The organism is Pseudoalteromonas sp. PAST1, assembly GCF_021532515.1.
Taxonomy (GTDB): domain Bacteria; phylum Pseudomonadota; class Gammaproteobacteria; order Enterobacterales; family Alteromonadaceae; genus Pseudoalteromonas; species Pseudoalteromonas simplex.
In genome coordinates this window covers 1-57,671 of record NZ_JAKGBH010000016.1, presented here as the reverse complement: position 1 = coordinate 57,671, position 57,671 = coordinate 1, and the positions used below count along the sequence as shown (strand labels likewise).

General features: G+C 41.9%; 50 protein-coding genes (1 of these 50 running past the window's edge). 19 read left to right on the top strand and 31 right to left on the bottom strand.

The annotated features are described in order from the left end of the window. Nucleotides 1-950 carry the beginning of a penicillin acylase family protein gene (locus tag L1272_RS09895; RefSeq protein ID WP_138616382.1) on the bottom strand. The gene continues 1,594 nt to the left of window position 1, outside the view, so 950 of the gene's 2,544 nt are visible here — the first part of the coding sequence; the start codon lies at nt 948-950; its stop codon lies beyond the left edge, outside the window. A 147-nt stretch (nt 951-1,097) separates the two neighbouring features. Here L1272_RS09895 and L1272_RS09890 point away from each other — a divergent pair, with 147 nt between their 5' ends. The 10 genes from L1272_RS09890 (at nt 1,098) to mdoH (ending at nt 11,773) form a co-directional block, all read left to right on the top strand. Further along, complete coding sequence (locus L1272_RS09890) at nt 1,098-2,087, top strand: AraC family transcriptional regulator (protein WP_235373282.1); 990 nt, start codon at nt 1,098-1,100, stop codon at nt 2,085-2,087. A 212-nt stretch (nt 2,088-2,299) separates the two neighbouring features. Then, complete coding sequence (gene dksA / locus L1272_RS09885; RefSeq protein WP_054551179.1) at nt 2,300-2,743, top strand: RNA polymerase-binding protein DksA; 444 nt, start codon at nt 2,300-2,302, stop codon at nt 2,741-2,743. 17 nt (nt 2,744-2,760) lie between these two features. Next, complete coding sequence (gene gluQRS / locus L1272_RS09880; RefSeq protein ID WP_235373281.1) at nt 2,761-3,705, top strand: tRNA glutamyl-Q(34) synthetase GluQRS; 945 nt, start codon at nt 2,761-2,763, stop codon at nt 3,703-3,705. Between the two features lie 292 nt (nt 3,706-3,997). Continuing rightward, complete coding sequence (gene pcnB, locus L1272_RS09875; protein WP_235373295.1) at nt 3,998-5,284, top strand: polynucleotide adenylyltransferase PcnB; 1,287 nt, start codon at nt 3,998-4,000, stop codon at nt 5,282-5,284. A 2-nt stretch (nt 5,285-5,286) separates the two neighbouring features. Further along, nucleotides 5,287-5,775 (top strand): 2-amino-4-hydroxy-6-hydroxymethyldihydropteridine diphosphokinase, encoded by a 489-nt coding sequence (gene folK, locus L1272_RS09870; protein ID WP_054551177.1) that lies wholly within the window; start codon nt 5,287-5,289, stop codon nt 5,773-5,775. Nucleotides 5,776-5,804: 29 nt separating this feature from the next. Continuing rightward, nucleotides 5,805-6,599 (top strand): 3-methyl-2-oxobutanoate hydroxymethyltransferase, encoded by a 795-nt coding sequence (gene panB, locus L1272_RS09865; protein WP_054551176.1) that lies wholly within the window; start codon nt 5,805-5,807, stop codon nt 6,597-6,599. Continuing rightward, complete coding sequence (gene panC, locus L1272_RS09860; protein WP_054551175.1) at nt 6,600-7,451, top strand: pantoate--beta-alanine ligase; 852 nt, start codon at nt 6,600-6,602, stop codon at nt 7,449-7,451. Between the two features lie 96 nt (nt 7,452-7,547). Further along, complete coding sequence (locus L1272_RS09855) at nt 7,548-7,748, top strand: hypothetical protein (protein ID WP_370625252.1); 201 nt, start codon at nt 7,548-7,550, stop codon at nt 7,746-7,748. Between the two features lie 352 nt (nt 7,749-8,100). Next, entirely contained in the window at nt 8,101-9,819 is a 1,719-nt protein-coding gene (locus L1272_RS09850; RefSeq protein ID WP_235373280.1) for a glucan biosynthesis protein, read from the top strand. After that, entirely contained in the window at nt 9,791-11,773 is a 1,983-nt protein-coding gene (gene mdoH / locus L1272_RS09845) for a glucans biosynthesis glucosyltransferase MdoH (RefSeq protein WP_138599593.1), read from the top strand. Before L1272_RS09850 ends, mdoH begins: the two co-directional genes overlap by 29 nt. A gap of 52 nt (nt 11,774-11,825) precedes the next feature. Here the strand turns inward: mdoH and L1272_RS09840 are convergent, their stop codons facing one another. The 12 genes from L1272_RS09840 to L1272_RS09785 form a co-directional block, all read right to left on the bottom strand. After that, nucleotides 11,826-12,794, bottom strand: coding sequence for a PstS family phosphate ABC transporter substrate-binding protein (locus tag L1272_RS09840; RefSeq protein WP_054551171.1), 969 nt, complete (start codon nt 12,792-12,794; stop codon nt 11,826-11,828). 91 nt (nt 12,795-12,885) lie between these two features. Beyond that, complete coding sequence (phoR, locus tag L1272_RS09835) at nt 12,886-14,217, bottom strand: phosphate regulon sensor histidine kinase PhoR (protein WP_138616392.1); 1,332 nt, start codon at nt 14,215-14,217, stop codon at nt 12,886-12,888. A gap of 56 nt (nt 14,218-14,273) precedes the next feature. Continuing rightward, nucleotides 14,274-14,963: a phosphate regulon transcriptional regulator PhoB gene (phoB, locus tag L1272_RS09830; RefSeq protein WP_054551169.1), complete on the bottom strand. Its 690-nt coding sequence runs from the start codon at nt 14,961-14,963 to the stop codon at nt 14,274-14,276. Nucleotides 14,964-15,109: 146 nt separating this feature from the next. Then, nucleotides 15,110-16,060, bottom strand: coding sequence for a porin (locus L1272_RS09825; RefSeq protein ID WP_235373278.1), 951 nt, complete (start codon nt 16,058-16,060; stop codon nt 15,110-15,112). A 400-nt stretch (nt 16,061-16,460) separates the two neighbouring features. Further along, nucleotides 16,461-17,525, bottom strand: coding sequence for a class II fructose-bisphosphate aldolase (fba, locus tag L1272_RS09820; RefSeq protein WP_054551166.1), 1,065 nt, complete (start codon nt 17,523-17,525; stop codon nt 16,461-16,463). A gap of 196 nt (nt 17,526-17,721) precedes the next feature. Beyond that, nucleotides 17,722-18,897 carry a phosphoglycerate kinase gene (locus L1272_RS09815; RefSeq protein WP_054551165.1) on the bottom strand — a complete coding sequence of 392 codons (1,176 nt, stop codon included), beginning with the start codon at nt 18,895-18,897 and terminating at the stop codon, nt 17,722-17,724. A 42-nt stretch (nt 18,898-18,939) separates the two neighbouring features. Next, nucleotides 18,940-19,956: an erythrose-4-phosphate dehydrogenase gene (gene epd, locus L1272_RS09810; RefSeq protein WP_054551164.1), complete on the bottom strand. Its 1,017-nt coding sequence runs from the start codon at nt 19,954-19,956 to the stop codon at nt 18,940-18,942. A 530-nt stretch (nt 19,957-20,486) separates the two neighbouring features. Next, on the bottom strand, nt 20,487-20,948 hold the full coding sequence (locus tag L1272_RS09805) for a methyltransferase family protein (RefSeq protein WP_138618566.1): 462 nt from the start codon (nt 20,946-20,948) through the stop codon (nt 20,487-20,489). Then, entirely contained in the window at nt 20,945-21,568 is a 624-nt protein-coding gene (locus tag L1272_RS09800; protein ID WP_138618564.1) for a 3'-5' exonuclease, read from the bottom strand. Before L1272_RS09800 ends, L1272_RS09805 begins: the two co-directional genes overlap by 4 nt. Nucleotides 21,569-21,576: 8 nt before the next feature. Further along, nucleotides 21,577-23,415, bottom strand: a complete 1,839-nt coding sequence (locus L1272_RS09795) for a DUF294 nucleotidyltransferase-like domain-containing protein (protein WP_235373277.1) — start codon at nt 23,413-23,415, stop codon at nt 21,577-21,579. A 119-nt stretch (nt 23,416-23,534) separates the two neighbouring features. Then, the gene (locus tag L1272_RS09790) at nt 23,535-25,259 is read right to left on the bottom strand and encodes a sodium:solute symporter family protein (protein WP_054551161.1); all 1,725 of its coding nucleotides are present in this window, start codon (nt 25,257-25,259) and stop codon (nt 23,535-23,537) included. 10 nt (nt 25,260-25,269) lie between these two features. Continuing rightward, nucleotides 25,270-25,533: a DUF4212 domain-containing protein gene (locus L1272_RS09785; RefSeq protein ID WP_054551160.1), complete on the bottom strand. Its 264-nt coding sequence runs from the start codon at nt 25,531-25,533 to the stop codon at nt 25,270-25,272. A gap of 387 nt (nt 25,534-25,920) precedes the next feature. Between L1272_RS09785 and L1272_RS09780 the strand changes: the two genes are divergently transcribed. Further along, entirely contained in the window at nt 25,921-29,361 is a 3,441-nt protein-coding gene (locus L1272_RS09780; protein WP_138618560.1) for a PAS domain-containing hybrid sensor histidine kinase/response regulator, read from the top strand. A gap of 36 nt (nt 29,362-29,397) precedes the next feature. On the opposite strand, the gene L1272_RS09775 is transcribed toward L1272_RS09780, so the two are convergent. Continuing rightward, a complete protein-coding gene (locus tag L1272_RS09775) occupies nt 29,398-32,001 on the bottom strand; it encodes a DUF2339 domain-containing protein (RefSeq protein WP_235373276.1) in 2,604 nt (867 codons plus the stop codon). Nucleotides 32,002-32,106: 105 nt separating this feature from the next. Continuing rightward, nucleotides 32,107-33,468, bottom strand: coding sequence for a DUF4397 domain-containing protein (locus tag L1272_RS09770; protein WP_138599723.1), 1,362 nt, complete (start codon nt 33,466-33,468; stop codon nt 32,107-32,109). Nucleotides 33,469-33,808: 340 nt separating this feature from the next. On the opposite strand from L1272_RS09770, the gene purU reads away from it, so the two are divergent. Next, nucleotides 33,809-34,639, top strand: a complete 831-nt coding sequence (gene purU, locus L1272_RS09765) for a formyltetrahydrofolate deformylase (RefSeq protein WP_194441795.1) — start codon at nt 33,809-33,811, stop codon at nt 34,637-34,639. A 52-nt stretch (nt 34,640-34,691) separates the two neighbouring features. Here purU and L1272_RS09760 read toward each other — a convergent pair whose 3' ends face one another. Both L1272_RS09760 and acs read right to left on the bottom strand, forming a co-directional pair. After that, entirely contained in the window at nt 34,692-35,342 is a 651-nt protein-coding gene (locus L1272_RS09760; protein ID WP_054551155.1) for a response regulator transcription factor, read from the bottom strand. 96 nt (nt 35,343-35,438) lie between these two features. Then, on the bottom strand, nt 35,439-37,379 hold the full coding sequence (gene acs, locus L1272_RS09755) for an acetate--CoA ligase (protein ID WP_235373275.1): 1,941 nt from the start codon (nt 37,377-37,379) through the stop codon (nt 35,439-35,441). 292 nt (nt 37,380-37,671) lie between these two features. Here acs and L1272_RS09750 point away from each other — a divergent pair, with 292 nt between their 5' ends. The 3 genes from L1272_RS09750 to L1272_RS09740 all read left to right on the top strand — a co-directional run bounded on the left by L1272_RS09750 (nt 37,672) and on the right by L1272_RS09740 (nt 41,654). Beyond that, nucleotides 37,672-38,838, top strand: coding sequence for a DcaP family trimeric outer membrane transporter (locus tag L1272_RS09750; RefSeq protein WP_138618554.1), 1,167 nt, complete (start codon nt 37,672-37,674; stop codon nt 38,836-38,838). Between the two features lie 191 nt (nt 38,839-39,029). Beyond that, on the top strand, nt 39,030-41,147 hold the full coding sequence (locus L1272_RS09745) for a TonB-dependent siderophore receptor (RefSeq protein WP_138618552.1): 2,118 nt from the start codon (nt 39,030-39,032) through the stop codon (nt 41,145-41,147). Nucleotides 41,148-41,300: 153 nt separating this feature from the next. Continuing rightward, nucleotides 41,301-41,654, top strand: coding sequence for a hypothetical protein (locus L1272_RS09740; protein WP_138599726.1), 354 nt, complete (start codon nt 41,301-41,303; stop codon nt 41,652-41,654). A gap of 201 nt (nt 41,655-41,855) precedes the next feature. Here the strand turns inward: L1272_RS09740 and recA are convergent, their stop codons facing one another. Then, a complete protein-coding gene (gene recA, locus L1272_RS09735; RefSeq protein WP_054551150.1) occupies nt 41,856-42,902 on the bottom strand; it encodes a recombinase RecA in 1,047 nt (348 codons plus the stop codon). A 58-nt stretch (nt 42,903-42,960) separates the two neighbouring features. After that, a complete protein-coding gene (locus L1272_RS09730) occupies nt 42,961-43,458 on the bottom strand; it encodes a nicotinamide-nucleotide amidohydrolase family protein (protein ID WP_138599727.1) in 498 nt (165 codons plus the stop codon). Nucleotides 43,459-43,479: 21 nt separating this feature from the next. On the opposite strand from L1272_RS09730, the gene mutS reads away from it, so the two are divergent. After that, the gene (gene mutS / locus L1272_RS09725) at nt 43,480-46,053 is read left to right on the top strand and encodes a DNA mismatch repair protein MutS (protein ID WP_235373274.1); all 2,574 of its coding nucleotides are present in this window, start codon (nt 43,480-43,482) and stop codon (nt 46,051-46,053) included. Between the two features lie 101 nt (nt 46,054-46,154). Here the strand turns inward: mutS and rpoS are convergent, their stop codons facing one another. The 11 genes from rpoS to L1272_RS09670 are packed head-to-tail and all read right to left on the bottom strand — an operon-like array spanning nt 46,155 to nt 53,731. Further along, nucleotides 46,155-47,138: an RNA polymerase sigma factor RpoS gene (gene rpoS / locus L1272_RS09720; protein WP_054551147.1), complete on the bottom strand. Its 984-nt coding sequence runs from the start codon at nt 47,136-47,138 to the stop codon at nt 46,155-46,157. A gap of 60 nt (nt 47,139-47,198) precedes the next feature. Beyond that, entirely contained in the window at nt 47,199-48,023 is an 825-nt protein-coding gene (locus tag L1272_RS09715; protein WP_054551146.1) for a peptidoglycan DD-metalloendopeptidase family protein, read from the bottom strand. A gap of 42 nt (nt 48,024-48,065) precedes the next feature. After that, nucleotides 48,066-48,644 (bottom strand): YqaA family protein, encoded by a 579-nt coding sequence (locus L1272_RS09710; protein ID WP_054551145.1) that lies wholly within the window; start codon nt 48,642-48,644, stop codon nt 48,066-48,068. Nucleotides 48,645-48,655: 11 nt separating this feature from the next. After that, entirely contained in the window at nt 48,656-49,294 is a 639-nt protein-coding gene (locus L1272_RS09705) for a protein-L-isoaspartate(D-aspartate) O-methyltransferase (protein ID WP_054551144.1), read from the bottom strand. Further along, entirely contained in the window at nt 49,284-50,048 is a 765-nt protein-coding gene (surE, locus tag L1272_RS09700) for a 5'/3'-nucleotidase SurE (protein WP_235373272.1), read from the bottom strand. Before surE ends, L1272_RS09705 begins: the two co-directional genes overlap by 11 nt. Next, entirely contained in the window at nt 50,049-51,077 is a 1,029-nt protein-coding gene (truD, locus tag L1272_RS09695) for a tRNA pseudouridine(13) synthase TruD (protein WP_235373271.1), read from the bottom strand. Continuing rightward, on the bottom strand, nt 51,074-51,556 hold the full coding sequence (ispF, locus tag L1272_RS09690) for a 2-C-methyl-D-erythritol 2,4-cyclodiphosphate synthase (protein ID WP_054551141.1): 483 nt from the start codon (nt 51,554-51,556) through the stop codon (nt 51,074-51,076). Before ispF ends, truD begins: the two co-directional genes overlap by 4 nt. Next, nucleotides 51,553-52,254 carry a 2-C-methyl-D-erythritol 4-phosphate cytidylyltransferase gene (ispD, locus tag L1272_RS09685; protein WP_054551140.1) on the bottom strand — a complete coding sequence of 234 codons (702 nt, stop codon included), beginning with the start codon at nt 52,252-52,254 and terminating at the stop codon, nt 51,553-51,555. Before ispD ends, ispF begins: the two co-directional genes overlap by 4 nt. Then, entirely contained in the window at nt 52,244-52,534 is a 291-nt protein-coding gene (gene ftsB / locus L1272_RS09680) for a cell division protein FtsB (RefSeq protein WP_054551139.1), read from the bottom strand. Before ftsB ends, ispD begins: the two co-directional genes overlap by 11 nt. Nucleotides 52,535-52,556: 22 nt before the next feature. Beyond that, complete coding sequence (locus tag L1272_RS09675) at nt 52,557-53,189, bottom strand: hypothetical protein (protein WP_054560904.1); 633 nt, start codon at nt 53,187-53,189, stop codon at nt 52,557-52,559. 59 nt (nt 53,190-53,248) lie between these two features. Continuing rightward, on the bottom strand, nt 53,249-53,731 hold the full coding sequence (locus tag L1272_RS09670; RefSeq protein WP_054551137.1) for a DUF2947 domain-containing protein: 483 nt from the start codon (nt 53,729-53,731) through the stop codon (nt 53,249-53,251). Nucleotides 53,732-53,794: 63 nt separating this feature from the next. Between L1272_RS09670 and L1272_RS09665 the strand changes: the two genes are divergently transcribed. The 3 genes from L1272_RS09665 to L1272_RS09655 are packed head-to-tail and all read left to right on the top strand — an operon-like array spanning nt 53,795 to nt 56,118. Then, the gene (locus L1272_RS09665; protein ID WP_419177722.1) at nt 53,795-54,028 is read left to right on the top strand and encodes a DUF1653 domain-containing protein; all 234 of its coding nucleotides are present in this window, start codon (nt 53,795-53,797) and stop codon (nt 54,026-54,028) included. Between the two features lie 52 nt (nt 54,029-54,080). Then, nucleotides 54,081-54,929: an AAA family ATPase gene (locus L1272_RS09660; RefSeq protein WP_054551135.1), complete on the top strand. Its 849-nt coding sequence runs from the start codon at nt 54,081-54,083 to the stop codon at nt 54,927-54,929. Nucleotide 54,930: 1 nt separating this feature from the next. Continuing rightward, nucleotides 54,931-56,118 (top strand): vWA domain-containing protein, encoded by a 1,188-nt coding sequence (locus L1272_RS09655; RefSeq protein WP_054551134.1) that lies wholly within the window; start codon nt 54,931-54,933, stop codon nt 56,116-56,118. 128 nt (nt 56,119-56,246) lie between these two features. Here the strand turns inward: L1272_RS09655 and L1272_RS09650 are convergent, their stop codons facing one another. Continuing rightward, the gene (locus L1272_RS09650; protein WP_419177721.1) at nt 56,247-57,419 is read right to left on the bottom strand and encodes an NRAMP family divalent metal transporter; all 1,173 of its coding nucleotides are present in this window, start codon (nt 57,417-57,419) and stop codon (nt 56,247-56,249) included. Nucleotides 57,420-57,671 lie beyond the last annotated feature (252 nt).

Genomic DNA, 57,671 nt, shown 5'->3' with positions numbered 1-57,671 from the left:
TCGTTAAAGCCAATATTAATAACGCCCGGCATTCCCTGAAGACTCCCCCCCATTACATCCATAGCACCAGGTATGGTCAAATGAGACTGCCAAAACCGCAAATTTCCCTCATAAGGAAAGTGTGGATTAGCGAGTAATCCTCCTTTGCCATTGGCCATCATGTCTTTACCTAGGCCCCAACCGTTTGAACCCAAATGTTTATATTTTTTTTCAAGTTTAAATTGCGCAGCTTGCTGAGCAATGTTGTTAGTGATACTAGAAACAGCTGAAGGAGCACCGCTCATTGGTACAGGTAAATATTCATTGCTATCCCCAGGGTTGGCAAAAAAAGCTAACTCTAAAAAATTAGCTGAACTGGCTAACTGCACGGTAGCCATTGAATAGGCAAGCATATCTTGTGCTGTTAGTTGAGTAACCCAAGGTTGCGATGCACACTCTGGAGCAAGGTTTTCAACACCGGTGTCTGTTACGTATTTATTAAACCCCTGTACAAACCCCTCGTAGTGGGCGCGACTGTCTTCATTCAGTTCATCATAATGTTGCAGTGCGTACTCATTCACTCCTAATGCTTTATAACCAAAGTCTGATATTAAGTGCTGTGAATCTCCACTTCCAGCAACCTTATCTGGGCCATAGTATTTTGAGCGTTCGCCTCGCACTTTAATAATTTGGTCCATTAATAAGCAAGCATGATCTTTTGCATATGCAAACCCTGCTCCAAACGCCAAACTCTCTAAATTTGCTGCTGTGATATGGGGTACACCATAGGTTGTCCATCGCACATTCGCTTGTAACGTATTGCCTTCGGAAAATGCAGGAATATCTACTTTTACAACTGGATCTGGGTCAGGGGTAACAACGGGAGCTGTGGTGTCATTGTTATCTTTATCTGAATTACAGCCGACGAGCAAAGCCGCAGCAATACCGATTAGCAGGGGATTGAGTTTCATTGTGGATCCTTATTATGATTGTATGTCCACCCCCCAGCTTGCCTTAAATAGTAGGCTAAATCTTGACCTTTCACGCAAAAAATTGACTTTGCGCGCCAACTAATGCAGCGTTACTTCTATTAAAATAATAATAACTATGAATGACCTATGTTTTATATCAGTTGCCAGATAATTCGCTCACTTGTATTTTTTTTAGAACGCCAAGGCATGTGTAGCAAACAAATTGAAGCTTTGCTCGGTGAACGACTGAGAGATTTGGACGATGTAAGCGCCCGCTTTCCTATCGCTGACTATGAGTCACTCATGCACTATGGCGATAAAATATTACAACAAGAGCATATTGGGCTGGAGTTTGGCAACTCTTTAAAAGCACAAAATTGGGGGCTATTAGGTCATGTTGCATTAGTGAGCAAAAACTTAGAAAAAGCACTGGAGCATGCACAGAGATTAAGCAAAACAATACGAAACATTGGTCACATTGAACTCGTTTCTGAAGACGAGTTTTGTCGTCTAAGCTGGCATGCTCAAAGTAACATACAGCATTACATGGTAGATGAATTATTTAGCAGTTGGCTTTCATTTGCTAAGCACTGTTGTCACAATCATGCCGATGTTAGCCTTGAAAAAGTACAGTTGACTAGACCCACCCCAACCCCAGAAAGTTTAACTGTTTATAAACAGGTTTTTAATTGCCCTATTGAGTTTTCAGCTAACTCAAATTCTCTTATTTTTAGTAAATCGATTCTTAAATGTCGACTGCAATCTCCTAACCCCGAGCTTGAAAACATTTTATTATCTCAAGTCGATACAGCTGTATCACAGCATGATTATGCCTCGCAGTTAGTTACTTTCATTAATACCCAATTGCCTCACATACCGACCCTTGAGCAAGCATCAATTCAACTCAATATTAAAAAACGCACTTTACAACGTCACCTTTCAAATCAGCAACTTAGTTTTTCTAAACTCATCGATCAGCAACGAAAACTGCTTGCAAAAGAGATGCTTCTAAAAGGCCTATCTGCACTGGAAATTAGCAACAAGTTAGGCTTTTCTGAACAAAGCGCTCTACAACGCGCCTTTAAGCGTTGGTACAAAACCACGCCAAAAAAGTTTTTAGCTTTATATACTATTTAAGTTGTATTATTTTTTTTTGCCCATATAACTTAGCAAATTTAAAAAAATGACGAGTAGTTAAGGGCTTACCAAACCGCCCATAATTATTTGAGCAATCATTAGTGCAAGGTCAAGAGGATTAATTAAAAATAAATTTGCCTCAGTCTAATGATTCTGCTATTTATAGCCGCCGGCTAACGCTGGGCAAAATATTAAGGATTTAGGAGAAAGTTATGCCAGACCAAAAAAGACTAGGGTTATTGGCTCAGGCCGGGTTGGAACCATACCAAGAACAGCCAGGTGAAGAGTACATGAATGAAGCACAACGTGCTCATTTCAAAACAATTTTAGAAGCTTGGCGTAACGATTTACGTAACGAAGTAGACCGTACTAAATCGCATATGCAAGACGAAGCAGCTAACTTTCCGGATCCAGTAGACCGTGCAGCACAAGAAGAAGAATTCTCATTAGAACTTCGTACTCGTGACCGTGAGCGTAAACTGATCAAGAAAATTGAAAAAACGATTCAATTAATCAAAGAAGATGACTTTGGTTTCTGTGAATCATGTGGTATCGAAATAGGTATCCGCCGCCTAGAAGCACGTCCTACAGCTGATTTATGTGTAGACTGTAAAACGCTTGCGGAAATTAAAGAAAAGCAATCTGGACGCGGTTAATATCCTTTAATTAGCCCATGTCTACCACAGCCGTTAACACGCCATTGCGTGAGTATCGTGGCCGCTTTGCGCCATCCCCTTCAGGGCCATTACACTTTGGCTCACTTATAGCGGCTGTGGGTAGCTTCCTTGATGCAAAAGCCAATCAAGGAAGATGGTTAGTACGCATTGAAGATATCGACACAACGCGAGTTGTAAGCGGTGCTAGCGACGATATATTACACACCTTAGAGGCTTACGGCCTACACTGGGACGAGCCCGTCATATACCAAACCCATCGCCATGAGCAATACCAAACCATTGTAGACGAATTAATTTCACAAAACCTTGTTTATGCATGCCATTGCACGCGCAAAGAAATTAAAGCAATCGGTGGAATATACCAAGGCCACTGCCGGTATAAAAACCACGCTTTAACTGATTCAGCGCTACGTTTAACCCAGCAATTTGCAACCAGTCACTACCATGATTTAATTCAAGGTGAAGTGTATGTTGATAGCCAACTTGCCAAAGAAGATTACTTAATAAAGCGCAGCGATAGTTTATTTGCTTACCAACTGGTCGTAGTCGCCGATGATATCGCACAAGGTATTACAAGAGTCGTTCGCGGCGCTGATTTACTCGAGCCGACTGCACGACAACTTAGTTTGTTTAAGCAACTAAATAAACCGGCCCCAGAATACGCCCACCTTCCTTTAGCGGTAGCTAAACCTGGTTTTAAGCTATCAAAGCAAAATTACGCCCCAGCAATAGCAAAATCAAATCCAAAGCCCGCGTTGTTCGATGCCTTGCGTTTTTTAGGTTTAAAGCCAGAAAGTTCACTATTATCGTTAAGTATCGAACAGATGTTAGCTTGGGCTGTTGAAACTTACCGCCTTGAACACATACCAAAGGTGCAAGAAATACAAGTTAGCGAGGATCCTAACTCTCCTTTTTGTAACTTTGTTACTATTGAAAAATAAATTGCCAATTTTAAAGGCCGAGTAACTTAATTTTTCAGCCTTGCTGGTATATGATAGCGACCCAAAGTGTGCGAATCATCAACACCTTAATTTAGCGCCATTTAATACACACTGATTACACGTCAATCTCACATCGGCGAAGTATCAAACAAACGCTATACTTGATGAGTCGCAAAGTCCGCGTCGTAGGAGACAGATTATTATTTCTAAGCTTTTTCAATTTTGTCGGCAGATTATTGGCCCAAATGCCACGACATCAAGTGATGCTTTGCCAACGAGCGAGTTACCTTTGGTGATCGAACGCAGTGAACATGGTATTTCACGCAAACAATTTAGCCCAAATGCAATCAAAGTATTGTACCGCCTTAAAGAAGGTGGTTTTGATGCCTACCTTGTAGGTGGTTGTATTCGAGATATATTGTTAGGCCAACAACCAAAAGACTTCGACGTTGTAACAAACGCAACCCCTGAGCAAATCAAAAAGCTATTTCGTAACTGTCGTCTAATTGGTCGTCGTTTTCGTTTAGCCCATATCGTGTTTGGTCGAGAAATTATTGAAGTGGCGACCATGCGCGGCCATCACGAAGCCGAAGAAAGCAAAAATCAAATTAGCCAATCAAGCGAGCACGGCCAACTCCTGCGCGACAATGTCTATGGCAGCATCGAAGAAGATGCCGAGCGCCGTGACTTTTCGATTAATGCACTTTACTACTCAATTAACGACTTTTGTATTTATGACTATGCCAATGGCATTAGCGCGATAAAAGCAAAACAAATAGAGCTGATTGGCGACCCAGAAACGCGTTACCGTGAAGACCCTGTGCGCATGTTACGCGCAGTGCGTTTTGCCACCAAACTAGGAATGAGCATTGCACCTGGCACCGAAAAGCCAATTAAAGGCCTTGCTAATTTACTCGACCATATTCCGCCAGCTCGTTTGTTTGAAGAATCACTCAAGTTGTTCTTAAACGGCAAAGCAGAAGAAAACTACTTAATGCTACGCCAGTATGGTTTATTCAAAGCATTATTCCCTGCGCTTGATAAAATCTTAGATGCCAACCCTGAAGGCTTTGAACATACGTTTATCCTGCAAATGTTTAAAAACACCGATAAGCGTATTAATGCTGATAAAAAAGTCACTCCAGCCTTTATTTTTGCAGCCCTTTTGTGGTTCCCATTACTGAGCATTGCTAAAAAGTTACAACAACGCGATCAACTTTCAGAGTACGATGCATTTGCACAAGCGATGAACAAAGTACTGAGTGAAAACGCACAACATGTAGCAGTACCAAAACGCTTCACACTGGGTGCACGCGATATTTGGCATATTCAGCAACGTCTTGATAAACGAGGTGGTCAACGTGCTTATAGGCTGACTCAACAGCCTCGCTTCAAGGCAGCCTATGATTTCTTACTTTTGCGTGTGCAAGCTGGCGAAGAGCAGCAAAAAGAGCTTGCTGATTGGTGGACAACCTACCTAAGCCAAGACATCAACGGCCAAAAAGAGATGGTTAAAAATTTAGGACACCAAGGTGGCCCTAAGCGCCGTCGTCGCCCACGCAAGAAAAAAGTAGACTAAGTATGCATACCGTTTATTTAGGTTTAGGTGCCAATTTAAACGCGCCACGTAAACAAATTCATGCTGCTGTCGCTGCCCTAAAAGCATTAGAAGATGTTGAGTTTGTTTGTGTATCCCATGATTACGCAAGCAAACCCATGGGGCCACAAGATCAACCCGATTATGTAAATGCGGTCGCATGTGTTAAAACTGCACTTATGCCAGAGCAGTTGCTTGATTTAACGCAAGCCATCGAGCTTGAGCATGGCCGTGTTAGAAAAGAACAGCGCTGGGGTCCGCGTACCCTTGATATAGATATTTTATTGTTCGGTAATGACGTAATAGACACCCCTCGCTTAACCGTGCCTCATTATGGCCTAACAGAGCGAGAGTTTGTTGTTTACCCCTTGTTGGAAATTGCACCAACACTTGTACTACCGAATAATCAATCACTTGCTGATATAACAAAAACGTTGCCTTTAAACGATTTACAACAACTCCCTCAGCAGTAATCAACCAAGGCTAAGCCTTAGAGGAAATTATGTCTAAAATCACCGTTTCAACCTTGAATAAAATGAAACAAGAACAACAAAAAATCACCGCATTAACAGCTTACGATGCCAGTTTTGCTAAATTGTTTCATGATAATGGCGTCGAGGTGATTTTAGTTGGTGACTCTTTAGGGATGGTATTGCAAGGTGCTGATGACACATTAGCAGTAACCAACACAGAGATTGCTTATCATACACGCTGCGTACGAGCAGGTAGCCGTGAATTATTTGTAATTGCTGACTTACCCTTTATGACCTATGCCAACCCAACTGATGCCTGTAAAAATGCTGCAGAGCTGATGCGTGCTGGGGCAAATATGATCAAGCTTGAAGGTGGCGAATGGCTGCACGACAGCATTCGTGCGATGACCCAACAAGGTATTCCAGTATGTGGCCACCTAGGCTTAACACCTCAGTCAGTGCATGTATTTGGTGGCTTTAAAATTCAAGGTCGTGAGCAATCTCAAGCCGATAAAATGGTTAGCGATGCGAAAGCACTTGAGGCGGCAGGTGCGCAGTTACTTGTTTTAGAATGTATTCCAAGTGAGCTTGCTAAACGTATTACTGATGAGCTGAACATTCCTACCATTGGTATTGGTGCAGGTAATCAAACTGATGGGCAAATCTTAGTTATGCACGACTTAGTTGGTATTTCAGCAGGCTATATTCCTAAGTTTTCAAAGAATTTCTTATTAGAAACCGGCAATATGCCAGCAGCAGTGCAAAAGTATTGTGAAGATGTAAAAAGTGGTGCTTTCCCAAGTACCGAACACGAGTTTAAATAAATGCAATCAATCACTGAAATCAAATCGTTACGCAGCCAAATCAAAGCTTGGCGTCAAGCAGGCCTGAGCATTGCACTAGTGCCTACTATGGGCAATTTACACCAAGGTCACTTTTCACTGGTTGAAAAAGCCAAAACCTTGGCTGATAAAGTGGTTGTGAGTATCTTTGTGAACCCAATGCAGTTTGGGGCTAACGAAGATCTTGATAGCTACCCACGTACACTTAACGAAGATAAACAAGGTTTAGCTGAACTCGGTACTGATATCGTGTTTACACCATCCGTTGAAACGATTTACCCAAATGGTTTAGGCGAGCAAAGCTTTGTCGATGTGCCGGGTGTTTCTATGGGTTATTGTGGCGGCTCGCGCCCTGGTCACTTCAAAGGCGTCGCAACCGTTGTTACTAAGTTATTTAATTTAGTACAGCCTGACTTTGCTTGTTTTGGTGAGAAAGACTTTCAGCAGCTGCAAGTGATTAAAACCATGACACGCGATTTATCTATCCCTGTAGAGATAATTGGCGTACCTACTTGCCGTGAAATCTCTGGGTTAGCAATGAGCTCTCGTAATGGCTATTTATCTGATGAGCAAAAAGACACTGCAAAAGTACTGTTTGCCACGTTAAATAATACAGCAACAGCACTGAAGCAAGGCAATGCAGACATTGCTACACTTGAGGCTGATGCAAAAGCACAGCTTGAAAGTGCAGGCCTTAAACCTGACTATTATGCGGTAGCAGAGCGCTCAACATTAAAGCCGGCAACAACGGCTGATAAACAACTTGTTATTTTAGCTGCTGCTTATTTAGGCTCAGTACGTTTAATTGACAATTTACAAGTTGAGCTGGATTAAATAGCAATAATCTGGGTAAGATGGATTGCAAAGAAAAGACATAAACTAGGGATAAGCATGAAAAAACTACCTGCAATTGCAGCAACATTATTTGCTATGACATTACTGTCTGCTTGCTCAAATAAAATTGAAAACCCAGAAATGCAACAATGTGCTCAACAAAACTACCAATGCGAGGCAAGCTGTGAACAACAAAGCACTGCTGATGGCTTAGTTCATAAGGTGTGTAGTAACAAGTGCATTGAAGCTTATAATCAATGTAAAGCTAATGCCGAAAAATTAGGTGAAGTTAAATAATACTCACTTTTAGCTCGCTTATTAGGGCACTGAAACCTGTTCGGTGCCTGCACTTCTCTTCTCGATTACAATTTCATTTCCATAATTAAGCCTCTGGTAATTTTGTTCATATTTTTGTTTACCCTTTAATCTATTCATATTAGGGCAAGCTTTCGTTCATTAAACTTCTCTATATTGGTGACGAATAAACAACTGCAACCATGTAATTGTTTCTCACTAATTTCAAAATTTTACTCTTCGCATTAAACTGCACCAACTCAAAGTCATTGAGATTATTAGTTTTTATTTTGGGTTCAGTAATTGCTAAGGGATATGAATGAATTAACGTGATTTACGGCTAAAGGAAAATTGAATGAGACCAGAAACTCGAACCAAGCTCTTCAGTGCTGCTAAAAAGAAGACCTTATTGGGCGTATTATTAGCCATGAGCGCAGGTCATACATACGCAATTGAAGAACAAGAGCAATCAAACGTAACTAAAACAGAACAAACAGCCGTTAAAGTTCAAGCAGCCGAAAATGAAAAACTGGCCTCAAAGGAAAAGGCTGCTGTTGAGCTTAAGCCTGAGATGATCACTATTCCGCAAGAAAAGCTATTTGATGTTATCACTGCGCGTGCGAAAAAACTCGCTTCAGAGCCTTATGTAGCCCCGAAAGATCTTGAACTTGAGGCGCTCACAAGCATCAATTACCAAGACTACCGTGCAATCCGTTTTCGTACTGAGCAAGCAATTTGGAAAGATCAAAGCCTTTATGAAGTGCAGTTGTTCCACCCAGGCTTTTTATATCGTTCACCGGTTGCAATTAATACTCTTGAACAAAACGCTGAAGTAAAAAGTTTACCTTTTAAAACAGATTACTATCGTTATGATGCAACTGCTGCCCCGTTAGAGCAAGAGATCAGTACTGCGATTGCCAATACACAACTTGGCCATGCAGGTTTTCGTTTGCATTTTCCACTGAACAACAACCAGTACAAAGATGAAGTGGCTGTGTTCCAAGGTGCTTCATATTTTCGTTTAGTTGGTCCGCACCAAGTATATGGTCTGTCAGCCCGTGGACTTGCGGTGGATACAGCTCTTAGTTCAGGTGAAGAATTCCCTGTATTCAAAGAGTTCTGGTTAGTAAAACCAGCACCCGAAGATACCACTATCGTGCTCTACGCATTATTAGATAGCCCATCTGTGTCGGGCGCCTATCGCTTTGAATTAACTCCCTCTACTAACACTGAAGTAAAAACCGAGATGCAAATTTTTGCCCGCAAAGACATCAAAAAGCTTGGTATTGCCCCGCTAACAAGTATGTTCTACCACGGTGAAAACAGTACTAAGTTCTTCGACGATTACCGCCCTGAAGTACATGACTCTGACGGTCTTCTAATGCAATCAGAACAAGGTCAATGGGTTTGGCGCGCACTCAATAACCCGAAGAAGCTAAGTGTCACTTCGTTTAGCTACGAGAACCCGAAAGGCTTTGGTCTTGCACAGCGAGACCGTGACTTTAATAACTACCTTGATACCGAAGCACATTATCACAACCGTCCGAGTATGTGGATTGAGCCAGAAGGTAATTGGGGTAAAGGGCGCGTTGAGTTAGTAGAGATCCCAACAGATACAGAAACCAACGACAATATTGTTAGCTACTGGGTGCCAGAGCAGCCAATGAAAGCCGGTGACAGCTTAAGCTTTAGTTACAAGCTTTCGACTTTCAATGCCACGCTTGCAACTCAAGATAAAGCGAGTGTGTTAAGAACTCGAATTGGTAGTGCAGCATTACCTGGTGAAGACAATCCACCACCAAAAAGCCACCGCCAATTTACCGTTGATTTTAGTGGCGAAACCATTAATCAACTATCAGCTAATTTTGCCATGCAAGCGGATCTTACACTCTCTGCTGGGCAAATAAGCGATAAAACGGTACAGCAGTTACCAAACAATCAAGGATGGCGCGTAGCCTTTAAAGTGGCGCCAGAGGGAGATAAGCCAGTTGATATGCGCTTATCGTTAAAACTACGTGATAAAGAAATCAGCGAGGTATGGAGCTATGTCTGGTATCCAAACGACGTCCAATAGTAAAGCGTTAGAAGCAACAGCAATGCCATTTAAGAAAACCCGCGCTTGGCTTTTTTCGAGCCTAGCGCTCAGCATTACCGCCTATGGCGTGTGGATCATGTTCGATATTTTAAATTCTAACGGCATGACACCGCTTGAGTACGCTTTACTGGCATTATTTACAGTCACCTTCGCGTGGATTGTTACAGCCTTTTGTAGTGGCTGTATGGGCTTTATCTTGCAATTATTTCGTATTGACCCGTTGACCTTAAAACGTCAAAAGCCAATCGAGATTAATCAGCATGCCTTGAGCCAAACGAAAACAGCCATTGTTATGCCTATCTACAACGAAGATACAGAGCGTGTAATTGCCGGTTTTGAGGTTAGCCTTCGCTCGCTGGCCAAAACAGGACAAATGCCACATTACGATTTTTACTTACTTAGTGATACGCAAGACCCTGAAATCGCACGTAATGAACTAAAAGCATGGAATGCTCTCACTAAGCGTTTAGGTGATTTAGCTGCGCATACTTTTTATCGTCGCCGTGAAGACAACAAACACCGTAAAGTAGGTAACTTAACTGACTTTTGTGAACGTTGGGGCAGCCAATACGATCATATGATTGTGCTTGATGCCGATAGCATTATGACGGGTCAATGTATGCTTGAACTGACTTCTAGCATGATCAGCAATCCAAAATCAGGTTTGATCCAGACGATCCCTATTCCGGTTCGCCAAGACACGTTTTTTGGTCGCTTTTTACAGTTTGCATCGATTTTATATAGCCCAATGTTGGCAACTGGTTCTGCTTTTTGGCAAACAAACCAAGCAAACTACTGGGGTCACAATGCAATTATTCGCGTTGAAGCATTTACAAAATGCTGCGGCCTGCCAGTTTTAAAAGGCAATGCCCCATTTGGCGGTGAAATCTTAAGTCATGACTTTGTTGAAGCCTCACTGCTACACCGTAGTGGCTGGGATGTGTTACTGCTGAGTGATGTTGAAGGTAGCTACGAAGAAGTGCCAAGTAACATTCTCGATTACGCAATTCGAGATAGACGATGGGTGCAAGGAAATATCCAACATTTAGGTTTATTGCCTAAATCTGGCCTTAAGCTAATGAGTAAAATGCACTTTTTATTTGGTGCCACAGCGTATATTTCATCGTTAATTTGGTTATCTATGCTGGCATTAAGTACCTTAGATGCAGTGACTCGTGCTCTTAATAGCGACGTATACTTTAACCATGCTTATCAGCTTTTCCCAACCTGGCAAATTGCCAAAACGGATCTAATTGATTCGTTGTTATTCATTACTGCCGTATTACTGTTACTACCCAAATTAATGGGTATTATTGTGACTTTAGTACACCGTAATAAAGCCTTTGGTGGCACGATGAAGCTAATTGCAGGTTCACTCATCGAAACGGTTTTTGCCATTGTAATTGCGCCGCTAATGATGGTGTTTCATAGCTATTTTGTCGTGTGCGTATTTTTAGGTAAAAAAGTGAGCTGGGATGCACAGCCTCGTGAAGGTAGAATGGTACCGTGGAAGGAAGCGATTGGTTATACGTTATTTTCGACTATTACCGCGATTATTTGGGGCTCGGTTGCTTACTATTACACACCGACCTTCTTTTGGTGGTTATCACCTATTTTAGTGGGCCTTATTTTAGCAGCGCCAATTGTACGTTACTCAAGCAGCATCGGCTTAGGTGTGAAAATGCGTAAAATGGGCTTATTCTTATGTCCAAGTGAAGTTGAAAACGATGATACCTTAGCGGCACTTCGTGTACATCAACAAGAAATTGGTTTACCTAAGGATGAGCACGCTGACTTTAGTGTACCTGCACTACCTAATGAATACCCAACGGTAATGCCAATTCAAAGCTTTAAGGCTCCCTCGGGTAAAAAGCGTAAGCAAGTACGTCTTGCTCAGCAACGCATTAAGGCAAAATTATTTGCTAAAAGCTAAACGAAAAAAAACCGCTCACTGAGCGGTTTTTTCGTCTATGTCTGTATGGTTGTTACAGAAGGCCTAGCTTTTTAAGTTCAGCCATTGCCATTTTACCTGAAAGTGGCACATAACCATCTTTCTCAACAATTTTTTGACCGTCTACAGAAAGAACCATTTTTAAGAACTCTGCATCGATTGGTGAAAGCGGCTTGTTAGGGTGCTTGTTCACGTAAACGTATAAGAAACGAGATAGTGGGTATTTACCTGTTGCTACGTTTTCTAATGTTGCATCAACAAAGTTGTCGCCTTTCTTAGAAAGTGGAACCGTACGTACACCTGATGTTTTATAACCGATACCTGAGTAACCAATCGCGTTCACTGAAGAAGAGATTGACTGTACTACAGATGCAGAACCAGGTTGTTCGTTTACGTTGTTACGGAAGTCACCTTTACAAAGTGCTTTCTTCTTGAAGTAACCGTAAGTACCCGATACTGAGTTACGACCGTAAAGCTGGATATCTTTTGCTGCCCAATCGCCCTCAAGACCTACTTCGCTCCAACGATTAACCTGTGCATCAGCACCACATTTACGTGTTGAAGAGAAAATCGCATCAACTTGGTCAATACGTAAACCTTTGATTGGGTTATCTTTGTGTACGAATACAGCAAGAGCATCGATTGCAACGCGTACTTCAGTTGGCTTGTAGCCGTAACGCTTTTCGAATGCTTCAATTTCTTTTGACTTCATACGACGGCTCATTGGGCCGAAGTTTGCTGTCCCTTCAGTTAATGCTGGAGGAGCAGTTGAAGAACCCGCTGCTTGGATTTGAATGTTTACGTTTGGATAGAAGCGCTTGTACTCTTCTGCCCAGAACGTCATCATGTTTGCAAGCGTGTCAGAACCTACAGATGAGAAGTTACCAGAGATACCACTTACTTTAGTGTACTCAGGCATATCTTTATCAACTGCAGCTGCTTGTGCTGATACAAATGTTGTTACAGCCACACCCATTGCGGCAACGAGATTTTTGAATTTCATAGGGGTTACTCCGATTTGTTCGTCCCATTTCCTAACTGCGGTCTACTCTAATGACACTAGATGACAGTTAGATTACCCTTAAATGACATTTTTATGACTTTGCAGTTTTTTTAATATTATCTGTTAAACGCACGACTTTTTCGCTACCAAATGCAAACGCAAAGGTCGAGCCTTGGCCTAATTTACTGCTGATATCTAAACGACTGTCATGCCTTGTAAGTACATGTTTTGTAATCGCTAAACCTAATCCTGACCCACCTGTAGTGCGGCTACGCGCTTTATCAACACGATAAAAACGTTCCGTTAAACGGTTAATATGTTCAGCAGCAATACCATCACCATTATCGGTCACACTAAACGCGGCTTGGTTATTTTTAAGCTGCCAATCAACCACAATCTTGCCACCGGGCTTGGTGTAATGAATGGCATTAAAAACAAGGTTAGAAAAGGCACTTCGTAATTCGTCTTCAGCCCCTTTAATGTCTAAACTCGCATCAACATTAAAAATAAGCTCATGGCCTTTATCTTGGTTTAATGACTGTGCTTCGGTTTGAATATAGGTAAGTAGCTGCGGCACATTGACAGGCTTATCGTTATCTTGACGACGTGCTCCCTCAATACGCGACAACGATAATAATTGATTAACCAGACTGTCCATGCGCTTACATTGTTCAAGCATGGTAGTTTGCGCTTTTTGCCACATAGCAGGAGGTGGTAAGCTATCTGAATCAAGCATTTCTAAGTAACCGGTTACCACTGTAAGTGGTGTTCTCAGCTCATGAGAAACATTGGCCACAAAATCTTTACGCATCTGCTCAAGTTGCTTTAAGCGAGTAACATCACGCACCACCATCATCAACTGTGAACTTGCATAGGGCATAACACGAAACTCTAAGGTTTGATCGTAGCTGTGGCCACCATCAAGCTCGAGCGGTTCATCGAAACAGGCTTTATGCATGTACTTTGCAAACTTAGGATCGCGAATAAGATTATCTAAGCGTTGCCCATGATCGGTAGGCCACTGTAACCCTAAAACCTTTAAAGCCAATTGGTTACACCAAATGATGCTGAGATCTTTTTGTAAAACCACTACCGCATCAGGCACAGCCTCGGCGCCATCACGAAAGCGGCGTATTAAGTCTGCAAGTTCATTACGTTTTTTACGGTTTCGATGTTGTAAGTGATAGATCCCTTCAAAGACTTGCTCCCACGCTCCCTCCCCTTCGGGTGGGTTGAAACTACGTTGATTAAGAAGCCAATCGCTGAGGCGATATAATTGATGATAATGCCAAATTAGCAGTGCAAAAGAGCCTAAAAATAAAAGCAAAAAAGGCGCACCTACAAGTACGCCAACTAATAACAAAGGTAAGAAATACATAAACAGGCGTTTTGCTAACGCCTGTTTATTCACTACTCGATACATACACTCACTTTACCTTAAGTATGTAAATTAGCTTGTTAAGGTCATTGCTATGACACTTATAATTTACTTGAAAAACGATAGCCTGCACCGCGAACGGTTTGTACTAAACGGTCATGCCCTAATGGTGCAATCGCTTTACGTAGACGACGAATATGTACATCAACTGTACGGTCTTCTACATATACATTTGTTCCCCATACATGATCAAGTAATTGTTCACGGCTGTAAACACGTTCTGGATGCGTCATGAAGAAATGGAGTAATCTAAATTCAGTAGGACCCATATCTAATTCACTCCCTTCTGATGTTACACGGTGTGAGATTGGATCAAGGCGTAAACCATGAACTTCAATGGCTTCTTCTAATGAGGTTGGTGAAACACGGCGAATAACCGCTTTAATGCGCGCCATTAATTCTTTAGGAGAAAATGGTTTTGTTACGTAATCATCAGCACCTACTTCAAGACCGCGTACTTTGTCTTCTTCTTCACCGCGAGCTGTTAGCATGATGATAGGAATTTGACGAGTGTATTCGTTTTGCTTAAATTTTTTCGCAATTTGAATACCGCTACCACCTGGTAACATCCAATCTAATAAAACCATATCTGGGTATGGTTCTACCATAGCTTCAATTGCAGAGTCATAATCTTCTGCTTCAATTGCTTGAAAACCATTTTGCTCTAGAACAAAAACCAGCATCTCTCTGATAGGCGCTTCGTCATCGACGACTAGTACTTTACGTGACATTCCAATTTATCTCTTTCGTTAGCGAACTGGTTTCATTATTATGACTAAGTATGACATTTTTATGAAAGTCTAACGAGTAATTCAAAAAGCGCAAAAAAATCAATGCAAAAATAGCCATTTTTTACGCTTTAATAGTAAATTTCGGATTAAAAGTCATACCTTAAAGTGACTGCCAAGTGATCTTCATCAGCATTATTATCTAGTGAAAACTGCGTATACCACATGTACATACGTGCTTGTTTTGACAGGCTTCGTTCAACGCCAACAGAGGTACCACTCCCCGAATCTTTTAACTTACCGAAGTTACCATCAGTATCTTGGTATTGCGCCAATAACTTATATTTATCTATTTTGTAGGATGCACTTACCAAAAAGCCATCTTCTTTATCAGAACCAGCTATTTTTTCGCTTTGTTGATACATACCACCTAAGGTTAAATCACCTAATTTACCTTGCGCCGTAAACCGTGTTGTATCATAACCGGCTACTTTACTGTCGTGGGCAACACTGACAAAGTAAGGCGCTCTTTTAAATTTACTATCACCATACATAAAGGCCGTAGAAACGCCGGTTTCTTCATCTTGTTTAGAATTATCTTCAGCAATATAGGTGACCACAAATTGCATATTGCCGACAATTGGCGAGCTATAATGAACCACATCGCCAAGGCGATTTTCGCCATTAAATAAGGCTTTAACATCACCATTAAAGTCGTTCATTAAATCAATTTTACCCTGCGATACTTTTAACGCTGTATCATGTCGACCAAGTACTACCTGCCCAAAACTGCCTTGAAGACCAACATATTGGTTTCGAGCGGTAATATTCTCTTCTGTTTTACCATCGCTATCTTGATCAGCCGCATTTACTGCAAATTCAAACTTATATACAGCTTTTAATCCATCACTTATTTCACCACTGCCTTTAATACCCATACGTGAACTGTAGCTCTCAATAGACGTTTCGCTGCCATCGCCAGTGTCGCTATTAGCAACCCCTAAATGGGCCCGACCATACACATCTACAGCTTCGGCAACACTATGAAAAGAAATAAAGCACATTGCAAAGCTCGACAACATCATGGCAGGTTTGTTCATGGTAGCGATCCTTAATTTAAGCAGTAACTTAAAAATCGAACATAAAGGGCTTTTGGTCAAGGCAAGGTGGCTATATTTCACACAAAAATCACGGATCACTGATCTACTAACCAAATCAGATCAGGATCAGGTTTTTACTAAGTTGATCAGCCTGAGATCAGTATTTTACTTAGAGAATAAGATAACTTGTTGATTTAATGTTAAGGGGATCAGTATTTAGTTTAAAAGCTGAGCAAAGAAAAGCATATGATCAGTGCGAAACTAGTAAAATAATGATCCGTGAAAGCGAAGGTTAGTAAAACACTGATCCTGAAAAACACGAGTAAGTAAATCGCTGATCCGTCTTGATCAAGGCAATAAAAAACCGGCATGCAAGCCGGCTTTTTCAACTTATTATCAATTACTTGATTTGTGGATCAAGTTCACCCGATAAGTATTTAAGGTGCATATCATCTAAAGAGATAGGCTTGATCTTACCAGCTTGGCCTGCCGTACCAAACGCTTCGTAGCGAGCAACACAGATCTCAGTCATTGCTTTCGTTGCTTCAGCTAAGTATTTACGTGGATCGAAGTTAGCTGGGTTTAAAGCTAAGTGGCGACGAATTGCACCTGTAGATGCTAAACGAAGATCGGTATCGATATTTACTTTACGAACACCGTATTTAATACCTTCGATGATTTGCTCTACTGGCACACCATAGGTTTCAGGGATTTCACCACCGTATTGGTTGATCACTTCTAACCACTCTTGTGGCACTGAAGACGAACCATGCATTACCAAGTGCGTGTTAGGAATACGCGCGTGGATCTCTTTGATGCGATCAATCGCTAAGATATCGTCTGTTGGTGGACGCGTGAATTTGTACGCACCATGTGATGTACCACAAGCAATAGCAAGTGCATCAACTTGAGTTTTACGAACGAAATCAGCGGCTTCTTCAGGATCTGTTAGCATTTGATCAGTAGATAATTTACCTTCTGCACCCACGCCGTCCTCTTCACCTGCTTCACCTGTTTCAAGTGAACCTAAAACACCTAACTCGCCTTCTACAGACACACCACAAGCATGTGCCATTTCAACAGTTTGACGAGTAACATCAACATTGTATTCATAACTTGAAGGAGTTTTACCATCAGACATTAATGAGCCATCCATCATAACTGATGAAAAGCCTAACTGGATTGAACGCTGACATACACCTGGTGAAGTACCGTGGTCTTGGTGCATTACGACTGGAATATGTGGCCATTCTTCAACGGCAGCTAAAATCATATGACGAATAAAAGGGGCACCAGCATAGGCACGCGCGCCTGCTGAACCTTGTACAATTACCGGGCTGTTTGTTTTGTCAGCCGCTTCCATAATTGCGCGCATTTGCTCTTGGTTATTAACGTTAAAAGCAGGTACGCCGTAACCATTTTCAGCTGCATGATCAAGAAGTTGTCGCATACTGATTAAAGCCATTTGGTATTCTCCAAATTGTATCGACAGTAGTTTCCTACTATCTAGTTTGAACGGATAAGTTATTTTTTGATGCATCACTGCATCACGAAAAGCTCGCGCCTACCGTAACAGCTGTAAATAAAACGAGGGTGAGAGGTATTTTATTAACAGCTAAACCAGCGTAATTACCTAATAACTACGCTGGCATACGCACTAATTACTTAGCACGTTCTTCAAGCATAGCAACTGCTGGTAATTTTTTCCCTTCTAAAAATTCAAGGAAAGCACCACCACCGGTTGAAATGTAAGAAACTTTATCGGCAATGCCGTATTTATCAATCGCTGCAAGCGTATCACCGCCACCAGCAATCGAGAATGCACTTGAGTTAGCAATCGCATCAGCAATAGCACGTGTGCCGTTGCCAAATTGGTCAAATTCAAATACACCTACTGGACCATTCCATACAACGGTGCCTGCATTAGCAATGATTTTTGCTAATTGGTTTGCTGTATCAGGACCAATATCGAAGATCATGTCTTCGTCTGTTACTTCATTCACATCTTTTAGTGTTGCCACTGCAGATTCTGAGAACTCATTACCTACAACAACATCAGTTGGTACCGGGATTTCACCGTTATTAGCTTTTGCTGCCGCACTTAATTTATTTGCTTCATCAATTAAATCAGCTTCAAATAAAGACTTACCTACTGGGTGACCTGCTGCTGCGATGAAGGTATTAGCGATACCACCACCTGTTACAAGTTGGTCAACCACTTTAGAAAGTGAATCAAGTACAGTTAACTTAGTCGATACTTTAGAGCCACCAACGATAGCAACTAAAGGACGAGCTGGGTTATCAAGCGCTTTACCTAGTGCGTCTAACTCTGCCGCAAGTAGTGGACCTGCACATGCAACATCAGCAAATAAACCCACACCGTGAGTCGATGCTTGTGCACGGTGAGCCGTACCAAATGCGTCCATTACGTAAACATCACATAATGCAGCTAGTTTTTTAGACAATGCTTCGTCGTTTTTCTTTTCGCCAGCGTTAAAACGCACGTTTTCGAAAACAACCACTTCGTTATCAGCAACGTCTACGCCTTCTAGGTAGTCTTTTTCAAGACGAACTGTTTGCTCAAGGGCATCATTTAAATAATTAACCACAGGGGCAAGTGAAAACGCTTCATCATATTCCCCTTCCGTAGGGCGGCCAAGGTGTGACATCACCATTACTTTAGCGCCTTTTTCTAACGCTAATTTGATAGTTGGTAATGCTGCACGAATACGCGCATCAGAGGTCACTTTACCTTCTTTTACAGGCACATTTAAATCTTCACGAATTAACACGCGTTTGCCGTTTAAATCTAAATCTGCCATTTTAATGACCGACATGGACTTCTCCTTAGTTAACGATACTAATATTATATTTATAAATTATTGGCTTACAGCCATCATCGCACGCGCAGTGTCGAGCATACGATTCGCAAAGCCCCACTCATTATCGCACCACACTAACAACTTTATCAGTCGTTTATGACTAACACGTGTCTGAGTGCCATCTATGATACAAGAATGTGGGTCATGATTAAAATCTACCGATACCAATGGCTCTTCAGTGTAACTTAAAATACCGTCAAGGCGGTCTTTTGCAGCTAACTTAAGTGCTTGATTGACAGTCGCTAAATTCACATCGGTATTCACTGTTACACTTAAATCCATCGCCGTCACGTTGATAGTGGGTACCCTAACAGCAATGGCTTCAAAGCGACTATGAAACTTAGGCAAAATACGCTCAATACCACGAGCAAGCTTTGTATCTACCGGAATAATAGATTGGCTTGCAGCACGAGTGCGGCGTAAATCATGATGATACGCATCAATCACTTGCTGATCATGCATCGAGGCATGAATCGTTGTAATAGCCCCAGATTCAATCGAAAATGCGTCATCCAGCACTTTAATCACTGGCACAATACAGTTTGTGGTACATGAACCGTTTGAAACAATCGTATGTTCAGCTTTTAGCTCATCATCGTTAATACCATACACAATTGTGGCATCGACATCAGCATCTGCAGGCTGCGAAAACAATACTTTTTTTGCACCAGCAGCTAAGTGTAGTTCTGCATGTTCACGAGAGTGATACACCCCAGTACATTCAAGAACCACATCAACATCAAGCGTTTGCCATGGCAGTTCTGCAGGGTTTTCTTCTGCAAATAAGGCTATAGAGTCGTTAGCAACCGTTAAAGTATCTTCGCCAAGATTAACTGGAAATGAAAAGCGGCCATGAGATGTATCGTATTTAAGGAGATGGGCAATGCCCTTAGGGTCGGCTAATTCGTTAATAGCGACAATTTTGATTTGATCTTCAAGCCCAGACTCATACAGAGCACGGACGATGTTGCGCCCAATTCGACCAAAACCATTAATTGCAAGTTTGATTGCCATGAAGAAGAAAATCCACTCTATTTGCTTGCAGATAAAGGCAGCTGCCTTTTAGATGGCGGTATTGTAATCGACCTGAAGAGTTTTTATAAGAGGTCAGGTGAAATAAAAGTTGCTTAGTATGTTTTAGATGGCGCAGTTTTGGTAATCGACCTTACACATTATTATAAGAGGTCAGGTGAAATAAAAGTTGCTTAGCATGTTTTAGATGGCTCAATTTTGGTAATCGACCTGAAGAGTTTTTATAAGAGGTCATGTGAAATAAAAGTTGCTTAGTATGTTTTAGAAGGCTCAATTTTGGTAATCGACCTGAAGAGTTTTTATAAGAGGTCAGCAAAAATAAAAATTGCTTAGCATATTTTAGATGGCGCAGTTTTGGTAATCGACCTTAGACATTTTTATAAGAGGGCAAGGTAAATAAAGCTACTTTAACAACCCTAGATGGCTCAATTTTGGTAATCGACCTTAGACATTTTTATAAGAGGGCAAGGTAAATAAAACTGCGTTAGCAACCTCAATCTTACTTTTTTCCTTTATAGCCAGCGACGAACAGATTTTTGGTATTGCTGGTATGCTGACCCAAACTTCTCAGCCATAAACGTTTCTTCTGGCATAATTTGAAATCGATTCATATAGAGAATAAATATCGGCAGCATTATAAAACTCGCAATATTACCAAGATAAATTCCCCAACCGACTAGCATTAGTAACATACCAACATACATTGGGTTACGGCTAAATTGATAAACACCACTTGTAACAAGACTCGCTGACTTTTCTGGAATTCGAGGGTCAACAGTCGTGCCTTGCTTACGAAATTGATAAACCCCTAATAAAGCAAACATCACACCTGAAAATGCTATGAGTATTGCTACAAAAGATGATGCAAAAAACGAGAAGCTAAAACTCGTAAACAACTCTGCTATGCCCCACATCATCAACGCAATGATCAGCAGTAGCACAACTGGGGGCACTTTTAATTCTAACTGATTCACACAAGCTCCCCTACTTTCAATGCCTTACCACGACTAATTTGATGACACTGGGCTAAGAATAACTCGGCCGTTGCCATGGCATCAGTCAGGGCATGGTGCGAGCTGTAATGCGGTAAGTTGTAGCGCTTACGGCATTCGCTAAGTGTTAAATCATCGTGGCCAATTTCGTGGCCTTGCTGGTGCAAGCGTTTTTTTTCAATAACGAAGGTATCAAGAATTAAACGCGCTTTTGCATCTAAACCAAGTGTTCTGCAGGCCTGTTTTAAAAACCCCCAATCAAGTGCCGCGTTATGAAACACTAAAATGCACTCACCAAAATGCTGATGCAGCTTGCCAAGAATGCTTTCGAGGCTTTCACCTGTATCTATGTCTTGTTTTGCAATACCGTGATAAATCGGGCTTTGCTCTAAGCTTTGCACGTCTTTATTTATTAAGTGCTGCGCACCGCTGAGTTTAATGCATTGTTCTTCTATCATCACCCACGCCACCGAGACAATTTCGTGCTGGCGAGGATCTAGGCCCGTTAATTCCATGTCTATCACTACGTAGCGTTCTTTATAGGCATCGGCTGCCAAGAGTTGCTTGCGCGCTAAATACCGACTTAACCAGCGTTTAACCATACCCTCTCCTATAAACTACCGCGAGCAAATTTAAATGCGGCAGCTTGCTGTGCCTGTTTAACCAAATAAAATGCTTCTTTTAATTGATGTCGCTCCAATGAATTCAACGCATTTGGGTTAATACAGTTGCTTGGCAATCCCTCTTCGTTAATTTGTGTGCCTAAACGCAGCTGGGTTAAAAAGCGCCAACAGTCTTTTAGGTTATATAAATCATCTTTATTGAGTAGCGAAAATTTCATTAATGCATCAATACGCTCTTGCGTATTAGCACGCTGAATACCCGCTTTGAGGGAATATAAACGTACTATGTCGTTAATGATCACCACACCGCGTTTTTTTAAGTCGAGGTACTTATGCTGCTTTTCGTCTTTCTCTAATTTAAATTGATTAAACAAACCAATGGGCACTGGCGTATTTTTAATGTCGCTGGCCATAGCCGCATAGAATAAGTCATTTTTAGAAATGCGTTTTAGCTGCTCACAAAAGCGCGCATATAAGGTAGTGGAACCTTCAATAAAACGTAGGTCAAAAAATATCTTACAATTGAGCATCGCCTCTGGTGTAGGTGAGGTGATCCACTTATGAAACTTTTCTGTCCAAGCATTAATGCCCATACGGCACTGTGCATTGCTCGCCATAATATTGCCAGGGCAACGTTTTATACCGCACTCAATTAAATGCTCACAGACATACTCGCCCATGCGCTTAAAGTAATCGTGTTGTTCGTCTGTTAAATCATCAGGTAGCAACAGGCCATTATCTTGGTCAGAATGCAGTGTTTGTTCTTCTCGCGCTTGTGAACCAAAACAAATAAAACTAAAGCTGGTTGGTGCCGCGCCATTATCTTCTTGGAACAAACGAATTAACCGCGAAGTCAACGCATCGGTTAAGCCACTTAATAATTTACCAATCAAGGAGATGTCATCAATATTGTTTGAAAAACCTTTTAATAAACAGGGTATCTCTTGCGAATAACGCTTTAAATCAACCACGCTGTGCGCTTTGTAAATTCGTCCAATCAATTGTACTGGGTCGCTTTTTTGCTGACGCAGTAAATCCGTACTGGTGAGCATACCAAGCGGTTTGTGATGTTCATCAAGCACAGGTAAATGGTGAATATTGTGCTTAAGCATTAAGTGTAGCGCCGAAAACACGCGGTTATTTTCAAAAATAAACTTGGGCTTACACGTCATGATGCTACTTACTGACTCTTGTGGGTCAACCTCATCGGCTAATACGCGGTTGCGTAAATCTCGGTCGGTCACGACTCCTACAAGACGCTCATGTTCAGTCAACATAATTGATGAAACACCCTGTTGTTTCATTTTTTTAGCGGCTTGACGAATACTTGCATCTGGCGCCAAGGTGACGGCTTTGCGATTCATCAACTCGCAAATTTTTTTCTCCGACCAACTGTCGTTTTGACTTTTATAATGAGACGACAATAAACAGTTTTTATGGGCACGAACAAAGTATTGCTCAAACACTTTATACTCACGGCGTAAGTAATCAAATGCCGCTTGGTTAAGCATGTAAACAATGCCTTCCTTTTGCACTGAAATGCTATTTTGAATTGCTTCGCCAGTTAACAATGAAGGAAAACCAAAGTAATCGCCACTTGATAACTTAGTGATCACATCGCCTTTTGGGTCAACTAAATCATAATCGCCAGAGCGAATTAAAAATAATCTTAGATTATCCGAACTTAACCACTGATTTTGATTCTCACGGGTCAAATAAATAATATCGAGATGGTTTACAAAATACTCACTGGCAGCGCCATCAAGCTGATTAAATGGCGTTTGCTGCATCACAAATTGGGCGACTTCCTGTTGCTCGGTATTCATGGTCATTCTCGCTATATAATAGAGACAATATCTACACTACCCCTGTTTGAAATAAATAAAAAGCCCGACTTAAGTCGGGCTTTTAAACGTCAAGAGTGTGTTCTTATAAAATGGTTTTATTAGTGCGCGTGTGCTGCGCTCGAACCTTTAGGGTTACGGATACCTTCAACCATTTCTTGGATTTCAACTGGTGTTTCAGCCGTTAGTTTAAGTACGATAGCTGCAACTACAAAGTTAACAATCATACCAATAAGACCGATACCTTCAGGTGAAATACCAAATAACCAGTTTGCCGGTGTATTCAACTCAGGGCTTACGAACTTGAAGTAGATAATATAAGCCGCTGTGAATGTAATACCTGTCACCATACCCGCAATCGCACCTTCTTTATTCATCTTCTTAGAGAAGATACCCATAATGATGGCTGGGAAGAAGCTCGCCGCTGCTAAGCCGAAGGCGAAGGCAACAACCGAAGCCACGAACCCTGGCGGGTTAATACCAAAGTAAGCTGAAATCACAATCGCTATCATCGCAGCTAAGCGCGCTGCAAGTAGCTCTTGTTTGTCACTTATATCTGGTTTTAAGGTGCGTTTTAATAAGTCATGGGATACCGAGGTCGAGATCACCAATAGTAAGCCTGCTGTTGTTGATAGCGCTGCTGCGATACCACCTGCTGCGACTAATGCAATCACCCATGCTGGTAAGTCTGCGATCTCAGGGTTTGCAAGTACCATGATGTCGCGGTCAACTTTAACTTCGTTTGCGCTGTTTGGATCATCAATCTTACCTGCTGAGTAGAACATTTTGCCGTCACCATTTTTATCGTTAAAGGTGATTAGGCCTGTTCTTTCCCAGTTTTTAACCCAAGCTGGTGCTTCTGCGTACTCTGTACCGCTACCGTCTTTACCGTTAATTGTATCAATCATGTTTACACGAGCGAATGACGCTACAGCAGGTGCTGTTGTATAAACAACTGCAATGAAAACAAGTGTCCATGCAGCTGAGATACGCGTGTCTTTAACACGTGGAACAGTGAAGAAACGAACGATTACGTGCGGTAAACCTGCAGTACCAACCATTAATGCGCCTGTAATTGCGAATACATCAATCATGCTCTTCGAGCCTTCGGTGTACTGCGCAAAGCCAAGCTCGGTACTGAGTCCATCTAATTTATCAAGTACAAACTGTCCTGAGCCATCGCTAAGGGTTGCACCGAAGCCGGTTTGTGGGAAGAAGTGACCTGTCATCATCATTGAAATGAAGATTGCTGGAACAAGGTAAGCAAATACGAGTACACAGTACTGAGCTACTTGCGTATATGTAATCCCCTTCATACCGCCTAATACAGCGTAGAAGAATACAATCACCATACCAATGTAAACACCGGTCTCAATATCTACTTCTAAGAAGCGAGAGAAAACCACACCTACACCACGCATTTGACCTGCGATATATGTGAAACAGATAAAAATAGCACATAAAATTGCAACAACACGTGCAGCTTGTGAGTAATAACGGTCACCGATGAAATCAGGTACCGTGAACTTACCAAACTTACGTAGGTAAGGAGCTAAACAAAGTGCAAGTAGTACATAACCACCTGTCCAACCCATTAGATATACACCACCGTCATAACCTGCAAACGAGATAATACCCGCCATTGAGATAAACGATGCTGCACTCATCCAGTCAGCAGCGGTTGCCATACCATTTGCTAGCGGCGGTACACCGCCCCCTGCAACATAGAATTCATTTGTTGACCCAGCACGAGCCCAGATTGCGATGCCGATATAAAGCGCGAAGCTTAAACCGACGATAATAAACGTGAGTGTTTGAACATCCATTGCTTAGCTCCTATTCGTCTACGCCGTATTTTTTATCTAACGTATTCATTTTGAAAACGTAAACAAAAATCAAAGCAACAAAGGTGTAAATAGCGCCTTGCTGGGAGAACCAGAAGCCGAGTTTAAACCCAAAGAAACGTATCTCGTTAAGTACGTCTACCAGTAAAATGCCGAAGCCAAATGACACGACAAACCAAATTGCTAATAATTTAAATAGCAGTGCGAGGTTTTCCGCCCAATAAGCTTTTGCTTGTTCTTCATCTTTAAAAGCCATTTTTTATCCCCTTATGCATTACAAGAAAGTAATGAGTGGTATTAGTTGTCATTAACTAAGTTAGCAAGGGTTCTGATTTATGGAATTGAGACCATAGTCGTAACAGTTAGTTTACGTTTACGTAAACTGCAAAACACCGTTTGTTAACGAATGGTAAAAAACAATATTTAACAACAACTTAACCTATAAAGATAAATTTGCGAAATAGCGAAAATAGTAAAAACGAATGATCTGCGACATTAGTCTAATAACAGCGCATAAAACAGTACTATCTTTTAAATATCAACAACTTGCTTTTTATTAATTTTTATTGCAAAAAATCTAGCCATCGAAATCGCGCATAATTCTGGTAAGGTAGTGTTATTACAATAATTACTGAATTTAAACATGACAGCTGCGCTTTTATTTGTTGCACTCGCCTATATTGGCGTGTTGTTTTGGTTGGCAAATTGGGGAGACAAAACCACTCCTCTTGCAAAAAGAATTAGTCACCACCCATTTGTCTATTCTTTTTCACTAGGGATTTACTGTACGTCTTGGACCTACTATGGTTCGGTTGGTACAGCAGCCACCAGCAGTTGGAACTACTTACCTATTTTAATTGGCCCTGCGCTGCTATTTTTCTTCGGCCAAGGGTTTTTACGTAAATTAGTACTGGTCAGTAAAAAGCAAAATATCACCACTATCGCCGACTTTATTTCTGCTCGCTATGGTAAACGGCAAACCACCGCGATTATGGTAACGATTATCGCTTTATTAGCGACTATTCCGTATATCGCACTGCAATTAAAAGCACTAAGTAGCAGCTTCTTACTGCTGCAAAACGACGATCGTATTTCGGGATCTATGCTGGCCCTTTCAGCAACACTTATCATGGCAATGTTTGCGATATTCTTTGGTACTCGTAAGGTGGATGTAACCGAATATCGCTCGGGGCTGATGCTGGCTGTTGCCTTTGAATCGATGATTAAATTACTGGCTTTAGTGGCCGTTGCTGGGCTTGCTTTATACACATTATTTAATTTAACTACGGTGCAAACCGAGCAACTAAAGGGCTCTATTTGGCAGCACTGGCATAACTTCGACTTTTTTAGCTTTAACTTTATCGGTCAGTCATTAATGGCAGCTGCGGCGATTATCTGTTTACCAAGGCAGTTCCATGTAACTGTGGTCGATAACCAAGATAAACGCCATCTTTATACAGCCCGCTGGGCATTCCCCCTGTATTTGTTACTGACTGCGGCAATGATTTTCCCTATTGCAACAGCAGCTATACACCCAGGCATTGGTAGTGGCTTCTCTCCAGATAGCTTTGTATTAGCCCTACCGCTGATGCACGAAAACGCCTTTTTAACGACCTTTGTATTTATCGGGGGTCTATCAGCGGCTACAGCGATGATTGTTGTAGCCACACTTACACTCAGCACCATGATCTCAAACGATGTGGTATTGCCGCTAATGCTGCGTCGTAAGTTTAAACGTAACCTCATCACCAGCAGCTATAAATCACAAATTCTGTTAGTTAGACGATTCACAATTGCTGGCATTTTGATTTTGTCGTATTTCTACCAGCAATGGTTTGGTCATGGTAAAGCATTGGCTAGTATGGGTTTAGTCGCCTTTTCTTTAGTCTCGCAATTACTGCCTGCTATTGTGGGTGGTCTATATTGGCGAAAAGGCCATGCTTATGGGGTTTATGCGGGATTATTAGCAGGCTTCATTTGCTGGGTTTTATTCTTAATGCTACCTATTTTAGATGCAGGCAATACCTTAAACGCAGAGCTACAACAAACACTCATTACTCGTGGCACCCTCATTGCTTTATTTGCCAATATTGGCTGTTACATTAGTTTTTCGCTCGGTGCAGATGAGCGTTTAATTGATAAAATTCAGGCAGCTGCCTTTGTTAATCCTAAAGATCAAGCTGTGTTTGCTAGACGCTTGAATAAAAATGTGAAAGCCACCGTCTACGACTTTAAGGTTCTACTACAAACCTTCTTGGGCGTACAGCGATCGCAACAAGTTTTAGCCCATTACTCTTTAACTCATAACTTAGATAATAATAACGCACACCCAGAACCTGAGTTTATTGCCTATTGTGAACGCGCCTTAACTGGTGTGCTTGGTGCCTCTTCAGCACAGGCGCTGATCCACACAGTTGCCTCAGGTAAACGCATGGCCTTTGAAGAAGTCGTTAACTTTTTTGATGAAACCACACAAGCTCTGCAATTTAACCAAAACCTATTATTCACCTCACTTGAAAACCTCAGCCATGGTATTTCTGTTGTTGATAAAGAGCTTAATTTAGTGGCATGGAATAAGCGCTACGCAGAAATGTTTGACTACCCAGAAAACTTTTTAGAGGTTGGTCAACCCATAGAGGAAGTGATCCGCTACAATGCCGAGCGCGGCGAGTGTGGTCCAGGTGAAGTTGAGCGCCATGTAGAAAAGCGCGTGCAGCATCTTAAAAACGGCACGCCCCACCACTTTATTCGCCACCGCCGTAATGGCCAAGTGTTCGAAATGATTGGTAACCCACTGCCAGATGGTGGCTTTGTAACAAGTTTCTCTGATGTTACCACGCATATCGAAACGCAAAATGCGCTTGAAGAAGTAAACATGGACCTTGAAAACCGTATTGAAGCGCGTACTCAAGAAATCCGTACTATCAATAAAGATTTACAAGCACAAATCGATAGCCGAGTACAAACTGAGCAAGCACTTACTTTAGCTAAAAAAGAGGCAGAACAAGCTAATGACAGTAAAACGCGATTTTTAGCCTTAGCAAGTCACGATATTTTACAACCGCTGAATGCGGCGCGCCTGTACCTTGCAGCCATTGATGATAAAACCCTCTCTAACAACAACTTAAATAACTTTGAAAAGCTTGGCGCAAGTTTAGATTCAACGGTGCATTTGATGTCTGCGCTGTTAGAAATTGCCAAGCTCGAGCAAGGGGCAATGACGCCAACTCCACGTCACTTTAGTATTGATGACATACTTGCCCCGCTTAAGAACGAATACGCCATTATGTCGAGCGAAAAAGGCTTAAAGCTGACGGTGCGTTCAAAAGGAGTAATTGTTCACAGTGATATCACTTATTTACGACGAATTATTCAAAACTTGGTGTCAAATGCGGTTAAATACACTGATAGTGGCCGAGTTTTAATTGCTTGTCGCAAACGCAAACATCATTTACGTATTGAAGTATGGGACACAGGCCCCGGCATTACAGAAGTAGAGCAAGCGAAGATCTTTAATGACTTTTATCGTATTGAAGCGGGAGATAACAAAGGGGTTGGCCTTGGCTTAGGAGTTGTAAAACGAATGGCCGACTTACTCTCTTTACGATTAGATGTCAGTTCAAAGCCTGGCAAAGGTAGCCGCTTTAGTATTGAAGTACCTTATGGTGAAAGCCAATTTATTCAACAAAAAGAGGCACCTAAAAAAGGTGTTGAGAACCGCAGTGCAATGAATATTATTGCGGTGGATGATGACCCAGAAAACCTTAATGCCATGGCAAGCCTATTGCAAAAGTGGCAGGCCAATTACCAACTCTTTGATCAAGTTGAAACCGTGATGGCCTATGCCAAAGAGCACCGAGCGCCCGATGTGATCTTAATGGATTATCAGCTCGGTCATGATTGCGATGGCATCACGCTTATTAAAACCCTACGAGAAATTTGGCAAAGCCCAGTACCGGCAATTTTAATCACAGCGGTACGTGATGAAGCGCTAAAACAGCAAACCAAAGAAGAGCAAATTCATTACCTTAGTAAACCTGTTAAGCCCGCAAAACTCAAAGCACTGCTTAACCACAGTACTTAACAATAGTGCTTAACCAACGTTTTTAAAAACATAGATTTAAGGCAAAGCTGCGGGCTTTGCCTTAAATTTTTGGAACAACCAACTAAGCGCAACTAACGACAAGCCTAAGCCGATAAACGAAATAGCCCGCAATAATCCAGTTAAGTTTGCCATATCAATCAAGAACACTTTTAACACCACCAGCGCCAATAAGCCAAGGCCAAGCTTTTGTAATAACGTAATGGTTTTTAAATGCCCTATCACAACTAACATAGCTCCGATAATAAGCCAAACTAAAGAATAACTGTAAAGCTCGGCATCTGAGGTTGGCAAAGCAATATTTATAAACTCGCCTTGCCAGTTGTGGCGAATTTCCGCATTGATATATAAAACACTCATCACACCTGCAAGTGCTGTAAACAGCTTTTGTAAATAGTGTTGAGATTTCGTCAGTCGGCTTGCCCAAATTGCAATTAAAGCTGGTACTAACCAAAGTAATAGTAACCAGTTAATAATCGGCCAGCTGCCTATATTTATCGGTTCAAAAAACGGATTTACAACGGTAAAGCTTTTCACTACTAGCAAGCCGCTTAATGTTAATAACGCAAAACCAGCCATTTGATAGAGCTTAACCAATTGCGCAGTAAAGCGTGAGCGCAGTAAGTAAACACAGCCCAAGATGCCCCAGTTACAGGTCAGTAAAATATGCTCATACACAGACAAATTCTCAAAGTCAGGATAGCGCCCTACTAACTGATAGCTCGTCTCTGTGGTAATAAATAAAGCAATGCAATGTAGGGCTGCCCCCTCTAGCCACATTCGAACAGATTGCTGCTGCCAATGCCTTGCTGCCAAGTAAAATAAGCAAGCACATACAGGATAAACAACCAAACTCCAATGTACACCGAGCAGCAGCGCATCACTGTAATCCGCTGACCAAGGTGCAAAACTTAATCTAATGAGTAAAGCACCAACTAAACCTTTAAGCGGCCAAGTCAGTATGCTGAGTGACTGTTTATTCACATAAAAACTGATCAACAACACTTGCACAGCAAGCGCTAAGGTCAAGCTGCTACCTTCAAGGAGCATGGTTAATGCCAAACTAATATTGGCATTACCGCCGAGCCAGTAACTAAATACTCGCATTGGATTTGTGCTATTGATGGATAACTTAAATAGCCAGGCAGACAGTGCCAGTAATACAAAGCACCAAACCGGGTATGCCGTCATCAAGGCATGGTCGGGAGTGATGAGATATAAGCAACTAATAATCACAAAACTTGAAAGTGATGCAAGTAACGTAAAGCCAAAGCGTTTAGGGTATTTACGACCAAATAAAAAACCATAGCCTGCAAACAGAGCAATAAAGAACAGCCCTGCTCCGTAGTTTTGCCGAAATACAAAAAGTTGCTCAGAATAATCAACAGTATTATTTTGCCCTGTCAGCAAACACACCACACTCACCACAGATATTATTAGCCAGTGATCCCATGCACTGTTTTTTAATACCAAAAACAACAGTAAAGCCAGTAACAACAACATACTCAATTGCCAAGTAAGCAGTTGGTTACTACTCATGAGTAAAAGATAAAGTGGTACGACAACCGCTAATAACAGAGGGTTGTCGGGCAGTTGTTTCAGTAGCGTTTTAAAGCGATGTGGGCGGTATTCAATTTGCTTAAAGCCCAGCCCAAGGCGTGGAATAGCAATTAACAATATGATGCTAAATAGAGCATAAAGATTAATAAACCAATGCAGGTTTTTAGATACTGTCAATGCAACTAAAATGTACCAACCTAAATGACCTGCCCATAACAGATACCACAGCCAATGACGTTTTACATAATGCGCTACCAGCGAAGCAGAAACACTAACAAAAGCAACATAGGTAAGCAGCGCTATAAAATCATTATTCCCAGTATTGACCCAAACCGGCACGCTGTAGGCGCCAATAATACCAATGACCGCAAGCACTGGACCAAAACGCAGCGCCATCCAGCTTGCAGCTACAGAGATTAAGGTTAAAACGCTAAATGCAGGTAATGCTTGGAGTAAGCCATAATGGCTGTAGGCCAGTAAAGTGAGCGCAAAACAACTGATAAAGCCGCCGCTAGCAAGCGCAGCGGGAATATAGTTACTAAACCCATCAAAGATAATACCTTTACGATGTAACACCTCAGCCGCAACAATTAAGCTCAGACCAAAAATAGCCCCAAGTGTGAGTCGCATAGTTTCGGATAATAAGCCTGCTTCCAGTGAATAGCGGGCTAAAAAGATACCACCAAAGGCAAGTGCAACCGCTCCTACCCAAGTTAGCCAATTGGCTTTGATTTGTGTAACGAGTTGGCTTACTAGCGGATTTAAAATGGCAGGCTTGGGTTTTGTTGGCTCTGGCTTTTTAGGGATAGCCTCAATCGGCTTAATAATGACTTTCGGCTTTGGTTCAAATTTTGCTGAGTCAGTCAGATCTTCGTTTGAATTTTCAAACGTGTTTGCAGTATTTGTTTGAGGGTTATTAACATATGTCGCGTTAAGTTTTACTCGAAGAGCAGCCACCTCTCGCTTTAAACTAGAGAGTTGAAAAAGGGCAATAATGCCAGCAATTGAGCCACCTACAACAACTAGTGCTAGTAAGACTAGTAACGCAATACCGCCGTCCATACTCTCTCCTTGTGTATACTTTAAACAAAAAAGCAAAAGCCTTAATTGTTTATACAATAAACACTTAGCAAGAGTAAATAAACAACGATATTGCGTTTTAGCCGGTTAAGACTGTTCAGTCACCGTACGCTCTAAGGTCATCTTGTAACCTGAATCAGTGGTTTCATCGTGTTCAATCACCAAGATATAGTTACCTTCTTCGGTAAAATCCATATCGCTTTGTTGCAAGAGCACAATCTGTTGGCCGTTATCTTCAAACACCACATAAGTTGTATAAACTTCGTTATCAACCACCTGCTCTTGTTGGTCGTATTGATCTAACCCTTCAACAACATTGCTAGTATCTTCAACCGTTTCGCCATTGAGGGTAAAGTACACATCGACTTCGTCTATCTCTTGCCCTGCATAGCTATCAATTAAGTTAACCACAGTAACTGCGTGGCTGTAGCTGCTTGGTGTTAGATTTTCTTCAATGGTCATCATACGAGGGCCGTAATCTTTGTCATTGTAGAAAAGACCAACCGCACTTTGCTCACGCTCTAATGTCATTAAGAAATTATCTACAATCGTGTCGCCAGCTTCATCTAACATGGCGACGCTGTAACTATTTGGCGACATACTCATGTATTCAGAGTAACTATCGTTGCTAACAACTTCGGTGTTAGTCGCCGTTGTGCCTCGGGTTACTTTAAACTGGGTTTGCGTGTAATCATCAATGGTATTAATAAAACGCAGCTGACCTTGCGCGTCTTGGTGGTTTAGTTGTGTTACAGAGCTACTTGCCGTAACGACATCAAGCGTAATGCCATCTTCTTCTGTTGCATAACTTGGGCGGATCATCGCCATGTACGTTGCTTCATCATTAAAATACACGGTTGGTGATTCAAAAATCACATCTGTGCTGCCGCTAGCGGTAATATAAATAGTGTAATAACCTTCCTCAAGCGTCGCTAATTCTGGCTCAACGAGGTATTGCGAAGTCATTAATAACTCTGCGGTATCAAATACACCGTCGTCAGTGGCAACATATACATCGTAAAGATTGTCTTCGCCAACAATATTAAAAAAGCCGACATTGAATTCATCTTCATCGCTTGACGTCGGCACACTTAGCTCTGTAAAAATTGGTTCAGCAAAGTCACCATTCATTACTAATAACTGAGTTTGATCATTTTTTATATTGATAGTTTCTTCGTCAATCGTAATATAACTGTCGTTGGCATCAACATATTCAAAACTGAGATCATACTCCCCCGAACTGTAGTTATGACGAGTTGATACATCACCAAAGTCTGCCCCCGAGCGCTCAGTGTCATCAACAAATAAACGCGTGTATGGGCTGTTGTAAGAGCCATTGTACAGTTGCACATAGCCACTATTGCTACTGCTGCTGTCATCGCTTGAGCAGGCAGCTAGTACCGAAAGCAAACTTGAGGCAACAATTGTTTTAAGCAGAGTGCTTTTCATGGAATTTTTTCCTTATTGTTTGTAATACCCCATTCTGACTCGAATAAATCGAAAAAATTCTATGTTTTACAAACTATTACCTTCACTTACAGTTACTTACGATAAGGTTAAAAAGTGTAGAAAATGATGTAGAAAAGCACTTAATTAATCATAATTATGGACAGAAAATCACATTTATAGTGAAAGCAGCTTACTTTTACACGAAAAGTAAATAATGGTTACATTTTAGGCGTTTATGCAATCAAATCAGATAAATTATTAGATAGTTAAATTTGCGCTATGCAGCACAAAAAAATTAGCAAATAATGGTGTTCACACAAACGGGATTAGAATGAGGACTATGAACACGATTTTAACCACACAATGCGATGATGATGTTGGTCTAATTGCCAAGATCACTGGCCTTTGTCATCAGCATAATTTAAACATTACGCGTAATAACGAATTTGTAGATAAAGACGCTAAACGCTTTTTTATGCGTACAGAGTTAAGCGGTGTTATTGCTGAGGACTTTTTACCAAGGCTTGCTGAGCTACTTCCTGATGGCGCAGAGCTTGCCCTGCACAGCAGCGAAAAAACGAAAGTGGTATTGCTTGCCACTAAAGAAGCGCACTGCTTAGGTGGTGTATTACTTAAGCAGTTCGAAAAAGCCTTAAACATCGAAGTACTGGCTGTGATTGCCAACTACGCTGATTTAGCGCCATTGGCTGCAGGCTTTGGCGTGCCATTTCATGTGGTATCGCACGAAGGTTTAAGCCGTGCGGAGCATGATCAAAAAGTCGGTGATTTAATTGCCAGCTATCAGCCTGATATTATCGGCCTTGCAAAATATATGCGTATTTTAAGCCCTGAATTTGTGGCGCGCTTTGAAGGTAAGATTATTAATATTCACCATTCATTTTTGCCTGCCTTTATTGGTGCAAAGCCTTACCATCAGGCGTTTGAACGCGGTGTAAAAATTATTGGTGCGACCGCCCATTTTGTTAATAATGAGCTTGATGAAGGGCCGATTATTTTACAAGATGTGACGCATGTCAGCCATGCGGATACCGCAGAGATGATGGCAAAAATGGGTAAAGATGTAGAGAAAACAGTATTCTGTAAAGCGCTGCAACTCGCATCTGAACATAAACTGTTTATCAATGGTAATCGAACCGTGGTGTTCGCTTAAGCAATAAAATGAAGAGGCTGAATGGCCTCTTTATTATTTTTATTATCGTTTGTTATGCCGACTCAATAGGCTCTAGTTGCAATTTAGAGGCAATTAATACCGCTTGAGTACGGTTATACACACCTAGCTTTCTAAAAATTGCTGTAATGTGTGCTTTAACGGTTGCTTCAGAAATATGTAACTCGTAAGCAATCTGTTTGTTTAACAAGCCTTCGTGTAAGTATTGCAACACCTTGTATTGCTGCGGTGTCAGTGAAGCCACTTGCGCTGCAATTTCTTTGTCTTCGCCATCTACAGCAGCCACTTTATCTTTAAGTTCAAGTGGCAGCCAAACATCGCCTTCAAGAATGTGGTTGATTGCCAGCGCAATATCATCTGATGAAGATGATTTAGGAATAAATCCCATCGCACCATAACCCATTACTTTAGAAACTACATTGATGTCTTCGCTGCCAGAAACAACAGCTATTGGTAAGCTTGGATAGTCTTCGCGAATGCGAATAAGGCCGTATAAATCGCCATTGCCTGGCATGTGAAGGTCTAGTAGTAAGATATCAAGATCTTCTTGCTCGCTTAGCACCTGCAAAGTGGTATCAAAGTTTTCCGATTCAAACACTTCTAAATCAGCGAACTTAGCACTCAATGCCCCTTTCAGCGCTTCACGAAATAACGGATGATCGTCCGCTATTAAAAACTGACTCATGGTTCACTCCTAATAAATTCGGCTGACACCTATTTCTAAGTGACAGCCGATATACTACGTTTAGAATCAACTTCTAATCAAGTTTTTAACGCGATTTTAACGATTTAATCGGTTTTCGATTAGCTCATCAACAACGCTTGGATCGGCTAGTGTAGAAGTATCTCCAAGCTGTTGGTGCTCATTTGCCGCAATTTTACGTAAAATTCGACGCATGATCTTACCAGAACGAGTTTTCGGTAAACCCGGAGACCATTGGATCATATCTGGTGATGCAATTGGGCTTAACTCTTTACGAACCCAGTTACGTACCTCTTTTGTTAGTTCATCACTCACTACAACACCCTCATTTGGAGTGATGTAAACATAGATGCCCTGACCTTTAATATCATGCGGGTAACCAACTACAGCCGCTTCTGCTACTGCTTCGTGAGCAACCAATGCACTCTCGATTTCGGCAGTACCTAGGCGGTGGCCTGATACGTTAAGTACGTCATCTACACGGCCTGTGATCCAGTAGTAGCCATCTTCATCACGACGACAACCGTCACCAGTGAAGTACACACCAGGGTATGCTGAGAAATAGGTTTGTTCAAAGCGCTCATGGTCGCCATAAACTGTGCGAGCTTGTGATGGCCAGCTGTCTAAAATAACAAGGTTACCGTCAACCGCGCCTTCTAATGTGTTGCCTTCAGCATCAAATAGTGCCGGTGCAATACCAAAGAACGGACGAGTTGCTGAGCCTGGCTTCATATCTGTCGCACCTGGTAATGGTGTGATCATGATGCCACCAGTCTCTGTTTGCCACCACGTATCTACGATTGGGCAGTTTTCGTTACCAATATGCTCGTAATACCATGCCCACGCTTCTGGGTTAATTGGCTCACCTACAGAACCCATAACACGAAGACTTTTACGAGTTGAAGTCGCTGTTGGCTCATCGCCTTTCGCCATTAGAGCACGAATAGCAGTCGGTGCTGTGTAAAGGATAGTCACGTTGTGCTTATCAATTACTTCACCCATACGCCCCGCTGTTGGGTAAGTTGGTACACCTTCAAATACGACTTGCGTGCAGCCATTCACTAATGGGCCATAAGCAATGTAGCTGTGACCTGTGATCCAGCCCACATCGGCACTACACCAGAAAATATCGTCTTCTTTAAGATCAAACACATATTCATGTGTCATCGATGCATAAACAAGGTAACCACCGGTAGTATGAACCACACCTTTTGGTTGACCCGTTGAGCCTGAAGTATAAAGAATGAAAAGCGGATCTTCTGCATTCATTGGTTCAGGTTCGCACTCAGCTGGTAAATCAGCGACAAGCTCATGCCACCAAACATCATGACTATTCCATTCAACTTCACCACCGGTCAGCTGATGAACAATAACGTGCTCAACGGTGGTTACCGAGTCTTGTGATACCGCTTCATCAACATTTGCTTTAAGTGGTACGCAGTTGCCAGCACGGCGACCTTCGTCTGAAGTAATTACCACTTTAGCGCCTGAGTCATTAATTCGGTCAGCAATCGCTGATGGAGAGAAACCACCAAATACTACAGAGTGAATCGCACCAATACGCGCACACGCTTGCATAGCGTAAATAGCCTGCGGTGTCATTGGCATGTAAATAGCGACACGGTCACCTTTCGATACACCTAATTTTTTAAGGCCATTAGCTAATTTAGCGACTTCGTCGTGAAGCTTTTGGTAGCTGATGTTTTCGTTATGTTCAGGGTTGTCGCCTTCCCAAATGAGGGCTGTTTTATCGGCTTTAGTAGCAAGGTGGCGGTCAATACAGTTATAAGATGCGTTTAGTTGGCCGTCTTCATACCAGCGAATACTGATGTGGCCTTTGTCGAATGAAGTATTCTTTACTTTATTATAAGGAGTTGACCAATCAAGACGTTTACCGTGTTCTCGCCAAAATCTCTCAGGGTCATCAATCGATTGCTTATACAGTGTATTATATTTATCGTTATCAACTAATGCAGCATTCTTGATATGCGCTGGTACTGGATAGATACTTTCTGACATTGTTGTCGTCTCCATTTTAATTACTTGCCTACGGCCTGCATCAAGGATCACTCAGCAAAGCCCCTGAAAGTATTAGACCTTAGTTGTATATCTTGTCATTTAACAAAAAACGTCGAAATCGCCTTCTATAATCTAGTTCAATGTTAGATTGGTTGTGATTTAACCAGATATTCCACCTTAGTCTAATAGACCAATAGATAATTGAGAGAAGTCTTATCTTAAACAACAGTGGTACAACAACATTATTAAAAAATCATTAATGCAACAAGTAGCTTCGACAGGAATACACATTATGACAACAACAAAAGTAACCGCATTAAAAACACTAGCAGCTTCAGCTGTTTTATCAGCACTTGCCAGCAATGCTAACGCTGCAAACATTGGTAACACAGAGGTTTCTTATGGTGGCTATGTAAAACTTGATGCCATGTGGAGTGATTACTCAGCAGGCGTACCAGCCGGTGGTAGTATTGGCCGTGACTTCTATGTACCAGGTACAACACCAGTAGGCGCAGACAGCGACAGCGATGCTGTATTTGACATGCACGCGCGCCAATCTCGCTTTAACCTAGGTACCGCAACAAAGTTAGACGATGGCAAAACCATCAAAACTAAAATTGAAATCGACTTTATTGCTTCAGCACCAGGCGGTAACGAACGCGTTAGTAACTCTTATGCGCCACGTATTCGTCAAGCATTTGTAACTTATGATGGCTGGTTATTTGGTCAAGCATGGTCAAACTTTCAAAACGTAGGCGCATTACCTGAAACACTCGACTTCGTGGGACCTGCTGAGGGTACCGTGTTCGTACGCCAAGCACAGGCACGTTACACTACTGGCAACTGGTCATTCTCTATCGAAAACCCAGAGAGCACAGTCACAGTAGACGGCGCTCGCGTAGCCACTGATGATGCATCAATGCCTGACTTTACAGCACGTTATGCACATAAAGCTGATTGGGGTGAATTAGTATTTACCGGTCTTGCTCGTCAATTAACTTACAAGCAAAATGGCATTGATGCAGATACATCATCGTTCGGTATCAGCGCCTCAGGTAAAGTTAATTTTGGCCAAAACAACCTAAAATTCATGCTAACTCAAGGCTCAGGTTTAGGCCGCTACATTGGTTTAAACGTAGCAAATGGTGCTGTGCTTGATGGTGATGATTTAGATGCGATTGATTCAACATCAGGTTTTATTGCCTACCAACAACACTGGAACAGCCAATGGCGTTCTACTTTCCTTTACTCATTCTTCTCAGCAGATAACAACACAGATTTACTTGCAGTGACTGGCGACCCTACAGAAATGAGCCAAAGCTATAGTGCCAACCTTTTATACTCGCCTGTTAAAAAGCTCACCTTTGGTGTTGAGTTTAAACATGCCGAGCGTGAGTTAGAAAGCGGTGCTGACGGAGATATGGATCGTCTACAATTTTCTGCAAAATACGTTTTTTAAGATTTAAACTTATTTACTTCCTGAAGCGGCTTCGGCCGCTTTTTTTATATCTCCTTTTTATATTTCTGTGCCCTTTAAACTTTTTTGCAATCAATTATTCACTAAAACAGCAAACCTTAATTGCAAATTATTTTCATTTAGATTAGATTACGCATTAATTTCACGATTCATTGAACTAATTGGAACTTTGCATGTCATCAACAAAAATTTTGCGCTTATCTCAATTAAGCCTTGTGACCTCAGCACTTTTAAGTGGCCACGCTTTTGCAGAACAACAAAAAGAAGAACAAGCAATTGAAAAAATTGCCGTGTATGGCCAGCATCATAAAAACTACATCACTGAAGAAGCACAGTCTGCGACCAAATTAGGGCTAACAATTAAAGAGACACCACAGTCAATCTCTGTTGTTTCACGTGCATTAATGGATGACTTCTCACTCGATAATCTAAACGCTGTACTTGAAAGCACACCGGGTGTGACTGTTGAGCAAATTGAAACTGATCGTACTTATTTTAAAGCTCGCGGTTTTGAAATCACTAACTTCCAGGTTAATGGCATGGGTATGCCACAAGACAACGGTTCAATCCAAGGTACTCTTGATACCTCTATTTTTGATAGTGTTGAAATTGTACGTGGTGCCAATGGTTTAATGACAGGTGCGGGTAACCCTTCAGCAACCGTGAACATGGTTCTAAAACGCCCTACTTATCAAACACAAGTAAATGCGTCTGTATCGTATGGCTCTTGGGACAACAAACGTTTAGAGCTTGACGCTTCAACAGCTATCAACGAAAACCACGCTGTACGTGCAGTATTCACTAAGCACAAAACTGAGTCATACCTTGACCGTTACGAGCAAGATAAAACAATTTATTACCTAGCCTACGAAGGTCAATTAACTGATAGCACAGTAGTCACTGCAAACTATGTAAATCAAAAGAAAGATGCCGACAGCCCACTTTGGGGTGCCTTACCACTTTATTACAGCGATGGTTCAGCAACAAACTTTGATGCGTCAACCAGCACTGCTTCAGATTGGTCATATTGGAATAACACAACTGAGCAGCTGTTCTTATCAATTGAGCAAGCAATCACCAATACTTGGTTCTTAAAAGCCAGCTACGCGCACTTAGAAAATGAGCAAGATTCTGAGCTTTTCTATGTTTACGGCACACCAGACAGAGAAACAGGTCTTGGCCTAACTGGTTATGCGAGTGAATATGACCACAAAGATAAGCACGACATTTTAGATATCTACGCAACAGGTAAATTTGATTTATTTGGTATGGAACATGATCTGTCGTTTGGTGTAAACCAAGCAGATATGGATAACAAAGATAAATCATTGTATGACCGTACAACAGGCAATGGTTTCCCTGCGATGCCTGAGCTAGGTGGTTGGGACGGTGTTGCGCCAGTACCAACACTTACTGATGGTTTAACAGGTGCTGATATCACTAGTCGACAACGCTCTGCATATATTTCAACACGCATTCGTGCAACTGACGCATTCAGCATTTTAGCGGGTGTAAGCCAAGTAAATTGGGAAACGGAAGGTGCCTCTTACGGCGTTGCAAAAGACAAAGATAGCGACCAAACAGTGCCGTACTTCGGTGTTGTTTATGATATCAACGAAAGCTTCTCAACTTACGCAAGCTACACAGAAACCTTTGTTCCGCAAACAGAGCGTGACGTAAACGGTGATTATTTAGATCCAATCACAGGTAAAAGTAGCGAAATTGGTGTAAAGGCACAGCTACTTGATGACGACTTATTTGTAACTGTAGCCTACTTTGATGCAAAACAAGTTGGCCTTGCTGTTGCTATCCCAGGTTCATTACCTGATGACACTCGCTACTATGGCGCAGATGGTATTAACAGTGATGGTATTGAAGTAGAGCTTAGTGGCAAAATCAACGAAACGCTGAGCGCGAGCTTTAGTTTCAGCAATCTAAACATTGATGGTGATGAATTAGTTAAAAACTACACACCTGAAAACCAATTTAAACTTGCTGTAACTCATAAAGTGCCTGAAGTTGATGGTTTAACCTTTGGTTTAAACTACCAATGGCAAGACGACACTAAACGTGTACAACCTACTCAGCCGTCTGGCGTTGTTCCTGTTACTAAGCAAGATGCTTACGGCTTATTAAATCTAATGGCAACATACGATATTAATGACCACATGAGCGTTAACTTAAACGTTAATAACGTAACTAACGAAAAGTACTTACATAGCTTGTTCTGGGAGCAAGGTTATTACGGCGCACCGCGTAGTTATTCAGTATCTTTCAACTGGCAGCTATAATTTTATAAAGCGACAAGTTTTAAGCTTTAAGTACATGAAAAGCCGCATCATATGCGGCTTTTTTATTACCCCATTTTACTCTAAGAGCAAAAAACATAGCGAATAACCTTCACTTCATTGCACCTTATAAATTTTTCTGTAGTGTATTAAAAAATGAATATTTTAGTTATTTGGTACAGATTAATGGATGCTAAAAAATCGAAACGCTCTAGAAGATGTCCAGATTGTGGATGGAAGTTTCCAATAGCCAAAGCGAGTACACCAATAGACAGGGTTGACGGTAAACTATTCACTTGCCCTGATTGCCAAACAGCTCTCATATATCGAACTGATACAGAACTTATGTATCGAATTTTCACGCTGATGACAATACCAGCTACCAGCTTGGCATTCATATATGACGATAATGCGCTATTTGAAACAATAGCGATTTTTTTGATAATCCCTCTTGCAACCCTTGCTGCTATTTTATGGCGTCGTAGCGAATATATTGAACGTGTAAAATAACTTAAAATTGTCACTGAATTGAAAATGCGACAAACTACTGCCTACTCCAACAACTGCGGGTATATCCCGCATTAAGTTCTGCAATTAAACGCGATATAAAATCGCTGCTACAAACAACCATAAAAAAACCGCTAACTGTGTAGCGGTCTTTTTGTGTTAAGTGCGGGTCAAATCACGCTTAACTATACTCTTTTGCGGTGTTTATAGCTCGTCTTCAGCTAATAGGCCTGCATCTTCACCATCTTCTGGTTGCACAGTTGCTTGAAGTAATAGCATCTCACGTAACTTACCTTCGATCTCATCTGCGATCTCTGGGTTGTCTTTTAAGAACTTAATTGAGTTTGCTTTACCTTGACCAACTTTGCTGCCATTGTAGCTGTACCAAGCACCTGATTTTTCAACAATCTTATGCTTAACGCCTAGATCGATTAGTTCGCCTTGTTTAGAAATACCTTCACCATACATGATGATGAACTCAGCTTGTTTAAACGGCGGAGCAACCTTGTTTTTAACAACTTTAACGCGGGTTTCGTTACCAACAACCTCATCGCCTTCTTTCACTGAACCAATACGACGAATATCGATACGTACTGAAGCGTAGAATTTAAGTGCGTTACCGCCTGTTGTTGTTTCAGGGTTACCAAACATAACACCAATTTTCATACGGATTTGGTTGATGAAAATACATAGTGTGTTTGAACGCTTGATGTTACCTGTAAGCTTACGTAATGCTTGTGACATTAAGCGAGCTTGCAGACCCATGTGTGAGTCACCCATGTCACCTTCGATTTCAGCTTTAGGTGTTAAAGCTGCTACCGAGTCAACAATCACAACATCAACAGCACTTGAACGAACTAACATGTCACAAATTTCTAATGCTTGCTCACCCGTGTCTGGCTGAGAAACAAGTAAATCATCAATGTTTACGCCCAATTTTTGTGCGTATACAGGATCTAAAGCGTGCTCAGCATCTACGAATGCACACGTTTTACCTTGCTTTTGAGCTTCAGCGATAACTTGTAAAGTAAGTGTTGTTTTACCTGATGATTCAGGACCATACACTTCAACAATACGGCCTGTAGGTAAACCACCAATACCTAGTGCGATATCGATACCAAGTGAACCTGTTGAGATTGCTTCAATATCTAGGGCTTTGTTGTCGCCCAGTTTCATAATTGAGCCTTTACCAAATTGACGCTCAATTTGTGATAAAGCAGCGTCTAAGGCTTTTTGTTTGTTATCGTTCATTCTGTTCTCCAAATCCGGCTAATGCAGACAGTATACTGTATGAAATCACAGTATCAAGCTAATTTTCAGATTTTATCAATTCAATTATGTTTTTTAACGAATAAACAATAGCTTGCAGTCTAACTTCAGCTCTATCACCAGCGAAAACCTGTTTGCTTGGGTAGTTTTGACCAGCAAAATGAATACAAAACCACACTAATCCCACAGGTTTATCCAGTGTTCCACCACCGGGGCCTGCTATCCCCGAAATAGCTATTGCGATATCTGCGTTTGCAGCTTTTGCCGCCCCCGATGCCATTTCAACAACGGTTTGTTCACTCACCGCGCCAAAGCTGTTTAAAGTTTGCTCGCTAACGCCAATGAGCTCATGTTTTGCTTGATTACTATAAGTAACAAACGCTCGGTCAATATAATTAGAACTGCCCGGGGTATCGGTGAGCGCATAACTCACTCCACCGCCAGTGCATGATTCTGCGGTAGTGATCCATAAGCGTTTATCCGTTAAAATAGCTCCTAATTTCGCAGCAAGTGTTTTAATCTCTTGATGTAATTCCATATTCAGCCTTTGGGTAAATACATGTCGTTTGATCTTTATGCACCGCACACTATAAAACAACAAACCCCTATGATGCAGCAGTATCTAAAAATAAAAGCCGAGCATCGGGATATTTTATTGTTTTATCGTATGGGCGACTTTTACGAACTTTTCTTTGATGATGCCAAGCGTGCAGCACAACTTCTTGATATTTCTCAAACCCACCGAGGAAAAGCCGGTGGCGATCCCATTCCAATGGCGGGTGTGCCCTATCACGCAGTAGAGAACTATTTAGCTCGCCTTGTACAAATGGGTGAGTCGGTGGCTATTTGTGAACAAGTTGGCGACCCAGCTACTAGCAAAGGCCCTGTTGAGCGTAAAGTTGTGCGCATTGTTACACCGGGCACTATTTCTGACGAAGCGTTATTACAAGAACGCCAAGACAACTTGCTAACCAGTGTGTGGCAAAGTAAACAAGGCTTATATGGTATTGCTTATTTAGATATTAACTCTGGCAGATTCAATGTATTAGAAGTAAATACTGATGAAGCATTTAGCTCAACATTACAACGTTTAGCCCCTGCTGAGCTGCTCTATAGTGAAACATTTGCAAATGTGCATTTAATTGAACATATCAAAGGCGCACGTCGTCGCCCAGAATGGGAATTTGATTTAGATACTGCACAGCATTTACTTTGCGACCAATTTGGCACCAAAGATTTAGTTGGTTTTGGTGTAGACAAAGCACACGCTGCTTTGGTGGCTGCGGGCTGCTTAATGCAATATGTAAAAGACACTCAACGTATTGCCCTGCCGCATATTCGTGCGATTACCCTTGAGCAAAACGAACACGCGGTGATCTTAGATGCCGCAACCCGTAAAAACCTTGAACTAACAGTTAATTTATCAGGCGGCTACGAAAACACGCTTGCGCAAGTACTTGATAAAACAGCGACTGCGATGGGTTCACGCTTATTAAAGCGTCGTATTCATACACCAGTGCGCAGCAAAACAGAGCTCAACTCTCGACTAAACGCTATTAGTGCAATTATCGATGCGCAATTATGTGGTGAGCTACAAGAGTCATTAAAGCAAATTGGCGACATTGAGCGTGTTATCGCCCGTTTAGCGCTTTGCACAGCACGCCCGCGTGATTTAACGCGCCTGCGTAGCGCACTGCAAGCTCTGGCACCATTACACAAATTACTTCTGGACGCCAACGATCCGCGTATTAGTCAAATAATAGCGCAATCACAGCAATTACCTGAGCTACAAGACTTACTAGAACGTGCTGTCATCGAAACCCCACCGGTGCTTATTCGTGATGGAGGTGTTATTGCCCCGGGTTATAACAGTGAGCTTGATGAATGGCGTGCCCTAAGCCAAGGCGCAACCGATATTCTCGAAAAGCTTGAAGAACGTGAGCGTGAACGCACAGGCATTAGCACTTTAAAAATTGGCTATAACAAGGTGCATGGTTTTTTTATTGAAGTAAGTCGCGCTAACTCGCATTTGGTTCCTGCCGATTATATTCGCCGTCAAACGCTAAAAAATAATGAGCGCTATATTATCCCTGAGCTTAAAGAGCACGAAGATAAAGTACTTGGTAGCCAGTCAAAAGCACTAGCACTTGAAAAACAGCTTTACGAGCAACTCTTTGAGTTTATTGCTCCGCACATTGAGCAGTTACAAACAATGGCAGCTGTTTTAGCAGATTTAGATGTACTGAACAATTTAGCTGAACGTGCGCAAGCGCTCAATTATGCTAAGCCAACACTGTGCGATAACGATAATATCAGTATTAAACAGGGTCGCCACCCAGTGGTAGAACAAGTAATGAAAGACCCGTTTATTGCCAACCCTGTAGAGCTCAATAACGACCGTAAAATGTTAATTATCACAGGTCCAAATATGGGTGGTAAATCGACCTATATGCGCCAAACCGCACTTATTGTTTTGATGGCTCACATTGGTTGTTACGTTCCTGCTGATAGTGCAGAAATTGGTAATATTGACCGTATTTTTACGCGTATTGGCGCAAGTGATGACCTAGCATCAGGGCGCTCAACCTTCATGGTTGAAATGACCGAAACTGCAACAATTTTAAATAACGCCACAGCGCAATCACTGGTACTGATGGATGAAATTGGTCGCGGTACTTCAACTTATGATGGTTTATCGCTTGCCTATGCAACGGCTGATTATTTAGCATCAAAAATTGCTGCTAAAACTTTGTTTGCAACCCACTATTTTGAGCTAACCGAACTGGCCGAGCAAAAAACGGGGCTGGTTAATGTGCACCTCGATGCCATTGAGCATAACGACACCATTGCCTTTATGCATACCGTGCTTGAAGGCGCAGCAAGCAAGAGCTTTGGCTTACAAGTTGCTGCCTTGGCTGGTGTACCAAAAGCGGTGATCCAACAAGCAAAACAAAAGCTTAAAATGCTTGAGAATCATCAACCTGTTACTGCCCCTATTGAGCAACAACAGCAAACATTAAGTTTTGATGATGAACCTTCAGAGCTTGAATTAACCTTAAAACAGCTTGATCCAGATAGCCTAACGCCAAGACAAGCACACCAACTACTGTATCAATTAAAAGATTTACTTTAAATTTTGAGTGGATATAAAAAAAGCTGACGTAACGTCAGCTTTTTTGTGTGTTCTGAACCCGTGGGTTCTATACCCTTGATCAGGTATTCATTGTTGTCAAATTAGGTGAATTGGTCGAATAGGCTATCTGTACTTAAACCTTCGTGTTGCAAAATGTCTTTTAAGCGACGTAATGCTTCCACTTGAATTTGTCTTACACGTTCACGTGTTAAGCCAATTTCACGACCAACATCTTCAAGGGTTGATGGCTCATAGCCCAGTAAACCAAAACGACGAGCAAGTACTTCACGCTGTTTCGGGTTTAACTCTCCAAGCCAATCAACAATGTGCTTGTTGATGTCATTGTTTTGTACTTCGCCTTCTGGACCGTAGTCTTTCTCATCGGCGATAATATCTAATAACGCTTTGTCATTTTCACCACCGATAGGTGTATCCACCGAGGTGATTTTTTCGTTTAAACGCAGCATCTTAGTAACATCTTCAACCGGCTTATCTAAGCACTCTGCAATTTCTTCTGCAGTAGGTTCATGATCAAGTTTCTGCGTTAATTCACGGGCTGTTCTTAAATAAACATTAAGCTCTTTGACCACATGAATAGGTAAACGAATCGTACGTGTTTGGTTCATGATGGCACGTTCAATGGTTTGACGTATCCACCAAGTTGCATAAGTTGAAAAACGAAAACCACGTTCTGGGTCAAATTTCTCAACGGCTCTGATAAGGCCTAAATTACCTTCTTCAATAAGGTCTAGTAGCGCAAGGCCACGGTTGTTATAGCGGCGGGCAATTTTCACCACTAAACGTAAATTACTTTCAATCATTCGCTTGCGAGAGGCTTCACAGCCTTTCAGTGCTTTTCGAGCAAAATAGACTTCTTCTTCTGCGCTTAACAGCGGAGAAAAACCAATCTCACCAAGATACAGCTGTGTAGCATCTAAATTCTTGGCAACTTCTTCTTTTGCAAAAATTTCATCTTCGTTGTCGACTTCTTCAAGTAATTCAGAAGACTCTTCTTCGACTACCGTGTCATCAAATTTATCGTCAATCGCGTCAGTTTTTTTCTCAAGTTTTGCTGTGTGACCCATAAGCGTCCTCCCGAGCAAATATGTGATTGAGCTAAATCACTTTATCAATACCCTAAATGGCTAAGGTAGATACTTAGCAGGATTGACTGCTTGACCCCGATAACGAATTTCAAATCTCAAAGCCGTAACCGTAGAGTCTGAACTGCCCATTTCTGCTATTTTCTGCCCCGCCTTTACTTCCTGTTTTTCCTTTACAAGCAACTTTGAATTGTGCGCGTATGCACTTAGGTAATCATCATTGTGTTTCAAAATGATTAAATTACCATACCCCCTCAATGCGTTGCCCGCGTATACCACAGTTCCATGTGCAGCAGCTACAACAGAAGCCCCTTGTTTATTAGTGATCTGTAACCCTTTAAAGCCGTTCTCTTTATTAGAGAAGCGTTGCGTTACTTTACCTTTAGCAGGCCAGTTCCATACAACTTTTGCATTAGAATTACGTTTTTTTTCACTAATTATTTTGTTGGCTTGTTTCTGAACATACTCTCGTTGTTTTGGCTGATCAAGCTCTTTCTTTAATTTTTTGTTATTTTTTTGTATAGAAACAGTAGACTTTTTACTCGAATTCGTATATTTTTTCGTCTTTTTTTGTTTTTGTGCCGATTTTATGAGCGAAATATTCTGCCCAGGGAAGATGGTATAAGGTGCTGGAATATCGTTTATTTTTGCGAGGGTTCGAAAATCTTGCTGAGCACTAAAGGCAATTGAATACAATGTATCACCTTTTTTAACTACATATTTTGAACCTGAGATATTAACTTTGCGTGTGGCGGGTTTAACTTTATTATCTAAACTACTCACCGGTGCTGGGGCTTCGCGAGAAGTACAGCCAAAGAGCAAAATACTAAGAAACAAAGTAACATAGACTGTTATCTGCCTGCTCATCGTAAAATGCTCCTTATCGTACTAGTTTAATGGTTTTACGGGTTATCGCAGTAAAAAGTACGCAACCACAACTAAAACAACTAATCCCCAGCCAAGCGCTTCAACATATTGACGTAATTTCTGCTCCATTTTAACGCCGCCCCACTTCATTAAAGCCGACACTAAGAAAAAGCGTGCGCCACGACCAATTGCCGAAGCAATTAGAAACGGCAGAAATGCCATTTGCATCAAACCAGCACCTATGGTGAAAACCTTATAAGGTATGGGGGAGAAGCCCGCTAAAAACACCACCCACACACCGTAGTTTTCAAACCAACTTAGCGCTGTGTCAAATTTCGCTTGCCAACCCATTTGCGCAATCAGCGGCTCGACCACAGGTTCGAATAACCAAAAGCCAAGTAAGTAACCTAAAATACCACCAATCACTGAAGCAATCGTCGTAAAGCTGGCAAAACGCCATGCTTTATCTGGTTGAGCAAGTGACATAGGTGCTAGCATGACATCCGGTGGTACCGGAAAAAAAACAGATTCAGCAAAACTCATCCCTGCTAAATAACGCTCTGCATGGCGATGTTTAGCCCATACCAGTGCCATATCATATAACTTAGTAAACAACTTCAAAGTTTAACGTCCTATTCAATATCACCAGGTACCAAAGGTACAAATCTTACTGGTGCAACTTTATGTTCTGTGAAAGTATCGCCATTTCTAACGACCATCATTAATTGCTGATCTTGCTCACCGATAGGTGCAATCATAACGCCCCCATCAGCCAATTGAGCAAGTAACCCTTGTGGCATAGTGGCGGCTGCAGCTGTAACAATAATCCCCTCAAACGGCGCTTGTGATTGCCAGCCTTGCCAACCATCACCATGTTTCATGGTGACATTATATAAATCGAGTTTGTGCAAACGGCGTTTTGCTTGCCACTGTAGTGCTTTTATACGCTCTACCGAGCACACTTTAGTGAACGTTTTTGCCAGTATTGCCGTTTGGTAGCCAGACCCTGTGCCAATTTCGAGCACTTTATCACGTACGCCCGCTAAGCGAAGTAGCTCAGTCATACGTGCGACAATATAAGGCTGCGAAATCGTTTGTCCTTGACCAATTGGCAATGCGGTATTTTGATAAGCTTTGTGCTGTAAAACATCATCGATAAAAATGTGTCTGGGTGTTGAGGCTATCGCTTCAAGCACAGTGCTGTCTTCTACACCTTCGCGTTTCAATAACTCTGCTAATGCCAGTGCGCTGCGATTATAATTAGTCAGCACTATTAATCTCCATATTTGCTAACCAGCTATCGACGGCTTGTAAGCTCTCTTTCGCCGTCATATCAACACTAAGCGGGGTCACTGATGCATAACCATTATTTATGGCATAAAAATCAGTGCCTTCACCAGCATCACTTTCAGCACCGAGGGTACCATACCAATAAACATCACGGCCCCATGGGTCTTGTTGTTTCGTCATGGTTTCAGCTTTATGACGCGAACCTAAACGGGTTACCTTAACTCCTTTGAGCTCTGTAAGCGGAATATCTGGCACGTTTAAGTTGATGATTTGATCTTTCGGTAATGGGTGCGATGCCAACTCTTTGATAATACTCACTGCAACCGCAGCAGCAGTTTCAAAGTGATTTCCTTCTTTAGAGCATAACGACACAGCAATCGCCGGCAATCCTAAGTGGCGTCCTTCTGTGGCGGCTGCAACGGTGCCTGAATACAAGGTATCATCACCTAGGTTAGCGCCGTGGTTTATTCCTGCAACCACTAGATCTGGCTGCTGCTCGGTTAACTCGTTAACCCCTAAGTGCACACAGTCAGTCGGCGTGCCATTAATCGAAATAAAGCCATTATCAAGGGTGGTTGCACGCAATGGGTTCATGAGCGTTAATGAATTACTTGCGCCACTGCAATTGCGATCTGGCGCCACTAAAGTCACATCTGCAATTTGCGTTAATGCATGATACAAAACCGCAATCCCTTTAGCATGTACGCCATCATCATTGCTCAATAAGATTTTCATTTACGCATCCTTTTGTTTTTGTTCTCTGGGGCTTGCATCTTGATAGTCCACCAACTCACGCAGTAAGGCAGTAGCAAAACAGCCTTTTGGTAGACCAAAGCTTAACTTTAAAGTAGTTTCGTCAATCGTTTCAACAGCTAATGAATCAGGAATAAGGCGTAACATTCTACGCTCATTCTTAAGGCCAAGTTCGCTAAGGCCCTCTATCCAAGATTGATAAGGTTCTAGCCACACTTTTTCGGTTTCGGTCAGGCCTTTTTCGCCTTTACCAACCATGGGGGCCGACATCACAATATCACCAGACGCTAAGCGAGCAATATTGTCATCACTAATGTTGTCTTCAAAAAATGCATTACTGCCGCTGAGCATAAACACTTCGCGGTGCATTGTTTTTGCAAGGCCATGCTCGGCAACCCGCATACTCACAATTTCATTAAATACATAAGATCGTGCAGCTGAAATAACTAAACCACGCAATTTTTTATCGCGGATACGCTCTCCAGCAAACATGCGCTTTGCCATTTCAAGGTTGTGACCACCATGCCCAAAGCGCTGCTCACCAAAGTAATTAGGCACCCCTGCACGCACCGCGTTGATACGGCACAAAATATCCAGCGGCTCAGTCACGTTGCGTAACGTAATGGTAAAGCGATTGCCTTTATGGCAACCCGTTCTGAGCTTACGGTTATGGCGCTGTTGCGAAATTACAAAAAATTGCTCGTTATTCAGTTCACTAAATTCTATGTGCTTTTTAATTGGTACTGGCACGCTAAACCACTGTGTACACACGCCATGACGGTCTTTTAAGCCTGCATAACTCACATCACGTGGAGATACCCCTGCTTTTTCGGAAATGCGTTTCGCAATAAACTGAGTATTTTCACCTTTTTTTACAACCTGCAAGCAAACATGTTCACCAGAACCAGTAAACTCAATCCCCAAGTCTTCATCAACCATGAAGTCTTCGGCGTGAGTTTTAAAGTCAGCCTTAGAAAGAGGTTTACCGTATAGGTAGTTTAACTCACTCATGCGCTTAGTTTGCTCATAATCACCACTGCGTGGCTTGAAATACCTTCTTTGCGGCCTTCAAACCCTAGCTTCTCTGTGGTTGTTGCTTTCACATTAACTTGTGAAATATCAGCTTCAAGGTCTTGGCATAAGTTTTCACGCATTGCTTGAATATGTGGCAACATTTTTGGTGCTTGCGCAACAATCGTCACATCGGCATTGCCAAGTACGTAACCTTGCTCTTTAGCAAGCCCAACCACGTGGCGTAGTAAAATTCGGCTATCAATATTTTCGTATTCGCTCGCAGTGTCTGGAAAATGCTTGCCAATATCCCCCATTGCTAATGCACCTAAAATAGCATCACACAATGCGTGAATGGCAACATCACCATCTGAATGCGCTAAAAAGCCTTGTGGGTAATCTATTTTTTCACCACAAATTACCAACGGGCCTTCGCCGCCAAATTTGTGTACATCAAAGCCATGGCCAATTCGAATCATGAGGTACTCTCGTTTTGTTGTTTTTGCAGTAAAAATGCTGCTAAATCTAAATCTTCTGGGGTGGTGATTTTAATATTGTCACTGCGACCGGCAACCAGCTTAACAGGCTGCTTAGCCCATTCAATTGCCGATGCTTCATCAGTGATAGTCACACCATTTTTAAGGGCACTTGATAGCGCATTAGTCAGCGCTTGATAAGGGAAAAACTGAGGAGTGAGTGCCTGCCATAAATCATCACGAGGCACTGTTTGCTCACTGTGGGTATGACCGCGCTTAATGGTGTCTTTTACTTTTGACGCTAAGATACCGCCTTCATTGGCAGCGATGCATTCTGTCATTAAACGCTGAATATCAGCCAAACACACTAACGGCCTTGCTGCATCGTGCACAAGTACCCAATCAGGTGGATTATCAGCAAGTGATAGCAAGGCGTTAAGCACTGAATCAGCGCGCTCTTTACCACCACTCACACGCTCAATACGCTTATCTATGTGTGGTAAATCAGCAAAGTAGCCGTCATCATCGCTAATTGCTACTTTTATGGTGTTTAATTCGTTAAGTTCTGCAAGTTTACTCAGAGTGTGTTCTAAAATAGTTTTACCCGCCAGTTCAATATACTGCTTTGGCGCCGAATGCTGCATTCGACTCCCTACCCCCGCAGCGGGAACAATGGCGGTTATAGTTTGCTTAATTTTCATTTTGTTGTTGGCCCGGCAAAACGCGAATAAAGGTTTCGCCAGGTTTAATCATTCCTAATTCATTACGCGCGCGCTCTTCGATACCTTCTTGACCAAGCTTTAGATCTTTTATATCTGCTTTAAGTACAGTATTGCGCTTTAATAATTTCGCGTTAGTGTCTTGATGAGAGGTAACCGCTTGTTTCAGACGAGTGTAATCTTGCACACCATTATGACCAAACCATAAACGATATTGCAGAAATAAAGCCAAACATAACAAGGCGAATTGAAAAACCCGCATTGAACACTCCTTCGCGGTTAAATTAAGTCAAAGGGCGTTTTAAATTACGCCAATTTATATTGCTTGCTAGTAGCATTTCTCTTAATGACAAACGCTTAGGTGTGATGCGTTTATTAAATTGCCATTGATGACCGCAACATGCCGCCGCCATCACTGCCTTTGCAGGCTTAAGCAGTTGAATATGCGTGTTTTCTAGCGATTCACCTGAAGTATCAAACCAACCAAGCTCGTTGCAATGTACCTTATTGTCGCTTACTTGATCTAAGCTGTCTATGCGCACAGTTGTACATTGCTCGTCATTAATTAGCACGGGAACAATTAACCCGCGCTTAGCATGTTGACTATAAAAGTCTTTTGAGTCTTTTTTATTATAAACAGGTGGCGTTGTTTTTTGTTTTTCAAGCCAACTGCCATTTTGTGAATCAAGCTGTAATGGTGCATCGCCACTAACTATACGCATAGCTAAACGCTCAATATAGTAAGGCAAACTTGCTAATAAGCGTTTAAGCCTTGCAGTATCAGGTTCATCGACTAAACGCGGGATCTCACGAGCATAAAATGCATTACATAACTGCGCATACAAAGCACGTTCGGCATCAGTTTGCCAAATTTCGGCTTGTTGCGAGTGTTCGCTCTGTGAAGTTGGTTTAGACAATGCGCGCTCTTATAAAACAATTGCTTGACTGTTTTATAGCATAGAGCGTTTATTGAGCGCTACTTTACTGCGCCTTTTTTACCCAACTTTGCGTTACCAGTTTCTAAAAACTGCACTACTGCATCACGCTTTTTACCTAACAACAAACTACCATCAGCTAAAAACATAAAGTTTTGCCAACAACGCTTGAAAACGGCAAAGCTGGTTTCAATGATATTGTCGCGAGCCATACAAAAATAAACAGTGGTATTAGCTTCCCACGCTAAGTGGTTTAGGATTTCTTCTGGTAACTGCTCATCACCCGCTTCCCAAGCGTTTTCCCAATTAATAGTCTCTGAAAAGCTGTCGTCTTTGCCACACCAATCTGTTTTATCAAAAAAGTCAGGGTGATCATGTTCGCGGCTCACCATAGTAGTCCATAAGACCGCAGCGCGTTCAACGCTCATTGGTTTAATTTGCGCTGCGTCTTCGCTGCTTATCGGCATATCTTTATGACGAAAAACCCAGGCTTTTTTGTATTCATCTAACGAAATATAATTCATAGTTTAGGCAGTTTGTTTCAGCGTAAAATGTGCAAACTGCAATTATACCCAAATGACTCCAAGATGCGAGATAAACACATGACAATCAAACCCGGTATTTACCAACATTACAAAGGCCCAAAATACAAAGTTGAATATATTGCTACCCACAGCGAAACTAATGAGCCATTGGTAATTTATCAAGCGCTATATGGCGAATTTGGTATGTGGGCACGCCCACTTAGTATGTTTACAGAAACAGTTACTGTAGAGGGTAAAACAGTACCGCGTTTTGCATACCTTTCAGACGCCGACTAACTGTGGCATCATGACGTTATTAATCACTGCTCAGACCAGATAAGGTGACATCGTGCTTTTTAATTCAACCGATAACTACATTGCCAGTAACTCATTAAAACAAGCGGTTAACGCAGCAATATTGCTCGAAAAACCCCTGCTAATTAAAGGTGAACCTGGCACAGGTAAAACCATGCTGGCCGAGGAGCTTGCAAAAAGCTTAGACACCACGCTAATTCAATGGCATATCAAATCAACCACTAAAGCGCAGCAAGGCCTGTATGAATATGATGCGGTATCGCGCCTTCGCGATAGCCAGTTAGGTGATGAGCGTGTGCACGATATCAGCAACTACATTGTAAAAGGGAAATTATGGCAAGCCTTTACCTATGGTGAGCAACATAACAAGCGCCCTGTGCTATTGATTGATGAAATAGACAAAGCCGATATTGAATTTCCCAACGACTTGCTATTAGAGCTCGATAAAATGGAGTTTCATGTTTATGAGACTGGCGAGCGAGTTATTGCAAAGCAACGTCCGATTGTGATCATTACGTCAAATAACGAAAAAGAACTGCCAGACGCCTTTTTACGTCGTTGTTTTTTCCATTACATTGATTTTCCAAGTAGTGAAGAAATGGCACAAATTATCGATGTACATCACCCGCATGTTAAACAAGATTTAGTTCGCCAAGCACTTGAGGTGTTCTTTAATCTACGTGACGTAAATGGCATTAAGAAAAAGCCATCAACCAGCGAACTACTCGATTGGTTAAAGCTACTGATGGCCGAAGATATAGACGCTAAAACACTGCATGATAAAAGCCAAAAAGGCGGCTTAATGCCAATGTTTGGCGCACTATTGAAGAACGAGCAAGACATTAGCTTAATCGAAAAACTTGCGTTTATGAGCCGCCGTTAAGATGTTAATTGCGTTTTTCTTTAAACTTCGCGAATATCGCTTACCTGTTAGTTTGCGAGAGCTACTTGATTTGATCAATGCGCTCAAGCAAGGGGTTATTTTTGCCGATGTTGACGCGTTTTATTACTTAGCGCGTACCATCATGGTCAAGGATGAAACCCACTTTGATCGTTTTGATAAAGCCTTTGCAGATTATTTTAGTGGCGTGGCCGACCTTGATCTGCTCGAAAGCTTAAAACAGCAACATGCCTTGCCTGATGATTGGCTGCGCAAAGAGTTTGAAAAACACTTAAGCGAAGAAGAAAAAGCGCAATTACAAGCCATGGGCGGCCTTGATAAACTCATGGAAACCCTCAAGCAACGCCTTGAAGAGCAGCAAAAGCGCCATGCAGGGGGCAATAAGTGGGTGGGTACCGGTGGCACTTCACCATTTGGCGCCTATGGGTATAACCCTGAAGGTGTGCGCATAGGCCAAGACGGTAACCGACATCGCCGTGCGGTAAAAGTGTGGGATAAACGCAGCTACCGAAACCTTGATAGTGACCGTGAAATCGGCTCGCGCACCATTAAACTCGCTCTAAAAAAACTGCGTAAATTTGCCCGTACTGGTGCAAGTGATACTCTCGATTTAACCGAAACCATCCGCGCAACTGCAAAGCAAGGCGGTATGTTGGATGTGAAAATGGCACCAGAGCGCCATAATGCAGTAAAAGTATTAATGTTGTTTGATATCGGCGGTTCAATGGATGATTACATTCATACCTGCGAAGAGCTATTTAGCGCCGCCCACAGCGAGTTTAAACACCTTGAGTTTTACTATTTTCATAACTGTTTATATGAGCATGTTTGGCAAGACAACGAGCGTCGTCACTCAAACGTCATTGATACCATGACCTTGATTAACAAGTTCACCAGCGACTACAAGGTGATCTTTGTTGGCGATGCCACCATGGGCCCTTACGAAATCGCTTACCCTGGTGGCAGCGTGGAGCATTGGAATGAAGAACCCGGCAGCGCTTGGTTAAACCGCATAACCAATCACTTTGATAAAGTCGCTTGGCTCAACCCACAACCCGTTGAACACTGGCGCTATTATCAATCAATTGATTTTATAAAGCAGTTAATGGATAACCGCATGTACCCACTCACGCTAGATGGGATTAGTAATGCGATTAGGGAGTTGAGTTAGAGCTATCAGCCGTCAAACAGCATAAAAACTGAGAAATGAATGTAAAGTTATAATTGTTTATAAATACAAATAACTAAGCCCCTTCTCGATCAGCTATAAACTGACGGCTGAAAGCTGACAGCTCCCATTTACATTCCCTTCCAAACCAAAAACACCAGCGCAAAGCCCACTAAATAAAGCAAACCTAGCCAGCTTAGGGTGCGTAATAAAGGTGAGTGATGAATGCTGGGTTCTGAGCGCACTAAACTAAAGTTCAGCCATGCAAATACAGGAGTGGTTACAAAAGCGAGGGTCATAGCAAAAGTAAGCATTGGGCCAAGGGCTGATTTAAAGAATAAAATCACTGCCATACCTGCAAATGCTTGTAGTAATAACCACATATTTAAACTGTGCTTAGATTGTTTAATCGGTAGCAGTTTATGCGACTCATTTAATGTTCTGGCGTAGCCGTCAAGTACCGTAAGTGTGGTGCCAAACATACATAAAAAAGCGATACCTGAAACCAGAGGCCTTGCCCACTCGCCCATAGTGAGGGCATACATATCAATTAGCTGCTTGGCAAAGGCGACTCCACCTAATTGCACTGCTTGTGCTTGGCCATATTGCACTAATACACCTAATGAGAAAAACACTAACGCAAGTGCTGCGGTAAGCCAGTAGCCCAAATTAAAATCAAACAAGCCTTGTTGTTTTGTCACGACTTGTTGATGCTGCTTTTCTTTTAGCCACAGTGAGCTAATTGCTGATATTTCGATAGGCGCAGGCATCCAGCCCATGAGCGCGACCATAAAGCCGAGCATAGCAAGTTCGTACGGCGACGGCCCCACATAGTCAACCGGTGCCATTGGGCCATTATTAATAGCAACAACTAGCGCTGCTAAGGTAGTAACCGTTAACAGCCCCATAATGAGCTTTGAGACATTATCGAGCGCTTTAAAATGCCCTAACAACAAAATAAGCAAACACACAGCTAAAATCAGCCAGCATAATAAGGTTACAGAAATTGTGACAGGTAATGCATAGTGCAACAGACTGGCCGTTAATAATAAAACCCCCGCAGTATTCACTACGGCGGCGACTATATTAAGCGCAATAAAGCTATAGAAATACCCAGGTCCTTTTTGCTTGTAGCCCTCAACTAAACTTTGTTTGGTCGCGAGCGTGTACTCCATGCCAAATCGAAAGAATGGGTACTTCAATACGTTAACTACAATGATTAGCCAAAATAGCTGCCAGCCGAATAACGACCCGGCTTGTGTTGATGCTACTAGATGTGAGCCACCAATGGCGGCTGTAGCCATTAAAATCCCCGGCCCTAAAGCATTTAATTTAGACTGCCAATTTGATACTGCTGATTGCATAAGTTGTGTGTGTTTTATTCTTAGTTACAAGCAACTTACAGCGTTTTAGGTGAGATTGGAAGCAGAGCAAGTTAGCAAGTTAGCAAGTTAGCAAGTTAGCAAGTTAGCAAGTTAGCAAGTTAGCAAGTTAGCAAGTTAGCAAGTTAGCAAGTTAGCAAGTTAGCAAGTTAGCAAGTTAGCAAGTTAGCAAGT

Bases quoted from the DNA above. Each gene is read 5' to 3' on its own strand.
- mutS (WP_235373274.1), top strand. From the start codon at position 43,480: ATGTCGTTTGATCTTTATGCACCGCACACTATAAAACAACAAACCCCT.
- epd (WP_054551164.1), bottom strand. From the start codon at position 19,956: ATGGCAATCAAACTTGCAATTAATGGTTTTGGTCGAATTGGGCGCAAC.
- L1272_RS09740 (WP_138599726.1), top strand. From the start codon at position 41,301: ATGAATATTTTAGTTATTTGGTACAGATTAATGGATGCTAAAAAATCG.
- L1272_RS09730 (WP_138599727.1), bottom strand. From the start codon at position 43,458: ATGGAATTACATCAAGAGATTAAAACACTTGCTGCGAAATTAGGAGCT.
- mdoH (WP_138599593.1), top strand. From the start codon at position 9,791: ATGTCTGGTATCCAAACGACGTCCAATAGTAAAGCGTTAGAAGCAACA.
- L1272_RS09800 (WP_138618564.1), bottom strand. From the start codon at position 21,568: ATGGTTAAACGCTGGTTAAGTCGGTATTTAGCGCGCAAGCAACTCTTG.
- purU (WP_194441795.1), top strand. From the start codon at position 33,809: ATGAACACGATTTTAACCACACAATGCGATGATGATGTTGGTCTAATT.
- L1272_RS09760 (WP_054551155.1), bottom strand. From the start codon at position 35,342: ATGAGTCAGTTTTTAATAGCGGACGATCATCCGTTATTTCGTGAAGCG.
- L1272_RS09795 (WP_235373277.1), bottom strand. From the start codon at position 23,415: ATGAATACCGAGCAACAGGAAGTCGCCCAATTTGTGATGCAGCAAACG.
- truD (WP_235373271.1), bottom strand. From the start codon at position 51,077: ATGAGTGAGTTAAACTACCTATACGGTAAACCTCTTTCTAAGGCTGAC.
- phoR (WP_138616392.1), bottom strand. From the start codon at position 14,217: ATGTATCGAGTAGTGAATAAACAGGCGTTAGCAAAACGCCTGTTTATG.
- L1272_RS09775 (WP_235373276.1), bottom strand. From the start codon at position 32,001: ATGGACGGCGGTATTGCGTTACTAGTCTTACTAGCACTAGTTGTTGTA.
- rpoS (WP_054551147.1), bottom strand. From the start codon at position 47,138: ATGGGTCACACAGCAAAACTTGAGAAAAAAACTGACGCGATTGACGAT.
- L1272_RS09785 (WP_054551160.1), bottom strand. From the start codon at position 25,533: ATGGCTTTTAAAGATGAAGAACAAGCAAAAGCTTATTGGGCGGAAAAC.
- L1272_RS09780 (WP_138618560.1), top strand. From the start codon at position 25,921: ATGACAGCTGCGCTTTTATTTGTTGCACTCGCCTATATTGGCGTGTTG.
- ftsB (WP_054551139.1), bottom strand. From the start codon at position 52,534: ATGCGGGTTTTTCAATTCGCCTTGTTATGTTTGGCTTTATTTCTGCAA.
- L1272_RS09655 (WP_054551134.1), top strand. From the start codon at position 54,931: ATGTTAATTGCGTTTTTCTTTAAACTTCGCGAATATCGCTTACCTGTT.
- L1272_RS09745 (WP_138618552.1), top strand. From the start codon at position 39,030: ATGTCATCAACAAAAATTTTGCGCTTATCTCAATTAAGCCTTGTGACC.
- L1272_RS09715 (WP_054551146.1), bottom strand. From the start codon at position 48,023: ATGAGCAGGCAGATAACAGTCTATGTTACTTTGTTTCTTAGTATTTTG.
- L1272_RS09855 (WP_370625252.1), top strand. From the start codon at position 7,548: ATGACATTACTGTCTGCTTGCTCAAATAAAATTGAAAACCCAGAAATG.
- panB (WP_054551176.1), top strand. From the start codon at position 5,805: ATGTCTAAAATCACCGTTTCAACCTTGAATAAAATGAAACAAGAACAA.
- panC (WP_054551175.1), top strand. From the start codon at position 6,600: ATGCAATCAATCACTGAAATCAAATCGTTACGCAGCCAAATCAAAGCT.
- L1272_RS09825 (WP_235373278.1), bottom strand. From the start codon at position 16,060: ATGAACAAACCTGCCATGATGTTGTCGAGCTTTGCAATGTGCTTTATT.
- L1272_RS09840 (WP_054551171.1), bottom strand. From the start codon at position 12,794: ATGAAATTCAAAAATCTCGTTGCCGCAATGGGTGTGGCTGTAACAACA.
- ispF (WP_054551141.1), bottom strand. From the start codon at position 51,556: ATGATTCGAATTGGCCATGGCTTTGATGTACACAAATTTGGCGGCGAA.
- recA (WP_054551150.1), bottom strand. From the start codon at position 42,902: ATGAACGATAACAAACAAAAAGCCTTAGACGCTGCTTTATCACAAATT.
- gluQRS (WP_235373281.1), top strand. From the start codon at position 2,761: ATGTCTACCACAGCCGTTAACACGCCATTGCGTGAGTATCGTGGCCGC.
- folK (WP_054551177.1), top strand. From the start codon at position 5,287: ATGCATACCGTTTATTTAGGTTTAGGTGCCAATTTAAACGCGCCACGT.
- surE (WP_235373272.1), bottom strand. From the start codon at position 50,048: ATGAAAATCTTATTGAGCAATGATGATGGCGTACATGCTAAAGGGATT.
- fba (WP_054551166.1), bottom strand. From the start codon at position 17,525: ATGGCTTTAATCAGTATGCGACAACTTCTTGATCATGCAGCTGAAAAT.
- acs (WP_235373275.1), bottom strand. From the start codon at position 37,379: ATGTCAGAAAGTATCTATCCAGTACCAGCGCATATCAAGAATGCTGCA.
- L1272_RS09750 (WP_138618554.1), top strand. From the start codon at position 37,672: ATGACAACAACAAAAGTAACCGCATTAAAAACACTAGCAGCTTCAGCT.
- L1272_RS09790 (WP_054551161.1), bottom strand. From the start codon at position 25,259: ATGGATGTTCAAACACTCACGTTTATTATCGTCGGTTTAAGCTTCGCG.
- L1272_RS09890 (WP_235373282.1), top strand. From the start codon at position 1,098: ATGTTTTATATCAGTTGCCAGATAATTCGCTCACTTGTATTTTTTTTA.
- L1272_RS09815 (WP_054551165.1), bottom strand. From the start codon at position 18,897: ATGTCGGTCATTAAAATGGCAGATTTAGATTTAAACGGCAAACGCGTG.
- ispD (WP_054551140.1), bottom strand. From the start codon at position 52,254: ATGAAAATTAAGCAAACTATAACCGCCATTGTTCCCGCTGCGGGGGTA.
- L1272_RS09665 (WP_419177722.1), top strand. From the start codon at position 53,795: ATGCGAGATAAACACATGACAATCAAACCCGGTATTTACCAACATTAC.
- L1272_RS09670 (WP_054551137.1), bottom strand. From the start codon at position 53,731: ATGAATTATATTTCGTTAGATGAATACAAAAAAGCCTGGGTTTTTCGT.
- L1272_RS09850 (WP_235373280.1), top strand. From the start codon at position 8,101: ATGAGACCAGAAACTCGAACCAAGCTCTTCAGTGCTGCTAAAAAGAAG.
- dksA (WP_054551179.1), top strand. From the start codon at position 2,300: ATGCCAGACCAAAAAAGACTAGGGTTATTGGCTCAGGCCGGGTTGGAA.
- L1272_RS09650 (WP_419177721.1), bottom strand. From the start codon at position 57,419: ATGGCTACAGCCGCCATTGGTGGCTCACATCTAGTAGCATCAACACAA.
- L1272_RS09770 (WP_138599723.1), bottom strand. From the start codon at position 33,468: ATGAAAAGCACTCTGCTTAAAACAATTGTTGCCTCAAGTTTGCTTTCG.
- phoB (WP_054551169.1), bottom strand. From the start codon at position 14,963: ATGTCACGTAAAGTACTAGTCGTCGATGACGAAGCGCCTATCAGAGAG.